Raw genomic sequence first — 57,671 nt, 5'->3', positions numbered from 1 at the left:
CCTGCTGCAGCACATTTTCTTCAATGGCTTCGTCTAGGTGGCAATCGTCGATGCGTCTGCCTGCGGGCAGCTGATGGCGCTCGCGCACAATTTCCATCGCTGAACGAGTATGGCTGAGCCATTCTTTGACATGCGGCAGGCCTTCTACCGATGCCATATCCAGCGCGCCTTTGACTGCACCACAATCGGTATGGCCGCAAATAATAATATGACGCACACCCAATACCGCCACGGCGTATTCAATGGACGCCGTCATGCCACCGGTTTCGTTGCTGTGCGGCGGGATAATATTGCCAGCATTGCGGCAAATAAATAATCGCCCAGGTGCTGAGCCCGTCAGCATGTTGGGGTCGATGCGTGAGTCAGAGCAGGTAATAAACAATACGTTAGGGTGCTGCCCCTCTGCCAGGGTGCCGAACAAATCCTTGTTTTGTGGATAGACGTCCTGGCGAAAGTGCATGACGCCGCGAATAACCCGTTCCAAATGACTGCCCTCTTGCGCTGATGTTATGACCAGAATACGCGAAAACAGCGTTCAGCCCTACCATGACTGTGCTCAATGGCGACTAACAACTGTGCCCTAGTTTCAGCAACCCTGGCCCACAGCGCCCCACCTACAAAACAGGGAGCCGCAGCTCCCTTGATGGGTCAATTATGGAATGCCCAAAACCTCACTCGATTTCGACCAGCACCTCGCCCGGAGTGACGCGATCGCCTTTTTCCACATACACAGCGATGACTTTGCCGTCGATGTTGGCGTGCACTTCGGTTTCCATTTTCATCGCTTCGGTAATCAATACCGCTTGGCCAGCGCTAACATTGTCACCCACGGCCACCAGCACATCGACAATATTGCCGGGCATGGCAGCCGTCACGTGGCCAGGCTCAGAGGCGCGTTTGCGCCCGCTGGCACCTTCGGCCACGTATTCGTTGAGGGATTCCACCGTGACCTCTTCTGGCATACCATCCAGCGACAAATACAGTTTGCGTTTGCCGCTTTGCGTGGTGCCAGCACCGGTAATGGCAATTTCGTATTGCTCGCCGTGCACGTCCACCAAAAACTCGGTAGAAATGGCATCGACTGGTCGGCCGCCTGCTGCGGGAGCTGGCTCCAGCGGTTCAGGTTGCAAGGTGCCATCGGCGCGCTGCTGCAAAAAGTCGCGGCCTAAATCAGGGAACATGGCATAGGTCAGCACGTCCTCTTCACTGGTGGCCAGCTCGCCAATTTCTTGGCGTAATTTATCCAGCTCTGGGCTTAGGGCGTCGGCTGGGCGCGCATCGGAATAAGGCTCATTGCCAATGGCTTTTTTCTGCAAAGCAGCGTCTACCTCGGCCGGAGGCTTGCCATAACCGCCTTTTAAATAGCGCTTCACCTCGTTGGTAATGGTTTTATAGCGCTCACCGGAGAGCACGTTATACACCGCCTGAGTACCAACAATTTGCGATGTTGGTGTCACCAAAGGCGGATAGCCCAAGTCTTTGCGCACACGGGGAATTTCATCAAATACTTCGCGAATTCGATCAAGGGCATTTTGCTCTTTTAATTGATTGGCCAGGTTGGACATCATGCCGCCCGGCACCTGATTAATCTGCACCGATACGTCTTCGCGAGTGAACTCGCTTTCGAACTGGTGGTATTTTTTGCGCACCTCGCGAAAATAATCGGCAATTTCGCTCAGCAGCTCTAAATCCAGCCCGGTATCAAAGGGCGTATCCCGAAACGCCGCCACCAAAGATTCCGTGGAGGCATGGCTGGTGCCACCAGCAAAAGCAGAAATCGCAGTATCAATGCGATCAGCACCCGCTTCGACCGCTTTCATTTGGCATAAGCCACCCAAGCCGGCTGTGGCGTGGCTGTGAATCACCAAGGGCAAATCCACCGCGCCTTTAATGGCTTTGACAATGTCGTAAGACGCAAACGGCGTCAGCAAACCGGCCATGTCTTTAATGGTCAGGGAGTCGGCGCCCATATCGCGCAAGTCTTTCGCTTGCTGAATATACATTTCAGTGGTGTGCACCGGGCTGGTGGTGTAGCAAATGGTGCCCTGGGCGTGTTTGCCGGCGTCTTTTACCGCTTTCATCGCCACTTCGAGGTTGCGCAAATCATTCAGCGCATCGAACACCCGGAAAACATCGATGCCATTTTCAGCCGCTTTATGCACAAAAGCCTTCACCACGTCGTCAGCGTAGTGGCGATAACCCAGCAAATTTTGACCACGCAATAACATTTGCAAGCGCGTATTCGGCAGTGCGGCACGCAGTTGGCGCAAGCGCTCCCACGGGTCTTCTTTTAAATAGCGCACGCAGGCATCAAAGGTCGCGCCGCCCCAGGCTTCCAGTGACCAATAACCAACACGGTCGAGCTTTTCGCAAATGGGCAGCATGTCTTCGGTGCGCATGCGGGTGGCAATCAGAGACTGGTGCGCATCGCGCAGAATCAAATCTGTGACTTCGATCGGCTTATTTTTCACACTCATCTTCTCTCTCCTGATTACCAACCGGCGTGGGCTGCCACGGCAGCGGCAATGGCCAGTGCAATATCACCGGGTTGACGTTTATTGGAATAACTCAAAAGCTCTGGATGGCTGGGCACAAAGCTGGTATCGAACAAACCACTGCGAAAATCTTCATTGCCGAGAATCTGGCGATAATAAGGCGCGGTGGTGCGAATGCCCTGCAAGCGCATGTCGTCTAGGGCGCGTTCACCGCGAGCGATCACTTCTTCCCAGGTCAAAGCCCACACCACCAGCTTTAAACACATGGAGTCGTAATACGGCGGAATGTCATAGCCGGTGTAAATGGCGGTATCGACGCGCACGCCAGGGCCGCCGGGGGCGTAATAATGCGAAACACGGCCAAAGCTGGGTAGAAAATCGTTTTGTGGATCTTCGGCATTAATGCGAAATTGCAGCGCAAAACCACGGTAGCTGATGTCTTGCTGGCGATAACTGAGCGGCAAGCCCGCCGCCACACGTAATTGCTCACGTACAATATCAACGCCGGTGATTTGCTCGGTAATGGTGTGCTCCACCTGCACGCGGGTATTCATTTCCATGAAATACACTTCGTTGCCGGTGAGCAAAAACTCCACCGTGCCCGCATTTTCATAACCGACGGCCTCGGCGGCTTTAACGGCCAGGCCGCCTATGTATTCGCGCTGCTCTGGGGTTAATTGTGGGCTGGGCGCAATTTCGATCAGCTTTTGGTTGCGCCGCTGAATAGAGCAATCGCGTTCGTATAAATGCACCACATTGCCCTGGCTGTCGGCCAGAATCTGCACCTCGATATGGCGCGGGTTAATGATGCATTTTTCTAAAAACACATCGGCACTGCCAAAGGCTTTGGTGGCCTCGGAAATTACCCGTGGAAACTGCTGCTCCAGCTCTTGTTCGTTATCCACTCGGCGAATGCCGCGACCGCCACCGCCTGAGGTGGCTTTGATCATCACCGGATAACCGATCTGCGCCGCTACTTGTTTGGCGTCCTCTATCGACGCCAAATTGCCATCGGAGCCCGGCGTGACCGGCACACCGGCGGCGCGCATGCTGTCGCGAGCGGCGGTTTTATCGCCCATGCGCTCAATCACGGAGGATTTAGGGCCAATAAATTTAATGCCTTTTTGCTCGCACAAATACGCAAAGCGCGAGTTCTCAGATAAAAAGCCATAACCGGGGTGAATGGCATCGCAACCGGTTTGCGCGGCCAGGTTAACGATTGCAGCTGGGTCGAGATAGCCCTGAATCGGGTCTTCGCCCAAGGAGTAGGCTTCGTCGGCGCGCTTAACGTGCAGCGCGTAGCGGTCAGGTTCGGTATAGATGGCCACCGAGCGAATGCCCATTTCGGCACAGGCGCGCACAATGCGCACCGCGATTTCGCCGCGGTTGGCAATCAGCACTTTCTTTAACTGGGACACGGTTGCGCCTCCATTGCAAAGGTCTGACCAGACTAGCCTAGGGTAAACATCACTCCTAATTGATATTTTTTTGGTATTCCATAATCTAAACCTTATGGATGAATAAACAAGGCGACTGTTATGCCATTGTCTGTGCAAAAACTGGTCAACCGTTTAACCCTGCGCCAGCTGCAAGTTTTTCAGGCCGTGTACGAACAACGAGGCTATGGCAAGGCAGCGCAACTGCTGGGGTTAACGCAACCGGCGGTCAGTGCGCAAATCCGCCAGCTGGAAAGCGCTCTTGACCAAACCTTGTTTGAGTACGTCGGCCGCAAACTTTACTGCACCGCTGCCGGCGAAGTGGTGGCACAGCGCACCCAAGCGCTGTTTACCCATCTAAAGGAAATGCAAAGCGATTTACACGCCCTGCAGGGGCAGCTGGCCGGCGACTTGCGCATTGCCGCCGTCAGTACCGCCCAGTATGTGGTGCCGCATTTACTGCAACTGTTTTTGCAGCAATACCCCGCCATTCAGGCGCGCATCGATGTGGTGAACCGCCAGCAAGCGCTGGAGCGACTGGCCAATAACCGCGACGATTTGGTGATTATGGGCTTGGTGCCCAATGAAAAGCCGCTGACCTCGCTGCCCTTTCTGGACAACCAATTGGTGGCGGTGGCTCCAGCAGGACACCCGTTAACACAGCGCGATGCCGTCAGCCTAGAGGCGTTTTTGCAACACCCTCTGCTGCTGCGCGAGCTGGGCTCAGGCACCCGCTTGGCGCTGGAGCAACACTGCCAACAGCGCCGTCAAAGCCTAGAGGCGGTAATGGAGCTGGGCTCGAACGATGCGGTCAAGCATGCGGTGATGGCAGGCATGGGCGTGGCGGTGCTGCCACGCATGGGCATTTTGGCCGAGCTGCGGCTGGGGCTATTGCAGGAGGTCGCCGTCGAGGACTTCCCGCTGCGACGTTCCTGGTGCCTGGTATACCCCCAGGCCAAGCAACCCAGCCCCGTCAGCCGCGCGTTCATTAGCTTTGTGCAGGCACAGTTGGCGCTGATAAGCCGCTATTTTGCTGAGCTTGCAGAGCCTCCGGTAAAGACTCCAGATGCAAGGTGCGAGTCGGGAAGGCACAGTCACCACCATGAGCATGAATGATGTTCATCACCTGCAGCAGCACGTCCTGTTTGATGGCGTGAAACTCTACCCAAGCCGTGGTTTTGGTAAAGGTGTAAATAAAGAAATCCAAACTGGAAGCACCAAAACTGTTGAAGTTCACAATCATGGTGCAGTTCTGATCAATATCAGGGTGCTGCTCCAACATGGCGCGCACATCATCAATGATGGGCTGCATCAGGCGAGCGTCTTGGTAGCGAATACCAATGGTCTCGTAAATGCGGCGATTGAGCATGCGTGACGGGTTCTCCACCACAATGTTGGTGAATATGGCATTGGGCACATACAGTGGCCGCTTATCAAAAGTGCGAATGCGGGTCACGCGAAAGCCGATGTGCTCTACCGTGCCCTCGATGTTGCGGTCCGGCGAGCGCACCCAGTCGCCGACTTTAAACGGGCGATCCATGTACACAATGATGGAACCAAAGAAGTTAGCCAGCAGGTCTTTGGCCGCCATGCCTACGACCAAGCCGCCAACACCACCAAAGGCCAGCAGGCCAGAAATAGAGATGCCCAGCATCTGAAACACAGGCAATACAATTAAAAAGGTCACCGCCAATTTGGCGACCTTGCCCACCATTTGCACCGTGGTGGGGTCGGCTCCACTGTCTAGCTGGCGCACCTCTACCCGATTGATTAAACGCCAGATGGCCCACGCCACCAAGATCAGCAATGACAGCTGGCGCACAATAGGAATGCTGGTGACGATTTCGGAAGCAAAATGACGCGCGCTGATGTCCGCCGTCCAAGTCGCGCCGATGGCGAGAATGCCCCAGTTAATCGGTACACCAATGGCATCCACTACCACGTCATCCCAGCGATTACGGGTTTTAGCGGCCAAAGCCAGCATTTTATGCCGCGCCAAGCGCCAGGCAAATGCCAGCACTAGGGTCAACGACAGGGCTATGCCGACATCCCAGAACCAGTCGTAATTTTGGTTGAGTAAGTCCTGCCACCAATCCACAGTGTGCTCCCGTTAGCTTGCCTAAAAAGTGTGGCTATTATTGCTGGCAGTCAAGGCCACAGCAATGGCAACCCGTGTGCCAAGGCACACAAATGCTCAGCTTCTCGAACGGACAAAGTGGCCGAAAATCACCAATCATACCGAGCGTTGCGTCTAAGTTGCCAAACCTGCCTGCTGCTTGCTTACTGTCATCGTAATTTCAAAGCTGGCTGCTAAGGTTTCAGTGCTTTCTTCCTTTATCATTCACTTGCACAGGGTCAATAGCCATGGATATTCAAGGCCTTTACCAGCAAAAACTCACCACCCCTACCCAGGCGGCCGAATACTTACGTGACGGCGATAATCTGGTCTTGGGTATGAGCGTCGCCATGCCGCCAGCACTCATGCAAGGCGTTGCCGACGCTTTGCATCAATCGCAGCTGAATGAGCTGAATCTGTATTACATGCATGGTACTCAGGCCTTATGCGACACGATTTTGGTACCAGAATTGGCTGACAAGGTCTGCCCACGGCCACTGTTTATGAGTGGTCACGATCGCCAAGCGTTAAAAAAATACCACCACAGAGCAATGATGGAGTTCGTCCCCGCCAGCTTTTCTCAAGTCGGCCGCCTGCTGACCGAATACATCGAACCGCACTGTTTTATGGTGACGGTATCACCCATGGACCGCCACGGTTACTTTAGCCTTGGCACCAATGCCGACTATGGCGCCAGTGTGATCCGCAAAGCGGGCAAGGTCATTGTGGAGGTCAATGAAAACATGCCGCGTACCTTTGGCGAGTGCTCGGTGCATATCTCTGAAATTGACGCCATTGTTGAAAACCACACGCCATTAATTGAGATTCAGCCTCACCCACCCAGCGATATCGATTTACAAATCGCCCGCCTCATTACCGAACGTATTGACGACGGTGATACCTTGCAAATGGGCGTGGGCGGCGTGCCCAACTCCGTTTTAGGCCTATTGCATGACCATAAAGACTTAGGCCTGCATTCTGAGCTATTCAGCCCGGCCATGGTGGGGCTAATTGAGCGTGGTGTGTTAAATGGCCGACGCAAATTATGGATGCAGCACAAACACGTGTTTACCCTCGCGCTGGGCGATAAAGCCATGTACGACTTTATGGATGACAACCCCTCCATCGTTGGCTATCCAGCCTCTTGGGTGAACAACCCAATGATTATTCAGAAGAACCAGAAGATGGTCTCGGTGAATGCCGCCATCGAGGTGGATTTAACCGGGCAAATCAACGCCGAGCAGTTGGCGGGCCAGCCGTTTTCTGGCACCGGCGGCCAGTTGGATTTTGTCCGCGGCGCCTTTCGCTCCAAAGGTGGGCGTTCCTTTATTGCGCTGCAGTCCACCGCCAAGGGCGGCACATTAAGCCGAATAGTGCCGACGCTATTAGGCGGCACCGTTACCGACACCCGCATGGATACCCAGTTCGTGGTTACCGAATATGGCTGTGTCGATTTAAAAGGGTTGTCGTTACCGCAGCGAGCGCGGGCGTTAATTAGCATTGCGCATCCCGCATTTCGCGATCAATTACATGAGCAGGCCAGAGCACTGGATTTGATTTAACCCTTGCAGGGGGCTTGCTGTTGCAGCAAGCCCCTAGCATTAACCGCGGCGCTGCCGTACCGCTTCAAACAAGCAAATACCGGTGGCCACCGAGACGTTTACCGAGCTCACTTCGCCCGCCATGGGAATATTCACCAGAAAATCGCAATGCTCACGGGTTAACCGCCGCATGCCCGCGCCTTCTGCTCCCATTACCAGGGCCAGCGGCCCAGATAAATCTTGCTGATAAATATTGGCCTCGGCTTCACCTGCAGCGCCACCGATCCAGATACCACGCTCCTGCAGCTCTTTCATGGTGCGCGCCAAGTTAGTCACCTGTACATAGGGCACAACTTCCGCTGCGCCACACGCCACCTTGGCCGCGGTGGCATTCAGCGGTGCCGATTTATCTTTCGGCGCAATCACCACATGCACACCGGCCGCATCGGCGGTGCGAATGCACGCCCCTAGGTTATGCGGGTCGGTCACGCCATCCAGAATCAGAATAAAGGCATTGCCGTCGATGGCGTCGAGTAAATCAGGTAACTGCTTTTCGCTGGTGCCCTGCAAGGGCTGGCGAAAGGCGATGATGCCCTGATGATTGCCATCGGCTTTTTGATTCATTAAGCCTTTATCAGCCTCACGAACGTCAATGCCTTGTTCCTTCGCCAGCTCCAACACGCGTTGCATGCGCTGATCAACACGGCCTTTTTGTACCCAAACTTCCGCCACTTGGCGCGCTGAGCGCTGCAACAAGGTGGTGACGGCATGCAAGCCGTATACTGCTTCTAACTTCATGCAATTCAGTCTCTACTTTTTCTTGGCCTTGTTAGCAGCCTTTTTCTTACTCGGCTTTTTACCCGCTTTATCGGGCGATTTTTTAGCGTTCAGCCTTTGGCGCTTACTGGGCTTTTTTTTGCCTTTTTTCGCTTTGCCGTCGCCATCTTTTGCCGCTGGCTTCTTACGCCCGGGCGCGAGCGGCTTAGCCTGTTCCCCTGCCGCTGTGCGTTTGCGCGGAAGGCGCGCTGGCGTAGGCATGTCCAGATCTTGGCGGCCCGGTTTTTTCGGCATAGATGTCAGTTCAAAGTCGACTTTGCGATCATCCAAATTAACCGCGACCACGCGCACCCAAACACTGTCACCTAGGCGGAAACTGCGGCGTGTGCGCTCGCCTGTTAAGCGATGCTTAACCGAGTCAAACTGGTAATAGTCGTTTTGCAGCGAGCTGACGTGCACCAAGCCTTCGACATACACATCTTTCAATTCAACAAACAAACCAAAACCGGTGACGGCCGAAATAACACCTTCAAACTCTTCACCCACATGCTCGCGAATGTATTCACACTTAAGAAAGTCAACGACATCGCGGGTGGCATCATCGGCACGGCGCTCGGTCATGGAGCAATGCTCACCCAGTTGCACCATGGCGGCTAAGTCGTACGGATAAATCTGTTTGCGATCTAGGTTAGGCGCGCCTTTTACCCGACGCACGTGGCGGCATTCTTTATCGCTGCGAATAATATGGCGAATACCGCGATGCACGAGCAAATCTGGGTAACGACGAATCGGCGAGGTAAAGTGGGTATAAGCTTTATACGCTAAGCCAAAGTGGCCTTCGTTTTCTGGGTCGTATTGTGCCTGGCTGAGCGAGCGCAGCATCACGGTTTGAATTAAATGCGAGTCAGGTCGATCTTCAATTTGCTGCAGCAAGGCTTGGTAATCTTTCGGAGACGGCTCTTTACCGTGGCGCATCGACAAACCCAACTCACCTAAAAAGGCATGCAAATTTTCTAACTTTTCTTCGCTCGGGCCTTTGTGCACGCGAAATAAAGCCGGCAACTCATAGCGCTCAAAAAAATCAGCGGTGCAGACGTTGGCGGCCAGCATGCATTCTTCAATCAGCATGTGTGCATCGTTACGCGAGGTCGGTACGATTTGTTGAATCTTGCGCTCGGCATCAAAAATAATGCGCGTTTCAACTGAGTCAAAATCCATGGCGCCACGCTGCTCACGCATTTGACGCAGTAATTTAAACAAGGTGTAGAGATTTTCTAAGTGCGGCACGATAGGCTGGTAATGCTTGCGCCAGGATTTGCCCTCTTCGCTAATGGGCTGCTCCAGCATTTGCCAGACTTTGTTGTAGGTCAGGCGGGCATGACTGTGAATCACCCCTTCCATAAATTTATAACCCGATAAACGACCATTTTTAGAAATGGTCATTTCACACACCATCACCAAGCGGTCGACTTCTGGGTTAAGCGAGCACAAGCCGTTAGACAGTTTCTCCGGCAGCATGGGCACCACAAACTCTGGAAAATACACCGAGTTGCCGCGCAAATGCGCTTGATGATCTAGCGCGCTACCAACTTTGACATAATGAGAGACATCGGCAATGGCGACATACAAGCGCCAACCACCGGTTTTTTTATTGACTTCACAGTAGACCGCGTCGTCAAAGTCTTTGGCGTCTTCGCCATCAATGGTGACAAACGGCAAATGGCGCAAATCTATGCGTTGTTGTTTATCGGCCTCGGCCACGCGATCGGGTAAGCGCTTGGCTTCATGCACCACGGCATCGGGCCATTCCGCGGGAATATTATGGCTGCGAATGGCGACGTCAATTTCCATACCGGGCGCTAAATGATCGCCCAGCACTTCCACCACTTCGCCCATGGGCAAACCACCAGGCTTGGGCTGCTGGGTAATTTGCACCAGCACAAATTGGCCGTGTTGCGCGCCGGCCCGACCATGCGGTGGCACCAGCACTTCATGACTCACCCGCTTATTGTCGGGTTGCACCACGCCCACACCGCTTTGGTCGAAATAACGTCCGACGACTTGGTGGGTATTGCGCTCTAATACTTCGACAATTTTACCTTCTGGCCGGCCACGGCGATCGTGACCCAGTATTTGCACGGCAACACGATCACCATGGAATACCTTGCTCATTTGGCGATTAGACAGGTACACATCGTCTTCGCCGTCGCGTAATACAAAACCAAAGCCATCGCGATGGCCCATCACCAAACCCTGCACCAGGTTGGCTTTGTCCATCGGCATAAATTGATTGCGACGATTGCTAATCAGTTGGCCATCACGGGCCATGGCAATCAAGCGACGGCGCAGTGCTTCCACCCGTTCCTCATCGCTTTCGTTTAGCGCCTCGCACACATCGGCGTGACTCATCGGCCGGTCGCTACGCTCCAGTAGCGCTAATAACGCCTCACGGCTGGCCACTGGGTTGTCATATTTTTCCGCCTCGGCGGCGGCATTCGGATCGTTAAGATTATCCGATTTGGAATTCGTCAAACTGACGCTCCTGTTGGGTCGCGCACTGTAACTTTTACAGCGCTTTAAATTGAATCTCGTTGGAGCTGCGCTCCTTGCCTGCAGCCTCTAACTGCTGCAGATACTCTTGCCACAAGCTCTGCTGATTCAGACACAAGTGGCGCAAATAATTCCAGTCGTACAGGCCAGAATCATGGCCATCGTCGAACACCAGTTTCAGGGCATAATTACCCGCAGGCTCAATGCGCAATAAGCCGACGTCTTTTTTGCCATACTGCAAAACGCCGTTGCCCGTGCCATGACCTCGCACCTCGGCAGAGGGCGAATAAACCCGCAATAGCTCAAAGCTCAGCTCATACTGACCATCTTCATAACCTAATACCAGTGTACGACTGGTTTTATGTACTTTTATTGACGTGGGAATCATAGCAGTTCCTACCACTGATAAAGGTTGGTCTAAACTCGAACAGTCGGCTGGCCATCATTAAAACGAACACGCCCAGCCCAGTGCCCTACTCTGACGTGGCTATTGTCGTAGGGTCATTACCTTCAGTGTACTATTTCAGAGGTCTGTCTATGAAGTCCTTGCGCTTGCTCAGCATTCAAAGCCGGCTGTGGCTCATGCTGGGCGTTACCACCTTGGTTCTGATCATTATCACGGTACAGGCTCTGCGCACAGAATACCGCTTGGTCATGGAGGAAAAACAAGAGTCGCTGCATCAACTGGTGGACGCAGCATACAGTCAGGTGCGCTACTTTCACAGCCTACAGCAACAAGGTTTGAGTAAAGACCAAGCCCAACAGCAGGCCAAAGATGCCTTGCGTCACTTACTGTATGGCGCGGGCGACTATTTCTGGGTCAACGACTCCAAGCCCGTGGTGATCATGCATGCTGCCAAGCCAGCATTAGAAGGTAAAAATGTTGATAGCGTCAAAGATCCTAATGGGCTCTATCTGTTCCGAGAAATCAATAAAGTCGCCAAAGCTTCCAGCGACGGTGGCCTAGTGGCCTACCAGTGGCCTAAAAAAGGCAGCGAAACCCCCGTCGATAAAGTTAGCTATGTGCGTCATTTCGCAGCTTGGGATTGGGTCATAGGTACAGGCGTTTATCTCGATGACGTACAGCAACAGTTTGCCGCTGAAGTGCGCCAGCAACTCATCATGAACGGCCTACTGTTGCTGCTGGTGGGGGTACTGCTGTTCTTTATCGTGCAAAGTATCCGCATTCCGCTGGCGAATCTCGCCGATGCCATGGCCAATGCCGCCAGTGGCGATGCCGACCTTACTCACCGCTTACCCAGCAGCGGCAACGATGAAATTAGCGGCATAGCCACTTCCTTTAATCGCTTTATGCAGCAACTGCACGATGTCATGACGGACGTGCGTCAGGCCACAGAATCAGTCGCCCTGTGTGGTCAAAAGCTCACCAGTATGGCCAGTGACACCCGTGCGCTAACCGAAGATCAGCGCTTGCAAGCCGAGCAAGCGGCCACGGGTGCCACTGAGATGACGCAAACCATTGAAGGTGTGGCACAAAATGCCGAGCAAGCGGCCGATGCCGCCCGTCATGCCGATGATAATGCCCAAGCTGGGGTCAGTACGGTTGAGCAAACCAAGCAGCGCATTGATCAGTTAGCTGAAACCATTGGTGAATCACAGCAAGTCGTTGATGGTCTGCGCAACGAAACCGAGTCCATCGGTTCGGTGTTGAGCGTGATTCGTGGCATTGCCGAGCAAACCAACTTATTGGCTTTGAATGCCGCCATCGAAGCAGCACGTGCGGGCGAGCAAGGCCGAGGCTTTGCTGTGGTGGCCGATGAAGTGCGTACCCTAGCCTCAAGGACTCAAGCGTCGACGGAAGAAATCGACACCATGATCAGCCGGCTACAGCAGCAAGCCGCTAGCGCGGTAAATGCCATGGCCGAAAATGCCGCGACGTCGAAAAGCACCGCCGAAATGGCCGATGAGGCAGCCGAGCGCATTCGCGCCATTACCCAAGCGGTCAGCACCATTATGGAAATGAACATCAACATCGCCAGCGCGGTGGAGCAGCAAAGCAGCGTGGCCGGTGAAATTACCCAAAACTTGGCCACCATTGCCGACTCATCCAACCACATTGCCGATTATATGAGCCAGTCCGACAGCAGCTCACATGATTTGGCCGAGCAGAGCGAGCGCTTACGCCAACTGGTGAAACGCTTCGGTGTATAAAAAAGCCCCGGTCATGACCGGGGCTTTTTTTGCCGAGATGCTTTACAGAATAAACTGACTTAAGTCCTGATCGGTGGCCAGCTGGCCGAGTTTTTCCTCAACGTACGCCGCATCAATGGTGATAGGGCCGGTTAAATCGGTGGCATCAAACGAGATGCTTTCCAGCAAGCGCTCCAGCATGGTGTGCAAACGGCGAGCGCCGATGTTTTCCGTGCTTTCGTTGACGTCAAAGGCGATCTGCGCCAAACGCTCAATGGCATCGTCGGTAAAGTCGATGTCCAACCCTTCCGTCGCCATCAAGGCTTTATATTGCATGGTCAGCGAGGCATTCGGCTCGGTTAAAATGCGTTTAAAGTCTTCTGGCGTTAGTGCACTCAGCTCTACTCGAATGGGCAGGCGGCCTTGTAACTCCGGAATCAAATCCGACGGTTTGGATAAATGGAACGCACCTGAGGCGACAAACAAAATATGGTCGGTTTTCACCATGCCGTATTTAGTGCTGACGGTGCAGCCTTCAATCAAAGGCAGCAAATCACGCTGCACACCTTCACGCGACACATCTCCGCCCGAGCCGCTTTCTTGGCGCTTGGCGACTTTATCAATCTCATCAATAAAGACGATGCCGTTTTGCTCCACCAACTCCACCGCACGCTCTTTTAGCTCTTCCATATTGAGCATCTTGGACGCTTCTTCATCGCGCAGCAGCTTCATGGCGTCTTTGATTTTCATGCTGCGCTTGGTTTTTTTATCACCGCCCAGGTTAGAGAACATGTTCTGCAACTGGTTGGTCATTTCCTCCATGCCGGGAGGTGCCATGATTTCAACACCGACCTGGCTGGCCTGAGAAACGTCGATCTCAATTTCTTTGTCGTCGAGTTCACCCTGACGCAATTTTTTGCGGAAGATCTGACGCGTACCGCTGTCTTCTGCTTTTGGCTCTTCGGTGGTGTCCCAGCTGGTTTGACGCGGCGGCGGCAATAGCACATCTAAAATGCGCTCTTCGGCGGCTTCCTCGGCGCGGTAAGAGACTTTTTCCATCTCCTGCTCGCGCAGCATTTTCAAACCCGTTTCGGTCAGATCGCGAATGATGGATTCCACGTCTTTGCCAACGTAGCCCACTTCGGTGAATTTGGTCGCTTCCACCTTAATAAACGGCGCATTAGCCAACTTGGCCAAACGGCGAGCAATTTCGGTTTTACCCACACCCGTCGGGCCAATCATTAAAATGTTCTTGGGGGTGACTTCGTCGCGCAGCTCTTCATTCAACTGCATGCGGCGCCAGCGGTTACGCAAGGCAATGGCAACGGCGCGCTTGGCATCATCCTGACCGATAATGTGGCGGTCGAGGGCGTGAACAATTTCTCTTGGGGTCATCTGGCTCATGCGCGCTCTCCGTCGGTCTGAGGTTCGTTGTTTAGCGTTTCAATGGTCAGATTGGTGTTGGTGAACACACAAATCTCACCGGCGATATTGAGGCTCTTTTCGACAATGTCGCGCGCGGACAAATCGGTGTTTTCCAGCAAGGCGCGCGCCGAAGCTAGGGCATAGTTGCCACCCGAGCCGACGCCAATTAAGTCATTTTCTGGCTGCACCACATCGCCGTTACCGGTGATGATCAGTGAGGCGGTATGGTCAGCAACGGCCAAAATCGCTTCTAAGCGACGTAAAGCGCGATCGGAGCGCCACTCTTTTGCCAACTCCACCGCTGCTCGCGTTAACTGCCCATGATGCTTTTGCAGTTGTGCTTCAAATTTTTCGAACAGGGTAAAGGCGTCTGCCGTACCGCCGGCGAAACCAGCGATGACTTGGTCGTTGTACAAGCGGCGTACTTTGCGGGCATTGCCTTTCATTACGGTATTGCCCAGCGACACCTGGCCATCGCCACCAATAACGACTTCATCGCCACGGCGAACGGAAACAATTGTTGTCATGCTTACATCCTGAAGGTGTGTTGCGTGTGTTCTGTTCTGCAATATTGGGCTTGCAGGTAGAATATCAAGCCAAAGAATCAAAGGAGCCCTTATGCACATAGCTCAAGACACCGTGGTGCAACTGCACTATGACCTCAGCGACGACCAGGGAGAGTCGATCGAAAGCACCCGCAGTGGCGAGCCACTGCTGTATTTGCAAGGCCACGGCAACATGCTGCCCGCCTTTGAGCAAGCCATGCAGGGACATCAGGCCGGTGAGCAGTTTCGTATTGAGCTGAGCGCCGAGCAGGCTTATGGGCCTGCCAGCGAACCTGTGATGCAGCGTGTGCCGGTGAAGCATTTGCAAGGCGCGAAGCGCTGGCGCCCAGGCATGGTAGGCGTGATTCACACCGACCAAGGCACGCGTCAGGTAACGGTAAAGAAAGTGGGCAAATTTATGGCCGACGTCGATATCAGCCATCCATTGGCTGGGCGGAATTTGTGTTTTGATGTCGAAGTCATCGCGGTACGCCCCGCCAGCGCTGAAGAAATTGCCCATCGCCACGCACACGGGGTGGGTGGCCATCAGCATTGATTTTGTGATGGTTCGCTCGTTGGAACACCGAGTTGCAGCTAACCCTACTTGGGCAGTGGAAAACACCGCTGCCTTTATTTATGCTGCCCAGACTTTACCTGTTTCAGGTCCCTTCAAGGAGAGAAAACGATGAAATACCGCGCCCTATTTGCTGCCGCTGTGACCGCAGCCTTAGTTGGTTGTTCTTCTAACGACACGCGCCCAGATTTAGCCGATTGTGTTTATGCCGACGGCTCTAACCAAGAAGCCCCCATGTGGGTGTGCGGTGGCCCAGTCGATGGAGTGGACTTATCCGCCGTCGGTTATGCCGACAAATCCGCAGCCGGCCCTAACTTTATGAAGCAAATGGCCGCCACGGCTGCCCGAGTTGAACTGGCGCAAATCATGCGCGTTGAAGTTCAAAACATGATCAAGCAGTTTGCTGAAACCACTGGCTCTGCCGACGACGAAACCGTTGATCAAGTGAACACTTCGGTCACCAAGCAAATCACCAAAGAAAGCCTGATTGGTTCTAAGATTTTCCGTCAAATGCCAACCCCAAGTGGCGGCATGGTGGTACTGGTGGGCTTAGATGCCGATACCGTCAACACGCTGGCTAAAGAAGCGCTGAAAACCTCAATGAACAACGAGCGTGCTTTGTGGCAGAAATTCCAAGCAGAAAAGTCGTTCGACGAAATGGCGCAAGAAATGGCCAAACTGCGCGACTGATCGACGCCACGATTGATTGATCAGATTGATCAACGCCCCTAAGACAGTGCAGCGCCCGCGTGCTGCACTGCGCTTGTTTTCAAAGGAATGACGACCATGCGCTACCCACCAGCCATGGCGGCCATCATCATCACCCTCGCCGCCAGCACGACCTTTGCTTCAGAGCAGGACTACCAGCAATGGAAGTCGTCCACCCAGCAAGCCTTTAACCAGTATTTGTCTGAACAAGACCAAGCGTTTTTAAGCTTTCTTAACAAACCTTGGCAAACCGTCGATACCGATCAGCAAGCACCGCCGGATCAAGCCCCTAAGCCCGACAGCGTGCCGGTGGCAACACCCGTGACCGAACCCAGCGCACAGCCACCCGTCGAGCCGGTGACAGCGGCCACACCTAAGCCCGCCACCCCCAAGCCTATTAAACCCAAGCCCGTCAAATCCAGGCCGGCAAAGCCCTTGCCGCCCAGTGGCGAGCCACGCGCTGAGTTCGACTTTTACGGCGAGCGCCTGGCCATTGCTTGGCCACAGCGAGTAAATACCCAATTTCATGCACGCTTAAACGGTGATGCCATCAGTGCTTTCTGGCAGCGCCTGGCCAGCAGCAATTGGCAGGCGACGCTCAAGGATATTCGTCATCATCAACAGCAGCTGCAGCTGAATGACTGGGCTGTGGTCATGCTGATTCAGCAACTGAGCCAACGCCACGCCGATGCGCGCAGCCAGCCGCTGCTGAGCTGGTTTTTGCTGCTGCAAGCCGGCTTTGATGCGCGCGTGGCCTACGATGCGCAGCAAGCCTACGTGCTGCTGGCCAGTGACGAGCCCATTTTTGGCGAAACCTTTTTCCAACTGGATGGCCGCGCCTATTACGCCTTGCTGCGCCAGCAACAGGGTAAAATTGGCCGCCTGACAACCTACGACGGCCAACACGCTGACAGCACACAAGCGCTGTCCTTTGCGGGCTTGGGTCAGCTGCACCTGGATGGTGACATGCGTCAGCGCCAGTTAAACGTGGTGCTCAACGAGCGCAACGTTGAACTCACGCTGGATTATTCACAGGCCTACGTTGATTTTCTCGACAGCGTGCCGCAGCTCAACCTACAGCGCTATTTCAGCGTCGGCTTGCCAGCCGTCAGCGAGCACAGCCTGCGGCAAAACTTTCAGCCCTTGCTGCAGGGCTTGGATCAACAGCAAGCGGTCAATCGCCTGCTCTACATTGTGCAAAACGCGCTGTCGTATCAGACCGATGACCAGCAATTCGGCTATGAGAACTATCTATTTCCACTGGAAACCCTGCACTACCCCTACGCCGACTGTGAAGACCGCGCGGCCTTGTTTGCTCACTTAGTTGAGTCACTGCTGGGGCTGGAAGTGATTATTACCGACTATCCGGGTCATGTAGCCACAGCGGTGGCACTGGATGACGAGGCCAGTGGCGATCGTGTGCGTTTTCAGGGACGTGATTATTGGATTGCCGACCCGACTTACATTAACGCTCGTCTAGGTATGACCATGCCGCAACTGGCCAAGGTCAAACCCAAGCTCAGCCAACCTTAAACCCAACTCCAAGCGCAGGCTTTGCAGCAGCCTGCGCTTGCCGTACCCTTGCGCCATACGCACTGGATCGGAGCCCTCATGTCGCTGCAAACTCATATTTTGCCCGTTACCCCCTTTGCCCAGAACTGCACCATTTTGGTTTGCAGTGAGACCCAGCAAGCCGCGGTGGTCGACCCAGGTGGCGAAGTCGAGCGTATCATTGCCAAGCTGGAGGAGCTGGGGGTGAGCGCCACGAAAATTCTGCTCACCCACGCCCACATCGACCACGCAGGTGGCACCCATGAGCTGGCCACACGGCTGCAACTGCCGATTGTCGGCCCACATCAAGGCGACTTATTTTGGATTCAGGGGTTGCCACAGCAATCGGCGATGTTTGGCTTTCCGGCGGTAGAAATCTTCGAGCCAGATCAGTGGCTACAGCACGGTGATGAAGTCAAAGTGGGAGCCGTTACTTTACAAGTGCTGCACACCCCCGGACATACGCCGGGGCATGTGGTGTTTTACAGTGCCGAGGATAAGCTGGCGTTGGTCGGTGATGTGTTGTTTAACGGCTCGATTGGCCGTACTGATTTTCCGCAAGGCAACCACGCAGAGCTGATTGCCTCCATTCGCGAGCGCCTATTCCCACTTGGTGACGACGTCACCTTTATTTGTGGCCACGGCCCCAACTCGACCTTTGGCCACGAGCGCCAGCACAATCCGTTTGTGTCTGATCATCGGGGTTAAGGCAACTGTGAATCATTCGGTGACTTAATCCAGATCCAACGGTTGCGCCTTGGGTAAGCGATCGGTTTGCAATGCCTGCAGTTGTTTTTGGCGGGCACGGCTTTGATCCAGCGCTTCGTCCATTTGCTCATTGTAGATTTCTAGCCAGGTGCGTGATCCAGGTACCATGCGTGCCAGATCACGCATGCCATCTTTCAAGGCCAGTAAATGAGTTTGATAGCTGCGCTCTTGATCGAGCAGCATGCGCTTAAAGGCTGTGGCGTGACTGGCATCCATGATGCGCTTGGCATCGACAATGCCTTGCTGGTATTCCGCCGACGCCTCAGTTAACACCTGAACCTGCTCTTGCAGCCTGACAAACTCGCGCTCATCAATAAACTCAGAGCTTGGCTCCAGACCTTTTACCACGGCAATGGTCAGCACCACAGAAAAGGTCACCACGGCCAGCAGCACCAACACCATCAGCGTGGTGCGGTTGGTAGCGACGTGTTTTTCCAGCCGCGCGATGCGTTGCTCTTCCGTTAGTTGTTCGCTTTCTTCTGACACTGCCAACCCCTTTATTTGCTGTGAACGCTGACCATACTAGAGTTCGTTCGCTTTCCTGCGCAACGTCTAAGGCTGTCGTTTGCGCCAGTCGTACACAAACGCAAAGCCTCGTCAGTCAGCTATGACAGTTATAAGATAGTCGCTATTGAGCGGTTTTTGCTATCAGGCAGGCATAAAAAAACCCGCCGCAGCGGGTTTTTTTAAACGTTGGCTTACTTCTTGAAGCTGCCAAAACGCTTTTTGAAGCGGTCGATACGACCACCTGTGTCAACCACTTTTTGCTTACCCGTGTAGAATGGGTGGCAAGAAGAGCACACGTCCAGGTTCATGTTGCCTGGCTTGGTTGAGCGGGTTTTAACAACATTGCCGCAAGAACAAGTCGCTTCCAGCTCAGCGTACTCTGGATGAATACCGTCTTTCATAAATCACCTCAAAAGTTCTTCACGCCGCCACTGGCCCGACTTTGGAGCAGCACCGCGCTACTGGCTTAAAAAAATACCGCCCTTGCATGGGCAATAAGGACGCGCATAATACCAGAGCCCTATTCAGCAGCAAGCCTTTCATGCCGTTTTTTGTCGTCGATGTCGCCCTGCCCGTACCGCTGCAACGCAGTTTTGATTACCTGCCCGCGGCCAATGACGAGCGCCGTCACTATCGCCCAGGCCAACGTGTGCGCGTCAACTTTGCCAACCAGCTGCTAACCGGCGTGGTGCTGGGCACCCGTGACCAAAGTGACGTTGCCCGCGATAAGCTTAAACCGCTATTACAACGTCTTGACGATGAACCGGTCATCGACGCTGAAACGCTGACCCTAAGCGAATGGCTGGCGCACTACTACCACCATAGCCAAGGCGAAGTGCTCGACCTGATGCTGCCTGCCATGTTGCGCCGCGGCAGCCATCTCAGCGAGGCCGAAGAACGCCACTGGCACAAGTGCAGTGAGCAGCCGCCCAGCTTGCGCGGCAGCAAACAGCAAGCCCTGTGGCAGCGCTTTGAGCAGCAGGCGTATTGGCCACACAGCGAGTTAACCGCCGCAGGCTTTAGCTTGGCGCAGTTGCAGCGCTTGGCCGAGCTCGGGCTAATCGTTGAGCAGCAACAAGTGCCCTTACCCGCCATAAACGCCGAGCCGCAAGCGCCGCTAACGCTCAACGAGCAACAGCAAAGCGCCCTCGATCAGCTCGACGAGCACGGCTTCAGCGTCGCCCTACTAGAAGGCGTCACGGGGTCGGGCAAAACCGAAGTCTACCTGCAATGGATGCAACGCCTGTTAGATGAGCAGCGCCAAGTACTGGTGTTGGTGCCAGAAATTGGCCTGACGCCACAAACCCTAAAGCGCTTTCGCCAGCGCTTTGCTGTGCCAGTGGTGGCATTGCATTCGGGCCTAAATGATCGTGAGCGCCTGCAAGGCTGGTGCAGCGCCAAAGACGGCAGCGCCCGCATCGTCATCGGCACACGTTCGGCGGTGTTTACTCCCATGCCAGAGCTGGGCGCCATCATTATTGACGAAGAACACGACGCGTCGTTTAAGCAGCAAGATGGCTTGCGCTACTCCGCCCGCGACTTTGCCATTGTGCGCGCTCACCAGCGCCAAATCCCGGTCTTGCTGGGCTCAGCCACGCCCTCGTTAGAAAGCCTGCACAATGCATTAACCGGCAAATACCGCCATTTAAAACTGACCCAGCGCGCTGGCAACGCCAAAGCACCGGGCATGAAGCTGCACAGCATTTTGCACCAGCCACTCACCGCCGGTTTTGCCCAGCCCGTGTTGCAACGCATGCAAGCGACCTTGCAAGCCGGGCAGCAGGTGTTGGTGTTTCTTAACCGCCGTGGCTATGCCCCTCTATTGGCATGTCGCCAATGCGGTTGGAGCGCCGACTGCCGCCGCTGCGATGCGCGCATGACCTTGCACGCTTGGCCGCGGCATTTGCATTGCCACCATTGCGACCATCAGCAGGCCGTGCCAGCGGTTTGCCCCAGCTGCCAGCATCCCGAGCTGGAAGCCATCGGCCAAGGCACAGAAAAAGCCGAGCAGCAGCTACTGACGTTATTCCCAGACTGGCCGGTGCGCCGCGTCGACCGCGACAGCGTGCGTGGCAAGCAGGCATTTGATCAGCTGTACGACGACATTCACGACGGCGGCCCCTGCATTTTGGTGGGTACGCAAATGCTGGCCAAAGGCCATCACTTCCCGGACGTGACCTTAGTCGTGGTGCTCGATGCCGACGCCGGGCTGTTTAGCGCTGATTTTCGCGGCATGGAGCACAGCGCCCAGTTGATATTGCAGGTCGCGGGGCGGGCAGGACGAGCAGAAATGCCGGGCGAGGTGTGGATTCAAACCCTGTACGCCGATCATCCACAGCTCAATCTGCTACTCGATAACGGCTATCACGCCTTGGCGCTGTCACTGCTGCAAGAGCGTCAGCAACGCCAATTGCCGCCTTATACGCACTTGGCGTTATTGCGGGCCGAGAGCGAAGACCGCCATCAAGCCGAGCAACTGTTGCAACAGTGTCGGCAACACATTCAACACTGGCAGCGCCAACACCCACGGGTGCGTGTCAGCTTGGTCGGCCCTTTCCCGGCCATTATGGAGCGGCGCAATGGCCGCTTTCGCCAGCAGCTGCAACTGCATGGTGCTGAGCGCTCCGCCTTGCATCGCATCCTGCACCAATTACGGCATTTTCTGCAGCAGCAGCGCCTGCCACGCAACCTGCGCTGGCATTTGGATATCGACCCGATCGATACACTGTAAATACCTCAGTTTACCGCTGTGATCTCAGCCAGTTATGATCGCACCCATCATTGAATGGACCGACTATGACAACCTCACCCAAGCCCAATTTACGTAACCCCATCCATTTACTCGCCTTTGGCCTTGGCTCAGGCCTAGCAAAGAAAGCGCCCGGCACCTTTGGCACGCTGGCGGCCGTGCCGGTGTGGTGGCTGTTACTGCAAGGTGTGCCGACCTTGCCCTACATCGGCGTACTGTTGGCCGGTTTCGCCCTGGGCGTGGTGCTGTGCGAGCAAACCTCCCGCGATCTGGGCGTGCACGATCACGGCGGCATTGTTTGGGATGAATGGATCGGCCTATGGCTCACATTGCTGTGGTTACCCGCAGGGCTCGGCTGGCTGGTGTATGGCGTGGCACTGTTTCGGCTGTTCGATATTCTCAAGCCTTGGCCCATTCGCTGGCTGGACAAGCACGTGCACGGCGGCTTTGGCATTATGATCGATGACGTCGTCGCCGGTGCGATGGCCTTAGCCGTGGTGCAACTGACGGCCTGGTGGCTGTAGCGCATTCGCCTGTGTCTAAGCAGACACACAAACGCACTTGTACACAAGCCATTGCCGCCCCATCAAAGTGTGCATAATTTTAATGTCAAGCTCGGGTTACTCCCAAAAACAGTGGATAACTTTGTGAGTAATCTGAGGGCATCCATCAATAGCCTTGTCATTACGGCACCTCACTCAAATTGCACAAACATTGCTCAGTTCAAAAAATTTTTAAAAAAGCCTTTGATATCAGTGCCTGGCGAGGTGCTGTCAGAAATGAGTAGATTTTGTAGTGGGGATAAATGTCAACCCATTGACAATCAATATCTGATGCAAACGGTCGTTTATATCTGGGGACTGTTTTTGAGGTTACTCACAGATTCTGTGGATACTTCTGTGCATTATCTGACGATAAGCGGCTGAAATGGCGATGGTGAGTCGCCTGTCGTTAAAATGATGCTTTTTTATCCAGTCAGACGTAATTGCAGCCCCTTGGCAATTCCGCTATAAACGCGCCTCTTAAACTGAACCTGCCACAAGGACGATGTTATGACCCCAACGGACACGGCTGCCCTGCCGAGCAAGACCTTTCCCGTCGAATTCTCCGGTACCAAAGCCGGCTATTTCAAGCTGTGGTTTGTCAACTTACTGCTCAGCATTTTGACCTTAGGCATCTACAGCGCTTGGGCTAAGGTGCGCAACAACCAGTACCTTTATGGCCACACTCAAATCGACGGCCACCGTCTGAACTATTTGGCTACGCCTTGGCAAATTCTGCGCGGACGCATTCTGGCGATCTTGGTGTTCGGTGGCGCGTATCTACTGGCGACATTAGTGCCGCCCATCATGGTGTTGTTTGTCATTGGTTATATCTTTGTGTTGCCTTGGGCCATTGGCCAAGGCCTGCGCTTTACCATGCGCATGACTTCCTATCGCAATGTGCGCTTTTCGTTTGAAGCCTCCTATGGCGATTTGTTTGTGCACTTTATTCTGTTGCCCATGGTGGCTGCCTTTACCCTTTACCTAACAGCGCCGTGGATTCATAAGCAAATCAGCGAATTTCTGCACCGCAGCGTTACTTACGGTGGCAAGCCATTAAAAATCAAACTCAGCACCGGCCACTTCTATTTTGCCGTTTTGTGTACCTTGTTCGTCGGTCTGATCGTCGGCTTGCTAGTATTGGCCCTCATATTATTAGGCACAGGTCTAGTCGAAATGTCCCCAGGCTATGGCGCAGCCTATACTGGCGCGGGCTTTATCTTGGGTTACTTAGGCGCCACCTTTTGCTCGGGTATTTATATGGCCATGATTCGCAACCATGTGATGAACAACTTGGAGGCCGAAGGGCTGGCAAGCTTTCGCTCCAATGTCGAGCCTCTTACCTACGCCACCATTGCAGCGAGCAACGTGCTGCTATTAATGCTCACCTTGGGGCTGGCCTTCCCTATTACCCGCATTCGTATGTTGCGTTACACCTGCGCGCACACCCGAGTGACACTGACGCCAGCCATTGCAACCATGCAAAATACCGTCGATGAGAAATACTCCGCCTTTGGCGAAGAAGCCGCCGGCTTGTTCGACAGCGACCTGTCGTTAGCTTAATGAAACAGCAAGCAATCTATGGCCACTATTTATTGGCCAACCAATCACGCAGCCTGGATGCCCAAGCGCGCTGTGACGATGAAGGCACTATCTGGCTGAGCCAACGCAGCAGCGGTGAGGCGCTGGCGCACTTCAGCGCCAGCGACATAAAGCACCAGCCCCTCATTGCCGGCTTGCCGGCAGAACTGGTGTTTGCCGACGGTAGCCGCTTTGTGCCGGATGACGTCAACCATCGATGGGCCGGCAGCAGCTCCGGCCAACGCCTGGCAGAATGGCTCGAAAGCCACTGGCTGGGCGTGCTGGTATCCGTTGTCGCAGTGCCGGCATTTCTCTGGTTTATGATGTTTCATGGCATTCCGCGCATGGCCTATGCAGGCGTCGAGATGATGCCGCGCTCGGTGGATGAGCAAGTAGGCCAGCAGTCTTTTAAAACGCTGGAATATCTTTATCTCGAGCCCACCAAGCTGGAGCCTGATTATCAACAACGCTTAAATGCCGATTTTGCCGAGCTGTTAAAGCGCCTCAACTTGCCTGCCGAGCGCTACCAACTGCACTTTTATAGCAGCATCATTGGCGCCAACGCCCTAGCGTTACCGGACGGCACCATCATCGTAACCGATGCGTTGGCCAAACTGATGGAAGACGAACCTCAGCAACTGCATTCGATTTTGCTGCACGAAATCGGTCATGTAGAGCATCGTCATGGCATGAAACAATTAGCCCAAACCACCGCCACCAGCTTCTTGTTTGCCATGATGTTTGGCGACATCGAAGGCATGGGCGAGCTGGTGATTGGTGCCGGCGGCTCGCTATTAGAAAGCTCTTTTTCCCGTGATATGGAGCGTGAAGCTGACGCCTATGCGCATCAGCATGCAACCCAAGCGGGGCTTTCCGCGCAGGACTTTGCCGATGCCATGCGCACCCTTGGCTTGCCGGAGTTGATGTTGCTCGGTGAAGACGGCCACTGGAGTGATTACCTCAGCACCCACCCAGGCATGGGCGAGCGCATTCGCACTGCTGAGCAGGCCGCCGAAGACGAAAACGCCGCGCAATAGCGCGGCGTTTTTTATCACGGCCATACCTGCCTACTTTGCCAACTGCGCCGGCACCACCGCCATCGTCAAACGCGAAATACAGCTTAACTTGCCGTCTTCATTTTCAATGCGAATTTCCCACACTTGCGAACTACGGCCACAGTGTATTGCGCGCGCGGTGCCGGTTAACACCCCGCTGCGCACGCCGCGCAAATGGTTGGCGTTGATCTCTTGGCCGACACAATATTGCTTACTGGTATCCACCACCAAGTTGGCCGCCATGCTGCCCAGCGTCTCGGCAAACAGCACATTGGCGCCACCATGTACTAAACCTACGGGCTGCAACGTGCGCTCATCGGCCGGCATGGTGCCACGCACGTAATCATCGCCCACCTCGGTAATTTCAATGCCCAAATTCGAGCAAGCGGTGTTTTGCATTTGCCGATTCATATCTTCAACATCTGGCGTAGCAAACCAAATAGCGCTCATAGCCACCTCAAACGAATTGTTATTTTGACGCACTGGTTTTACCAGAAAGCTGCTGATACTTCACTCACTCCTTGGTTAAAGAAGGTATCTGATGAATGACCAAGGTGCCCTTTAAACGATGGTAGGCCGGTTAGCCACAGTAACGCGCGCTTCTTGCTGGCTATAAATCGCTTGCTCAATTTCACCATCAATAAAATGCAAACCAGCATAGTCGCTCAAGCCGACACAGGGCACATCAGGATGAGCATGCGCGTATTGATGAAATAGCGCTGCTTTTTCATCATCATCCGTAAAGTGGGCGGCGGCTAATCCTGGCAACACACCTAACCCAGGTATCACACTGTAAGCCTCTGGGTTGCTGTCGGTAATACCGTATTCAAACCAGCAAATCGCACCGGCACTCATGCCACACAAAATGATGCCTTGCTGGTAACAGCGGCGTAAAATGTCATCCACGCCCCACTCGCGCCAAATCGCTAACATAGAGCGCGTATTGCCACCGCCAACGTAAATAATATCTTGCTGCAACAAGTGCTCACGCCAGTTTAACTGCGGCTTAAACAGCGGAAAGTGACTTAGGTTATCGCTCAATTTGGCGTCATAAAAGCGTTGAATCACTTCATCTGAGTCGCCCGTGGCTGTCGGCACGTAGCAAACCTTGGGGTGTGCCTTGCCACTTAATTGCAAAATATATTGATCCAATAAACTGGGCAGCTCGCCCATCATCCAGCCACCGCCACCCAGTACTACACAGTGTTTTTTCATTGCGTCCTTGATCCATTTTTATCATACAAAGGCTTGTTTCCTGCTTTAGCTGTTAAGCAGGAAATCCACCCCAAGGATACATGAAAGCAAACACAGAATGGGGCCCACCAACCTAGCGGCCCTGCACGCAAGTACGCCTGTCAGCGTCTGTAAGCAATGTGAAACTGTCACTGGCGTAAGAGCTACGCCACCCTTTATTATGCACATCAATGGCTGATGCGAAGGCTCGGCCATAACAACGACCCAAGGTTTTTCATGGACGATACCCTTTACCTGCAACAAGGCTTCACAGACGAACAGCGTCCCGCCGCTGCGGCCCTGTACGATGCTGCATTTGGTGCCAAGCTAGGCGTTGCTATTCCCGACCCAAAGCAACGTCTGAGTATTCTGGCTCAAGGCTTTCAGCCTAAGTTTTGCTGGGTGGCGATGCGCGGCGAAGCATTAGTGGGTATCGCCGGCTACAAAAATGCCCAAGGGTCATTAACCGGCGGTATTTCATGGCGCTTACTGCAAACAGAACTGGGCTATCGTGGCGCGCTACGCGCATTGGCAATTTTGGCACTGCTAGATCGTGAACACACTCCGGGCGAGCTACTTCTGGATGGTATTTGTGTAGCGGCCAATATGCGCGGCCAGGGCGTGGGTAGCCAATTATTACAGCAACTGATTCAGTATGCTAAGCGTGAAGGTTATCAGCGCCTACGCCTCGATGTTATCAACACCAACCCGGATGCTAAGCGTTTATATCAACGCATGGGCTTTAACGTCACAGCAACAGAGAGCTTTGCTTACCTGAGGTGGCTGTTGGGATTTTCAGCCACAACACGGATGACATACAGCCATTTAAACAAGGCTCAGAAGCCCAAGTCATAGGTTGCCAGCTGCTTGGTCATCACCCAACCGAAATAAAATTCACAAAGGAATTATTATTATCCATGAAGCAAGAATCGAGAAATTCGCAACGGAAAACCAAATGGTAGAGATTGATAGAATTTTAACTGGAATTTACAGCCGGCAACCCCAAAAAATTAATAGCATCCAAACTTGCTTTTTTTAAAGTCAAAAATTAACACCATAGAAGTAAAAAACAAGGAATTAAGATGATAAATCTGGAAAAGTCTCTAAAAATGGTACGACACAGAACTATGGATAGTATCCTAGAGTCTCTCGAAGAAATAAAGGACCCTAATGAACTACAAGAATCCTTCGACAATTTAGTCAATGCATCTGCCATAGCAAACAAGGCAGAATTTTTAGAACTTCTATGCGAAGAATACCACTTCCCAAAAATCGGATCGTTCCAAGGTAATATAAACAATAAAAATGACAGCGAAACACCAATATTTATTGCCGCTAAAAACAAGTCATACCAGTCTTTAGAATCTTTAATAAAGATAGGAGCAGACCTAAGCATAACTGATGAAAATGGAGAAAACATACTCGATGTAATACTCAAATACCCTGAGGCAGAGTACATACAGAAAAACCTCATAAGAATAGGAATAGAACCATCAAACTATAACAGCCTAACAATCAACAAAGAAAAGCAATTATTGGAAAGCGCCATCGATGCTGGAGAACCTTGGGCCGAAAAAGCTATCCAAGATATATCAGCTCTGAGTCCTGACGAAATCTCATTATGGATTAGTCTGTTCGATCATTGCTCTAGCTACAAATCTTCAAAGCCTTCGAAAAAATGGTTAGATCAAGCGAAGGACCTTGTCAATAAAGTAGGAGCTATAAAGCTCCATCAACATGTAACTGAATGGCTCCCTTTGATTGAGCTTGCTAGAACAGACGATATAGACCACTATCAAGATCAGCCTGAAGCTTATGAGAAAACTGGTTATTTATACCACCGCTCGTATCAACATTATCGAGAGGCGACCTCATACATCATTAGCGAAAAAAATTCACGCTTGATTAAAGGTTTACTATGGTTAATATCTGTTGAACCACAACCGGGGGTAGAGAAAGCCATTCGCTTTGTCGCTGAGCAAACTTATAAGAAGATATACAATGTCGGAGTCCGTAACACAGTCATTGCCAATGCCGCTTTATCAGCATTATGCATGTTACCGGAAGGCATGGGGCTGCAGGAGATCACAACCCTAAAGAACTCGACGAAATACAACCAAGCACTCAAACGTATAGACAAGGTACTTGAGGGCATGGCTGAAGTTCGAGATATTAAGCCAGAGCAGCTGGCTGAGCAATCTATATCGGATTATGGCCTAACGAATATCGGTGAATATTCTACGGTACTGGGTGAGTATGAAGCAAAAATAACTATATCAGGGGCTGGCAAATGTGACTTTGTCTGGATCTCGAAAAACAAGACTCAAAAGACTACCCCAAAGCAAATTAAAGCTGGCTTTGATTCTGATTTTAAAAAGATCAAAGCATTAATAAAAGATATAAATAAAGCGACCACCGCACACAGTCATCGAATCGAGTCATTGCTTCTTCGGAAAGAAGGCCTAGATTTTCCTAACTGGAATAAATTTTATATACAGCACAAACTGATTGCACCGCTAGCGCGAAAGCTAGTGTGGCGTATGAGCGAAGGCGATAGCCATACAGATATTATCTTCTACCAAGACCATTTTGTTGATGCCCAGCTGCAGCCCATTACCATTAATCAGCAAGCCAGCTTTCGTCTTTGGCATCCAAGCATGAGCAGCCCAGAGGAAATTCTCAACTGGCGCAACCTACTACTTGAGCAAGGCATCACCCAACCTTTTAAACAGGCTCACCGTGAAATATATTTACTCACGGATGCAGAAAGAGCCACGCACGATCATAGTTTGCGCTTCGCAAACCATGCGATCAAGCAAGCTCAATTTCATGCACTTGCTCAACAGCGTGGCTGGAATCAGCAGCGCGGTGGTGGCTGGGATGGCGGCCAAGACACTTCTGCTAGCAAGCACTATAAAGACTATGGCATTACTGCTTACTTTAATGCTCAGGGTATCGATTTAATGACCACAATATCTAACGTCTACAGCCTCTGCGAAACGGAATCGGTCGAGTTCTTCACTAAAGGTAATAAAGTCGCTCTTGAGGATGTGCCGTCGCTACTGTTCTCTGAAGTGATGCGCGATGTCGATCTGTTTGTTGGGGTTGCCAGCATTGGTAACGACCCAGCTTGGCAGGACCGCAATGATGAGCATTGGTTACTAGGAAGCTTCGGTGAATTATCCAATACTGCCATCACCCGCAAGGAAGTGCTCAGCACACTTATCCCCAAGCTAAAAATCGCCGACCGTCTTAGCCTTGAAGGTCGATTCTTACGCGTACAGGGCGACCTGACAGCCTACAAGATTCACTTGGGTTCATCTAATATTCTGATGGAACCGGATGACAGTTACTTGTGCATTATATCAACAAGAAAGAAGAGCAATGTATTATTACCTTTTGAAGGCGACAATACCTTATCTTTGATCCTGTCCAAAGCCATGCTCCTCGCGGAAGACAGTAAGATTAAAGACAGCACCATTCTTTCTCAGATTAAGCGCACTGCGTAATAGGAGTTGACCCTATGAGTATCATGGTCACGATTAAAGATGAGTCACTCGGCAAAGGTAGCAATCAAAGTACGGAGCTGTACTTTACTGCAGAACGCATGTCCGTCAGGGAACTTATTGAAGCCAGAATCACTCAGGAAGTTGAAAAATATAATGCCCATGCAACCGGCGAGTATATTGGCTTGGTACAACCAACAGAGTCTGAGGCCAGACTAAATGGTTATAGCTTAACCAAAGGGCAATTAATTGATGTTGAAAAACAGAAATCGGCAGCTGTTAAGTCTTTCTTGACCAACGAATTTTTTCTGCTGGTTAACAACCGGCAAGTAACCGATCTGGATGAAGAGGTCATTCTATTGCCTGAGTCTGAGGTCAGCTTTATTAAGCTGGTTCCTCTGATAGGCGGCTGACCGACCCATAGGCTGGTTTATCCAGCCCTTAACCATGCCCCATTTTGCTCAGCGTAGCGCTGGGCTAAATGGGCGGGCAGGTCATACACTTGTTGCAACAATGCCGCTTCGGTTAATAAATTCACATCGCCTTGTGCCCATACTTTTCCTTGTTTTAATAATAAAACACGGTCAGCCCAAGAGGCCGCCAAGGCAATGTCATGCAATACCGCCATAACCGCGACATGATCATCAGCAAACTGTTTTACCTGCTGCATCACCGCATGTTGATGCGCAGGGTCGAGGGCGGAGGTGCATTCGTCCAGTAATAATAAGCGCGATAATATTCGCCCATTTTCGTCCTGCGGTGGCTGCCAAATTTGCAGCAGTACGCGTGCAAGTTGCACCCGCTGTTGCTCACCGCCTGACAGTGATGGGTAGCTGCGCTGGCGCAAATGCCAAACATCCATTAATTGCATGGCCTCACGCTGCAGTGTTTCACTATGATGCTCATCACCGTGGGGAATGCGCCCCATTGCCACCACTTGCTGCACTTTAAAAGGAAAGGCCAATTCCACTTGCTGTGGCAATACAGCAATGCGTTTCGCCCGCAATCGCGCCGGATAGCCTGCCAGTAATTCGCCATCTAATAACAAGTTGCCTTGATCCGGCGAGCGCTCACTGGCCAGGGTTTTTAATAAGCTCGATTTACCAGCACCATTGGCGCCTAACACAGCTAAGCGCTCACCGGATTGCAGCTCAAAGCTGATGTTATTTACCAGTATTTTATCGCGGCTAAAAAGCGATAGTTCTTGCACCTTGATCATGCCATGACTCTTCTGGCTTGCTGCAATAACAAAGATAAAAATACCGGCCCGCCGATCACCGCCATCACCAAACCAACGGGCAAATCTGCTGGCGCCAGCCAGGTGCGAGCAATGGTATCGGCCAGCAGTAATAAAGAAGCGCCTAACAAAGCGCAGCCCGGCAATAAAGCTTTATGGTCTGGCCCCATCAGCAAGCGCAATAAATGCGGCACCACTAAGCCAATAAAACCAATCATGCCAGCAACCGCCACTCCCGCGCCCACCATCATGGCCGCGGCAATAATTAACCAGCGTTTGCCGCGCTGCACGGCGAAGCCTAAATGACTGGCGACGGCCTCGCCCATTAATAACGCATTTAATAAGGCGGCAAAACGCGGCAGGGCCAATAATGGCAATGCGATGCACAAGGCTAATACTGCTATTTCTGACCACTGGCCATACGCCAAACTGCCCATCGACCAAAAGGTCATGCTGCGCAGCTGCTCATCGTCTGCCATGTAGGTCAAAATGCCCGTTAACGCCCCGGCAATGACGTTAATCGCCACCCCGGCCAATAACAGCATCGCCATTTGCGTTTGCCCTTGGCGGGTGCCCAAGCGATAAATCAACCAAGTCACGATGAGGCCGCCAGCAAAGGCCGCCAATGGCAGCGCAAACACACCGGTCAGCTCGGCATAACCGGCCAATAATGAGCCCTGCAATACAATCACGGCCACCGCCGCTAAGGCGGCACCGCTGGATACGCCAATTAAGCCAGGGTCGGCCAAGGGATTGCGAAACACCCCTTGGGTAATGGCCCCAGCCACGGCCAAACCCGCGCCCACCAGCATCGCCAATAAAGCCCTGGGTAAGCGCAGCTCACGCACGATCCAGTCTTGTTGGCCGTGAATCTCGCTGACGCTGATGGCGTGCAGCAATGACTGCACGATCTGCACCGTCGGCACCGACACCGGCCCAGAAGCCAACGCCAGCACCAACATCACAGGCAGCAGCAATGCCAGCAGCGCCAATACGGTGCGGGTGCGATTCCAGCGCCAGACCAACGCAGGGTGCAGACGAGCCAGGGCCGATGACATATCAGTGCTCCGCCACCGCTGGTACAACTAACGCCTGCTCTAACTGTTGCAGAGCAGCCCCCAAACGTGGGCCAAAGCCCAACAGCAAGCCGGCGTCTAGCATCACCAACTGGTCGTTTTTCACCGCTGGCGTCAGCGCCAACTGTTGTTTGACGCTGCTGGCTTCCAGCGGCCCGGTTTGCGCCACAATCACGACCTCAGGCGCGGCCGCCAGGGCTGATTCTGGGCTCAGTGGTTTGTAGCCTTGATAGCCGACAACATTTTTAAGGCCGAGCATGTGCAGCAGTGCTTGCCCTTGCGTGCCCTGCCCTGCCGCCATCAAGCCGCGGTTACCGGCGCCCAACAGCAGCAAAGCGCGCTTGCCTGCCAGTGGCGCCAGTCTTTGGCGTGCTTGTGCAACTTGCTGCTCCACTTGCTGCTGCAAGGCCTTGCCTTGCGCTTCACGGCCCATCAGTTGGGCGACGGCAGCAATCTTGGCCTGCACACCGGCGACGCTCGCTTCGTCTTGCAAGCGCACCACCTCAACACCGGCGGCCTTAAGCTGGCTAAATACCGCCTCAGGCCCAGCGTCTTCGGTGGCAATGACGGTCGTAGGCGTGAGCGACAAGATGCCCTCCACTGAAAGCTGGCGCATGTAGCCAACATCGGGCAGCTGCGTGGCCGCGTGCGGATAGCGACTGGTGGTATCAACCCCCACCAATTGCTGCTCACCGCCCAGCGCATAAATGATCTCGGTAATGGAGCCATCAATGCTCACCAGGCGCATTTGCGCCTGGCTGCCCAGACTCAGCAACAGCATCAAGGCACTGGCAATGAGCCGCTTCATGCCGTTACTCCATCGTTTAGCAAATGCGTCGCTAGCAGCTTGTTCAGCAGTTGGCGCCAGTCGTCGCGTTCGGCCTGGCCGTTATGGCGCTCACCAAACATCAGCGCCAGCTGGTTGCCGCTCGCATCAAAGGCCTCCAGCGAAGTCACTATGCCGTCGTTGGTCGGCTTGCGTACCAGCCACAGCTGATCGATTAAGGCGGTGTTGGCGTGCAGGTTAAAGCCGGGGTCGAGCACGTTAAACCAGTCGCCGGTGCGCAGCAGCTTTTGCACCGGCCCAGTGTGGATTTGCACCACACCTTCACTGCCGACAAAAATCATGATCGGCTGCTGGCTTTCGGCGGCTAAAACTAACGCCTGTTCGAATGCATCGACTGCTAAGGGCTGGGCGTAATCTGGGCCTATGTTTTGATAGGCCGGAATGCGCTCAATGGTGTGTTTCTTCAGCATCGCATGAAAGTGATGCACGTCTTTTAGCTCGCTCCAGTCCTGACGCAGCTGGGTTAGGTCTAACGACTCAGGCACTGCCAATAAGTCATTTTTGGGCTCAGCAACGCTTACCTGTGGCGGTAACTGCTCGGCGGCGATATAGCGCTCGACCAGCGCTTGATACTGCTCGATTGAAGTATTGGCAGTGGCGTAGATTTTATGCACCGCCTCACCTTGGGCATTAAAGAACTGCAAGCTACGACGCACGCCCTGGCCGCTTTCTTCACTGACGGCAAAGCCGAACACAAAGCGCGAAAAGAACAAACGCAGGTCAATCACGCCCAGCGCCAGGCCCATCTGACCGTGCAAGCTGACGTCTTTATATTGACCGGTTTTTTCGTGCACCATGCCATCGTTGCGGGTCAGTGCCATTACCTCTCCCAGCGCTTCGACTTCGCTGATCAGGTGGCGAAAATCGCCTGCTAGCCGCGTCACACCTTGGCCCAGTCGCGTCGCCAGCAACTCAGCTTCAGACACCCCCAGCTGCTCAGCAGCGGTGCGAATGCGCAGCTTAGGCTGCTGTTGCTGCAGCGCTTGCCAGCGCTCACTCAAGGTCGCCGTCATGCTTATTCTCCCTGGTTAATTTGGCGGAAACGCAGCTCTGGGCTACCGGAGTCGCCGAGGCTGTAGTAGTTGCTGACTTGCACCGCGTACACAGGCGCACTGGCGTCGTCTTTGTTGGTGCTGATGGCGTAGGTGCGGAAGTTGGGCCACAGCTTGTGCTGCCCCGTCAGGTTGTAGGCGTACCAGCTGTGCTGGCTGAAGATGCTTTCGCTGCTGTCACTGACATACAGACGGCTGATGTCCCGGCCATTGCTGTTGGTAGCACTGGTGTAGCCGGCCAGTTCTTCACTGCTGATTGGGCCCAGAACGCCCGCGTTGCCGTTGCCATGCACCCCACCGTTGGTCCATAAGTTGATGGCACGGTTGGCCATATCAATTTCAAAGCGCCATTCCCAGTCAGCGTTAGCACAGTCGACAGCGCTAGCGCCATCAAAGTCGATGCACGCCTCGGTGCTGCCTTGTGCCAAAGTGGCTGTCAGTGTGTTTTCGGTCTCAGCAAACTGCTGTGTACCCGCCGCTTGGCTGGTGTAGCTAATGCTCACAGTGCTGTAGTCCAACTCGGTGATACGTACTTTGGAGTAGGTTTCACCGTCGGCGTGGCGCACCAGCCAGCCGCTTTGCTGTGGCGCGCTGATTTGGTGGGTAGTCGGGTTATAGACATACCAATCCTGCATCGCGGTGCGATGGCTATCGCTCACCCATTCGATGCTGCTGAGGTCATGGCTGGCCGCTAAGGCTTGCGCCTCGGTGTCGGCATCGGCATTGGTAAACACCGAGCTGCTGGCTTCACCGTCGACATAAAATTCATCCTGGGCATCCAGTAAGGCGCCGGCAACCTTGCCACTGCCAGAAACGCCACCATTGAGCTTAATTTCGGTGCGTTTTAGCGCCAGGTGCCAGTTGTCTTGCTGGCTGACGGTAGCGCCTTGCTCAAGGTTGAAATAAACCCAGGTATCGTGGCTGGCGGCATTGATTTGCGCGCTTTGAAAGGCTTCGTTAGCGCCTTGATCCGGCGTGCTGGTATCGGTATTGCCATCGCTATCATTGCTGCTGTCGTCATCGCCACCACAGCCCACCATCATCAAGCCGGCAGCGACAACGGCCAACCAGCTAAGACGGGGAGAAAAATGAGAATGTTGCATGAATCGCTCCTTAAAAAGTCAGAGATACGCCGAGGTAGGGTTTGCGCCCATAAACCGGTCGGCGATCGTCGGGTGCGCCTGGGTCGCGCACGGCGTCGGTGAAGTTGTTCACACCGCCATATAGGCGGAGTTGATCAGAAAACTGGTATTGGCCTTTGGCGTCCCAGCGCAAAATGGCGGGTGAGCTGGCCTGATAATCGCTGTTCACTGTGGTGTACAAACCGCGCTGCCAATCCGCCGTCAGGGTGAATTGCCAGTGCTGGCTCATATCCCATAGCCACATGCCTTTAAAGTGGTGGCGGGCGCGGTTAATCAGGGGTAAATCCGTGCTTAAATCACGCGCATCCAAAAAGCCGTAGGACAAGCGCTGCTGTAACCCCAGGCCTAGTTGCTGTTGGCTGGACAACTCGAAGCCTCGGGTTAGCGCACGGGCATAATTGCGATATTGATAAATCGCCACCTGGCCGTTATTGACGCGCTCACCGGTGTCATCGGCTTCGATCAAGTCACGGATTTGGTTATGAAAGGCCGACAGCTCAAATTGCCAGCGACGGCCGTCCGTCAGGCTCAACGAGGTCTGCACACTGCGTGATTGCTCCGGCTGCAAGTCGGCACTGCCGAGCACCATGTAGCCATTCACACTGTGATCAAACAGGTAATAGCGATTCTTTAAGTTCGGCACACGGTAGCCAGTGCCAATGGAGTTGCGCCACTGCAAGCGCCAGCCGCCGAGTTCAAAATGACTGCGTGCCGCCAAGTTCATGCTGGTGTGGCCGCCAAAATCACTGTCGTTTTGGTAGCGCAGCCCCGGCGACCACTCCAACCAATGGCTGGAGGGCACAGTGAGCTGAGCAAACACCTCGCCATTGCTGCGCCGCTCCAATGGCACTTCGTTGACATCAATCTGATACAAGCCACTGGGCAGCGGTGTCACCTGTGCATTGTCGGCATCGCTACTGACCAGGCTGATCTGGCGTTTATCCTGCTCTAGCTGCTCAGCAAACCACTCGACGCCCATGACCCAACGCGCCAGACCACCGCCCCAACTGCTCGGTGTATAGGTCCATTGATTGGCGATTTTGTGCTGCTGATACGCGCTGTCGCGATACAAGTTGCCCGCCGGCATGGCGGTATCGTTATTGAGCTGATCGGCTTGGTCATGCTGGCGTTCGTGCAAGGCGGTCAGCGACCATAAGCCACCGGCTAACGCTCGTTCGGCATTGCCACTGAGGCGCCAGCGCGTCAGCAGCTCTTGCTTAGTGCCCTCTGCACCGCCTTTGGTGTAGCGCCGCACTTCGCTGTCTTCGACAAAGTGATCGAGGTTTACGCCCCACTGCCCTTGCTCGCCACGCTGCACCAGCGCCAAGCCCACATTGGCTTTATCGCCGGCGTAGCCATCGCTGCTGTAGGTGTCGTCGTTAAGGTCGTAGCCGTCGCTGTGACGCCAATCGGCATTGATGCGTGCATCCACGCTGCCCAAGCGTCGGCCCGCGGATAGCGCCAGATGCTGCTCGCCCGGCCAGTCTTGCTGCTCGACTTGGCGCTCGCCATAACTGCCAACATCGCCACGCAGGCGAGCGAAGTTGCCATCCGGTTGGCGGGTAATGATATTCACCACACCGCCCATGGCCGCACTGCCATACAAGGCCGAAGCGGCACCGGGCACCACCTCGATATGGTCGATGTCCAGCGCCGATAACTGCGACACGTCCACGGTAGAACCGGTGGTGGCAGACACCGGCTGGCCATCCACCAGAATCAGTACGCGATCGCCGTTAAAGCCCTGCATGTAGACTTCTTCGCCGGTTTTGCCGTGAATCTCACGCAGCTGAATGCCGGGAATAACGCGCAACGCATCGCGAATATCGGTGGCGTGTAAGCGCTGAATGGTGGCGCGATCGAGCAACTGTGTGCGCACCGGCGTATCGGCCAGCGGCTGTTCTTGGCGGCTGGCGGTCACCACCACATGGCTCAGATTAAACGCATCCTCGGCCAGGCCGGACTGGCTCAATGCCAGTAACAACAACGACAGCGATGGCCGACACAGCAGCTTCATGGTTTCACCTGATTATGCATTTCATTTGTTAACAATTCTCAATCGTGCAAAATACTACACAAACGATAATCATTATCAATGCTGACAGTGTAAAGATACGCTCCACAACCCATCTCCGATCAGGCTCTGATATCCTTAGCGGCAAACTCAACCCCGTGAGAGCACCATGAAGTGGCGACAATGGCTGCGCCGCCGCGCCTACCAAGACAAAGCCAACCTGCGCTTATTTGTACTCGGCGCCAGCGTGTTTTTTGCCGGCCTCGGGCTGGTGGTGTTGGCCAACCGCTGGCTGCTGCCGTCATTGCTGCAAGAGCTGCTGGTGTTGCTGGGCTTGGTGGTAGGCACGTTAGGTGGCGCAGCGGCCTTGCTGGGCTATTTGGCGCTGGCGCTGTTGCGGGTCATTCGGATGATGGAAAAACATGACTGAACGCTTCCCCGACTTAGAAATCTACCTGCTAAAGCCCGACGCTGATGCCATCGAGCAATGGCTGCAAGGCTACTGGCCACAGCTGCGGCGTTTGCAGCAAGACCAGCGCTATCACTGGCAGGTCGATACCAGCCAAGGCACCATGGACATCTTTTTTAACCCGCAAGCCGAGAAAAACTTCGCCAGTTTGTGGTTTAAGCAAAACCATACCGACTGGGCCACCGACCTCGACTGCGGTCGCGCTGCCCACGCCGCGCTGAACGTTGAGGTGCGCTGCTCTGACGCTGGTTGGCAAGAAGACGACGGCGAAGACGACAGCGGCTGGATCAAACTGATTCGCGGCGAAGAAAAGCCGTTGACCTGGCGCTAAGTCATTCGCTACCCGCTCTGGATCGACAGGGGGCTCAATATCACGATGCCCGCCGGCTACAACAAAAATTGGCGCCACCGAGCTGGAGTTCTCCGGCGCCCCTAGGCCGAGTGCAGAGCTGTGCAGAATGATTCAGCGGTATCCTGATAGATTTTCTTGTTGCAAACGATAATGATTCTCAATATGGTATTTCCATGCACAGGGAGATACCATTATGGCTTCAGCTCAAATTCTGACCTTTCCGGCCACAACTCAAGCACACACACCAAAGCCAGCGCCGGATCCGCGCCAGCGTTTTGAAGCATTAGAGCAGTCCATCCGTGACTATCGCGGTGAGCAAGCGCAAGTGAGCTGGCTAGAGCAGTACCTGGATGCCGGCTTAGAGCTGGCGTGCAATGCAGGTCAAAAACAGTTGTGGGCATTGCAAGAAAGCTGGCTGCACCGTGTTTATCGTACCCTGCGCGATACCGGCCTCAACCTAGACGCCAGCAATGCTTGGCGGCGCGCCTGTTTAGAGGCCCTTTACCAACCTTTTTTTGCCTTACGCCACTTACCGCGCGGCCAGCAAGATCCACGCTGTGGCCAACGCTTGCACGTGATATTGCGCGACTTTGCCGTGATTTCACGCCACTTGGTGTAACGCTAACCGAATGGGACTGAGGGTGTGCAGGGACGCATTTTTCTCACCACGTTAATAGCTTAGGGGAAGGCCATGTACCGCATCGGACTGGTGTACGGCACCGATACCGGCAACACCGAAGAAGTTGCTTACAAACTGCAAGAGCGCATCGATTGGGCCGTGGTCGATGTGTATGACATCGCCAGCTGTTCACCAGAGGAGCTCAGCCGCTACAACATTTTGATACTCGGCATTCCCACTTGGGATTTCGGCGGTTTACAAGCCGACTGGGAAGATTTTTGGCCCATTCTCGAAGACATGAGCTTTGCCGGTAAAATCGTTGCCCTCTATGGCTTGGGCGATCAGTTTGGCTATGGCCACTACTTTCTCGATGCGCTGGGCATGCTGCACGATGCCGTGCGCGATCGCGGCGCCACCATTATCGGCCACTACGCCACGGCAGGTTTTGACTTTGAAGCCTCCAAAGCACTCACCGAAGACGGCAAGCACTTTGTTGGCCTGGGGCTGGATGAAGACCAGCAAATGGAGCTGAGCGACCAACGCATCAGCGAGTGGATCAACCAACTGCAGCAAGAGCTGCAGCTGGCGGACTGCGCCTAACCACTGTCAACCTAATAACCGCCAAACTAACGGCCGTTAGGAAATATTATAGCGGCCCGGCTTGTGGTTCATGGCGATGATGATATTAACGGACATGGCGCCCAATACCGATAATGCCAATACCCAAGGCGACACCAAAAAGAAGCCGACGCCAACAATGCAGGCATCAAAGCCCATTTGTAGGCGTCCGGCGTTCCAGCCATAGCGCTCCTGCAGGAACAGGCACAATATCCCCAAACCGCCCAAGCTGGCGTTATGGCGGAACAACACCAACATGCCCATGCCGACCAAAAAGCCGCCCATCACGGCCGCCAATACCGGCTCGACATGCTCCAAACGAATCACCAGGTGCGAGTAGTCACTCAACAAAGAGACCGTCGCCACACCGATAAAGGTGTTTAAGGTGAAGCGCTTGCCCATGCGTTTAAACGCCAGCCAGTAAAAGGGCATATTGATGATGAACAAAATCTGACCAAAACTAACACTCGTTAGCAGCTTGGACAGCACCAGCGATAAGCCGACGATGCCACCGGTCAGAAAACCCCCGGCTTTAAAAAACACCAGCCCCAAAACCACAAACAAACTGCCTGTAATCATGGCGGTGATGTCTTCTACCAGGGTATGTTTTGCCGTTGATTTCTCCACTGTATACCTCTGTCACAGTTGAACCGCGCCACTATAGGGGAACAGCCGTCACAGTCACAGTGGAGTGATCGCTTTGCTCCTGTCTTTTTCGTCGCTGCGAGTTTCCTCGTTAACGGTCGATCACCAGGGTTTTGAGGTTGGTGAACTCGCGCATACCGTATTGCGCCAGCTCACGGCCATAGCCAGATTGCTTGGTACCACCAAACGGCAAGCGCTGATCGCTGCGCACCATGCCATTGACCACCACGCAGCCGGCCTCAATATGCTGCGCCTGAGCACGAGCTTCTTGCTCTGGCCCCCAAATACTGGCGCCTAGGCCAAACCGGGTGGCGTTGGCGATGCGCACGGCATCTTGATCGTCTTGGGCACGAATCATGGCCGCTACTGGGCCAAACAACTCCTCCTGATAAGCCGGGCACCCTGCTGGCACCTGATCGAGCACGGTTGGCGGGTAATCGGCATAGCCACTGCCCGGCTGCCCACCCAGCAACAACTGTGCGCCTGCAGAGAGGCTGGCCTCGACCTGCTGCTGTAGCTGCTGACGTAAATCCTGGCGCGCCATCGGCGCCAGCTGCAAAGTGCGGGCTTTGGCAACAAAGTGCTCGATAAAATCGTCGGCAATGGCGGGATGCAAAATAAAGCGCTTCGCCGCGATGCAGACTTGGCCGGCGTTCATAAAGCGAGATTTAACGGCAGCCGTGGCAGCTTGCTCGATATCCGCACCATCCAGCACCACAAACGCATCCGAGCCTCCCAGCTCCAGCACGCTTTTCTTCAGTGCCCTGCCAGCACTGGCCGCAACCGAGCGCCCGGCCCGCTCGCTGCCGGTTAAGGTGACGGCGGCGATGCGCTCATCGGCGATGACCTCAGCACAAGTGTCGTTGTCGATAAACAGGTTGCTGAACACCGCCTTAGGGAAGCCTGCGGCGCTAAAGCAGTCTTCGATTATCTGGGCACAGCGCGGTACATTTTCGGCATGCTTCAACGCCAAGGTATTGCCCGCCATCAAGGTGGGCGCCGCACAGCGCATCACCTGCCAAAGGGGAAAGTTCCACGGCATAATCGCCAGCACAGTGCCAATTGGCTCAAACTGTAATTGCGCATCGCTGGGGCTGGCGTCTAATGGCTCCGGTGCCAACATGCTGGCGGCTTGCTCGGCGTAAAACTCACAGACGCGGGCGGACTTTTCGATTTCTATTTCGGCTTCCGCCGCTAACTTGCCCATTTCTGCTGTCATCATGGCGGCCAACTGAGGCTGCTGCTGGCGCAATTGCTGCGCCACACTACACAGGTGCCGACCACGCTGAGCGATGCCCAAGTGCGCCCAGGCTTGATTGGCAGCGGGTAGTTTTTGCAAACGCGCCTCTAACGCCTGCTCGGTTAAATAGTCTTGCTGCCACTCACACTCGCCAGTGGCCGGGTTGATACTTTGATACGCCATACAGACCTCCTGTTCAGCTGCGCTGATCAGCCCGCTGCTGTAGCCATTGCTCTACCAAACGGCCGGTGGCCGACTGCCAGCCCTGCAGTTTTTCCAACGGGATGAGTTTGTAATCGTCGAGCTCTTGCTGATCGAGCACGATGCTGCCCTCAGCATAGATGTGAAAGCCAATAATCAACTGGTTAAACACTGCACCACTGATGCCCTGACCGTCGAAGACTTCAAAGCCAACAAAGTTCACCTTCTGCGCCTTGAGCCCCAGCTCTTCTGCCGTTTCGCGTACCGCACAATCATGCGGATGCTCACCACGCTCCAAAAAGCCGGTAATAACGCTGAAGCGCCCTGCTGGCCAAGCCTTGTTGTGGGCTAATACCACGCCCTGTGGTGTTTCGACGATGACCGCCACCACGGGCGTGGGGTTATTCCAAAACACATAGCCACAATCGGCGCTGCAGGCGAGGCGCTGAAATTCATCGATGGTTTTGGGCTCAAGATCTGAGCGGCATTGCGGGCAATATTGCATGCGGATCTCCCTAGTAATGGCAGCAGCATGACAAGCCGACTAAAACGCTGCAAGCCAACGCTGTGTTGCGCTGGCTCACTCACGCCACCGAAGCTACAGCGACTCGCCCGCAATGCGCAGTGCTAGCAACTGCTGCTCCAGAAGGTCTTCATCTAACGGCTGTTCGGTAATGATTTCTAGTCGGCTTTCATCCAGTGGCCGCGTGGGCATTTCACTGGCGATGCCATCACGCAGGTTAAACACCATGGGACCTTGATCCGTAAGCAATAGCGCTTTCAAACGCACCACCTCTAAGCCTGCCATCCAGTCACGCACGGCTTGCAAGGCAAAGACGTGCTGCTGAGCAAACAGCCACCCTACAGAAAAGTGCCCCTGGCCGTGATTGCTAAAGCGTCGCCAGGGCTCGTTTGACGCCAATGTCATGGGCGCACTGGCGGCTTGCGGCTGCTCATGTTCGTGGGCGTGGGGGTGAATGGCTAAGCGCGTGGCATCGGCAGCCACCTTGAGTAACTCTGGCTGCAGCTCTCCCTGGGTCAGCCAAGCGGAGGCTGACTTAGCCGGTTGCGCCTTTTCGACAAAGTCGTTGAACACTTGTTGATCCTGCGCACTGGCCAAGTCGGTTTTGTTGGCCACCAGCACATCCGCCAGCTGCAGCTGATCGATAAAGGCCTCATGCTCCAGATAGCGCGGCTGTGACAAATGCCGCGGGTCCACCAAACATACGTGCGCCCCGAGCTGCAACACGTCTTGATAATGCTCGTTGCGCAAGGTTTCCAATACTTGGCGCGGATGCCCAAGTCCGGTTGGCTCAATCAGCAAGACATCCGGCTGCTCGCGACTGATCAACCAGTTCAGCCCCATTTGAAAAGGCAAACCCGACACACAGCACAGACAGCCACCCGGTACTTCGCGCACCACGGCGCCCTGGCTTTCAAGAATGGCGCCATCGACCCCAACTTCACCAAACTCATTGACCAGCACCGCCCACTTTTCACCCGCCGGCTTATGCCGTAACAAGTGCAAAATGGCGGTGGTTTTGCCGACGCCCAAAAAGCCAGTAATCAAGTGTGTGCGTACCCGAGCCATCTAACGCTCCTTAGAAAATGTTACAGTATAACTATTCTAGCGAGCGAAGCACGCCTAATGGCGACACCGTGACCGCACGGCGCATTAGCCACAAGCCCAACAATACCAGCACCACCACCGTCGCTGGCGGCAGCCATAACCACACCCAGCCCAAGCTCTGGTACGGGATGTCCAGTACGCCTTGATAAATGCCCAGCACAATGGCCTCGCCGCCCAGCAATGCCAGGCCACTGGCGAGCACCGCCAGCAGGCTGAACTCGACCATTTGCGAGCGCCGAATCAGCGCCGAGCTACCCCCCAAGGTGCGCAGCATGGCACCTTCGCGTAAGCGCTCACTGAGGCTGGCAATCAAGGCTGCCACCAGCACCAACAGCGCCGCCACCAGCACAAAAGCCAGAATCAACTCCACTGCCAGCGTCACTTGCTGCAACAGGGTTTGTATTTGCCCGAGTAAAAACTGCATATCCAGCAAGGTCACCGATGGGAACTGGCGAATCAACTCGGTCAACGCCTCGCTCTCACCCTCAGGCACGTAAAAACTGGTGAGGTAACTGCGCGGCAAAGCCTCCAATACATCCGGCGAGAACATCATGTAGAAGTTCGGGCTCAATGAGCCCCAATCGACCTCACGAATGCTGCTGATCGTAGCGTCAAAATCCACGCCACCGGCGCGAAAGCTGAGTGTGTCGCCCAGCTCAACACCGAGTCGGCCAGCCAAGCGCTCTTCAATAGAGACTTGCCCCTCACCCTGTTGCAATGCCTCCCAACTGCCTTCGATCAGGCGATTGGAATCTGGCAGTTGGCTGTCGGCGGTCAGCGCTAGATCGCGGTTAATGGCTGGGTCGTCCGCTACTTCTAGGGTTTGCACATCGGTGCCATTGATGGCCAGCAAACGGCCCGGCACCATCGGATACAAACGTTCGTGGTGGTAACCCGCCTGCTCCAGCGCTGCCACAAAAGGCTCAGCTTCGTACTGCTGAATATTGATGGCAAACACATTGGGCGCATCGTCGGGCAAGCTGGCCTGCCAGTCGGCCAGCAGATCATTGCGCACAGCACCGATGACCACCATTACCATTAAGGTCAGCGAAAATGCCAGAATTTGCCCCGCCGTTTGGCGCCGATGGCGGCTCAAGTGTTGCCAGGCAAAGCGCACCACTAACGGCAACTCGCGCCCTTGCAGCCAGCCTTGGGCCAAACTGATCAGCCCCTGCAGCAACAACAGCAACACCAGCACCACCAGCGAGCCACCCAACATGACCCCAACGCTGAGCACCGGATCTTGGGTAAACAACCACAACAGCGCGGTCAGTGCCGCCAGCGCCAGTGCAATCACCAGCCAGCCGGACAGCGGCACGGGCACCAAGTCACGGCGCAACACCCGCAATGGGCTGACACGTGCTAAGGGCAACAAATACGGCAAACCAAAACCGAGCAGTGTCACAGCGCCGCTGCTCGCACCCAGCAGCCAAGCACTCCAATGAGCTTCGGGCAGCTGCTCCGGCAGCACTTCAGCGAGAATACTCAACAGCGCCTGTTGTAACCCCAGTGCCAGGCCCATGCCGGCGAGCGTGGCCGCCAGCGCCAATAACAGCAGTTGCGCTGCGTACAGCTGAAACACCTGCCCACGCGCCAGACCAAAGGTGCGCATCAAAGCGCTGATATCAAAATGACGCTGAGCGTAGCGCTGGGCTGATATGGCCACCGCCACCGAAGCCAGCACCACCGCCAGCAAAGCGGCCAAGCCTAAATACTGCTTCGCCCGGCTCAAGGCCCGCGACATGGCCTGATTGCTGTCATCGAGAGATTCAAAGCGTTGATTGGCGCCCAGCTCGACCTGCTGGCGAAACCGCTGTAACGCGGCCTCTTCACCGCCCAACAGCAAGCGATAGCGCACCCGTGCGCCCGGCCCCAGCACTTTGGCATCGGCCAAATCCGCACGGTTCATCATCAGCCGTGGCGACAGGGTATAAAAGTTACCGCCGCGATCGCTTTCTTCGACAATTACGGCCGATACCAACAGTTTGGTGCTGCCCATTTCAATGCGATCACCCACCTTGGCATTGAGCAGCGCCAACAATCGCGACTCCACCCAAGCCTCACCGGGTGGCGGGCCCATTTTACGTTCACGCGGTGTACCAAAGGCCTGATCGGCAGTGGTTAAGCGCCCGCGCAACGGGTAAAACTCATCGACGCCCTTGATTGCTGCCAACGCCATGTCATCGCCGTTCAACACCACACTGGGAAAGGTCACCGTCTGGCTGTATCGCAGACCCAACTCCTCGGCCTGCTGCAGCCATTGGGGCGGCAACTCGGTGGTCGAGCGCACACGCAAATCGGCACCGAGCAAGTCGTTGGAGCGCGCTTGCATGGCTTGCTCTAGGCGCGAACTGAGCAGCGCAATCGCGGTGGTTGAGGTCACCGCAATCATCAGTGCCACCAGAATTAGCGTCAGCTCGCCTGAGCGCGCTTCGCGCCATAGCAACCGACTGGCCAACGCCCACAACCGGCTGAGCGGTATGGCATGGGGTTTCATAGCAACTCCTCCAGCTGGCCATCGGTCATACGCAGTTGGCGCTGGCAGCGCTGTGCCAGCTGCGGGTCGTGGGTGACCAACACCAAGGTGGTGCCGCGCTCGGCATTCATATCGAACAGCAGTTTTTCTACCTGGGCGCCGGTGTCACGGTCGAGATTGCCGGTGGGCTCATCGGCAAACAAAATCTGCGGCTCACCGGCAAACGCTCGTGCCAGCGCTACGCGCTGCTGCTCGCCGCCCGAGAGCTGAGTCGGGTAATGGGTCATACGGTGACCTAAGCCGACGGCTTCCAGTAAGCGCGTGGCCTCTTGCCTGGGTTGCTCGTGGGTGCGAATTTCCAGCGCTAGCATTACGTTTTCCAGTGCCGTCAAACCCGGCAATAACTGAAAATTCTGAAACACAAAGCCTGCACCTTGGGCACGCACCGCGGCGCGCTGATCTTCATCAAGCTGATCAATGCGTTGACCGAGTAAGTGAATTTCACCCGCGGTGGGGGCATCTAGGCCTGCCATAATGCCCAACAGGGTCGACTTACCACTGCCGGAGGCACCTATGATGGCAACGGACTCGCCTGGCTTGATATCGATATCAACGCCCTTCAAGATGGCCAACGGCTGACTACCGGCCTGTACCTGTTTTTCGACTGCACGAATTAGAAGTGAGGATGCTGTAGTGACATTAGTGGCAAGACTGACGCTCATAAGGGCTCTCTGGTTAATGGCTTTGTTCACAGTGGGCAACGCCCATGCGGCCACCGTGTTAGTCATCGGTGACAGCATTAGTGCCGGATTCGGCCTGCCGGTGCAACAGGGCTGGGTCGCTTTGGCACAAAGCTCGCTGCAGCAACAACACCCTGAGGTGCAATTGATCAACGCCAGCATCAGTGGCGATACCACCGCCGGCGGCCGCAACCGCTTACCGGCATTGTTACAACAACATCAGCCACAGCTGGTGGTCATTGAGCTAGGCGGCAATGATGCCTTACGCGGCACGCCCATCCAGGTGATTCGCAACAACCTCAGCGCCATGGTCGAGCAAAGCCAACAAGCCGGTGCCGATGTGCTGTTGCTTGGCATGCAGATCCCGCCCAATTATGGCGCGGCTTATACGCAAGCTTTTGCCAACGTCTTCCAGCAAGTCTCCGACGCCCACGATACCTTGCTGGTTCCCTTCTTGCTTGAAGGCATTGCTACGCAACCTGAAATGATGCAAGCCGATGGCATTCATCCTACCGCCAAAGCGCAACCCCATATGTCAGATATGGTCAGCGCCAAGGTTCGCTATTGGCTTAATACTCAGTAATTTGCCTGATGCCACGTAAGCACACCTCACACTGTGGCATGGAGCAACTAAACTCCCTGAACTAAGTATGTGTTTGGGGAGTTATGGACAATCACACCCACTCGCGGCCGCCCCTCCTCCTGCGCCGTATCAGACTAGCCTTACTCATCGCCACCCTTGCCATTAGCCTAGTGGTCGTGGCCTTGTGCGTGCATTTGTGGCTGGTTTCGCAAGAACAGGTGTTTCAAGAACTGGACCTCCACTTGGCACCAACGCAGCACCGCCTTGAACAGTTTCATCAACACATCGACCAAGCCCTACTTGAAAGCGGCCAAACGCTAACCCCATACCAATCCGATCAGTTAAACGCCGCCCTGCTGCGAACATTGACTGACTCGTCACTGCCGTTTGACTATCTAGCCGTTTACCGCCCCAGCGGCCGGCGTGTAGCCCAAGCTGCTAGTTTGGGGCAAGCCGGCGATGCCCCAGCCAGCCTCAAGGAAATCGACCTCAACTTTCTTAAACAACACGCCGGCAGTGTGCTTGGGGGTAACTACAGCATTGCCGACCAGCCACATTTGGCGATCTGCCGCCACCAGATATGGCAACGCAATCATGGCTATTTGTGTGCTTTTTCTGCGAACTACCCAACCGTCGCCGATGGTATTAGCGACACTAACCGTCAAAGCTTGGAGTTTGAGCTGATACGGGCAGATGGCGTGCTGCTGATCGCCAGTTCTGGGCGACTGGCGCAGCATCAATTATTACAGGGCGAGCTCGTGGCCATTAGCTTACGCCAAGCAGTTGAGCGCAGCATCGAACAATCACCGATGCGGTTGCCACCAGAGGCGAACCCGCTTAGTAACAATTATTACTACTTGTTGCAGTTTATTCCTGGGCTGAATGCCAGCATGATTCTGGAAGTACCGCAGCATCGTGCAACCACCAGCTATCTGCGCTATACCCTGCCGCTGATCGCGGGATGGCTGGTGCTACTGGGTACCTTGGGTGCCCTATTGCGTTGGCAACGCGATTGGCTACAAGGCCATCAGCAACAGCAACAAGCCATACGACAACGCAATAAACTATTGGAGGATGAAACGGCATTGCTGACGCGAACCTTACATGGCTGCGTGTATCGCGTTCGGCTTCCTAGCCTTGAGCTGCTGCATATTACCCATGATCAAAACTCCGTGCTCGGGCGCGAGCTGCAATTGCGGCTGGAGCGCCACAACTCTCTGCTAAGCCTGATCGCCAGCGAAGATCAAGAAACGTATTTGACCCAACTTGAGCAGCACAAAGACACACAGCAACCGTATGAGATTGTGTATCGCATGAATAGCAGCGAACAAGAGCTGCGCTGGATTCTCGATCGCGGTTGTGTGCAAGCGCGCGGTGAGAATCAATACGAAGCTGAAGGCTTCTTAGTCGACATTACCGATCAGACGTTATCACAGCAACATATCCATTATTTGGCCACGCGCGATCCCCTGACCGAGCTGGGCAACCGCTACTGGTTTAATGACGAGCTGATTAGCTATACCCGCCATCAGAGCAACCGCCAGCGGCTAATGGCGCTGCTGTTTATTGATCTTGATCGCTTTAAAACCATCAATGATTCTCTCGGCCATCAGTTTGGGGACCAGCTCCTGTGTGAGGTCGCTCAGCGGTTACGCCGCCTTATTCCAGAACATTACCCAGTGGCACGTTTGGGCGGTGATGAGTTTATGATCATGATGACAGATGGCCGTAATCGCGCAGATATCGAGCGCCTTGCCCAGCGTCTAATTAAAGCATTGGGGGATATCTATCGTATCGAGCAATTCAAACTCACCACCACCTGCTCCATCGGCATTAGTTTGTTCCCGCAAGACTCCAGCGAGGCGTTCGTATTGATGCGCAACGCCGATACCGCCATGTATCAAGCCAAAAGCCAAGGTGGCAACACTTTCCAGTTTTATACCGATGAGATGAACCAACGCGTTAACTCACGCTTGACCCTAGAGAACGAGTTGCGCCGCGCCATTCAGGCACAGGAGTTTGAGCTTTATTATCAGCCGCAAGTATGTACCCACACCAACCGCTTGCTCGGTGCCGAAGCACTTATTCGCTGGTGCCATCCAGATGCCGGCATTATTTCTCCGGCAGATTTCATCCCCGTTGCTGAAGATACTGGATTGATTACCGAAATTGGCGATTGGGCATTGTACGAGGCATGCTCAACCTTTCGCCGTTGGAACCAGCAACTCAACCAGCCATTGACCATCTCGGTTAATGTTTCGGTGCGGCAGCTGTGCGACAGTTTTGTGCTCAGGGTCAGGGACATTCTTCAGCAGACCGGCCTGCCTGCCGAGCAGCTGGAGCTGGAAATTACCGAAAGCCTGCTGATGGACAATGTGCAGCAAAACATTGAGTGGCTAACCAGCATTCATGCTCACGGCATCAGCTTTGCAATGGACGACTTTGGTACGGGCTACTCGTCGCTGAGTTACTTAAAGCAGTTTCCTATCAGCAAGCTCAAAATTGATCGGGCTTTCATTATGGACATCACCCAAGATGCCGATGACGAAGCCATTGTTAGAGCCATCTTGGCGATGTCTCATACCTTGCGCTTGAAAGTCGTGGCTGAAGGTGTCGAAACCACAGAGCAACTGCAACTGTTACAGCAACTCAGCTGCGATAGCTACCAGGGCTACTTTTTCAGCCGCCCAGTCGACAAACACACTTTTGAGCAACAGTTCTTAAGTTACCCAGAGAGCGCTACCCACGGTTAACTCAGTACCTTCAGCCGAATGATTCAAAGGTTCTTTAATATGATCTGGTGCAGTGCCGCAACCGGCCTGGCCCAATACCATAGCGCGACGTTTTATTCGGAGCACTACCATGTCTCTACCCTCCCTCGACTGGATCATCGCCTTAGCACAACAAGCTGGCGAGCTGATTCGCCGCGAGCGTCATCATCTGAACTGCAATTACAAGCACCAGACTGAACTGGTGACCCAGGCGGATGTCGCGGCCGATGGCATGATTCACGCGGCTCTCAGCAACAGCTTTCCCAGCCATGCCATTTTGTCGGAAGAATTGGCGCCCAGTGCGACCACGGAGCATGAGTTTTTATGGGTGATTGACCCCATTGATGGCACGGTCAATTATGCCCACGGCCATCCGCAAGTGGCGGTGTCGATTGCTTTGTACCATCACGGCAACGCCGTACTAGGGGTGGTGCATAACCCCTTTTTGCAAGAAACCTTTGCCGCACAAGCCGGTCGTGGCGCTTGGTTAAACCGCGAGCGCATTCAGTGCGCTGCAACCGATGATCTGCGGCGTGCAATCATTGCCACAGGGTTTCCCTATCACAAGGATGATGTTCCAACCTTGATGGTGCGTTTACAGCAGGTATTGAGTCACTGCGCCGACATTCGCCGCCTAGGCTCTGCCGCATTGGATATTTGCTGGGTCGCCTGTGGCCGTTTAGATGGTTATTACGAGAGCGTGAAGCCTTGGGACTTTGCCGCTGCGCGCCTGATCGCCATAGAAGCCGGTGCCAAAGCAGGACACTATGTCGAGCCGCCTGCAGGCAACCCACAACTGTGCGGGGAGCATTTGCTGGTCAGTACGCCAGCCTTGTACTCACAGCTACACAATTTACTCCGCTAATAACGCCAACGCCGCGGGCAAGCGCTTCTGCTCGGTGATGCTAAAGTGCTGCTGCTGATAGCGCTGCAACAGTTGCTCTTGCTCCTCAGTGCTGACACCGCTGCGCTGCAAGGATTGTTGATATTGCACCAAGCTCTGCAGCCGCTGCTGCCACTGCTGTTGGCGCTGATCCAGTTGCTTTAAACGCAATGCAGCATCGTCGCCGTATTGCTGCTGTCGCCAGTGATGCAAATCGTCATCTGAAACGCCATCCTGCATCAGAGACTGTTGTTGACGGCGATGCAGCAACACCAACTGACTGCGTTGCCGCTTCGCCGCTAACTCTGCCGGCAACTCATGGTGCGAGGACATTGGTGGCTCGTTCGCTGCTAACAGCTGCAGGCGCTTGAGCTGATAGCGATCCAGCACCTCGTCTTCAGCAAAAAAGGCAGCCACCGTGGCTGGGGCAAAATATTGGCGACGCAGGCGCTGCTGCCACTCCAAGCGCTGGGCCAACAACGCTAGGCTGGTATCTGAATTGTTGAGTTGCCGATGCTGCAACTGATCAAACTGTGCCAGGGCAGCACGATAATCGAGATAGCGTTGCAGCAACCGTTCAGCCTGCCCCTGACCGGGCTGTGGCAGTGCTGCAATTTGCTGCAGCATCAGGTGGTGAATAGCCTCCAAGCTGAGCTCGCCTAGCGCCGATAAGTGCGAATCAAACCAGTGACGCACATCGCGATTGATGATCAAGCGTTGCTGCTCATCCAGCGCCAGCTCGCCGTCCACGCTGGCGCCACGAAAGGTGTTGAGCTCATGTAACTGCCGGCGTGCTACATTGGCTTGCTGCACAGCATCGGCATCCTGCCAACTGGTCTGAGCTGGCCCAGCTGACGTGGCGGGCAACTGCTGCACATCAATGCCTCGCAGCTGCACAAGCGACCAAGTCACCAAAGTTAACAACAGTACAAACCACATTCCTTGGCGCACAGTCATGTTATAACCCGGCTTGCTGCAAACGATTAGCGTGGGTGCGGAACACAGTCAGCGGGTCGGTTTCGGTTAAATCGTGCAGCCCCAAGGTCATATTGACCTCATCCAAGTGATTCATCCGAAAATCATCGCGAATCACCATGCCCAAGCGACTGGCGCAGCTACCTACCAAGCCATCGTTTTTCTCTCCCGCGGGAAAGAACAAACGTGTGGTACCCGTGAGCAAGTCCAAGGGATCGAGCACATTGGTGAGCGGCTTAGCGCCGCTCCAAGAGTAATAACGCACGCCATTGTATTCATAATCGCCTTCACCGCATTCGGTGCGAGGAATGCCCCCCGGATGTTGCTGATTAAAGCGCGCTGTTTCAGCAAACGTCATGGATTGCATTGACGCCAAAATGTCTTGTGGTTGCCCACCACCCGACAACAAATCAATGACCTTCGCCAGGCTGTTGCCAAGGGTTGAGATCAGGCCGGCAAAGGCATCTGATCCTTCGCTCCAATTATGCAGCGCTTCGGCAACGGGGGTGCCTTTATTGACGCCGGCGATGGCAGTCACTGATGCTACTAAATCTGGGCGCACAGACGCCACGTAACGTGTTGTGGGGCCGCCATGACTATGTCCGATCAGGTTGACTTTATCGGCTCCGGTAATGGCCAAGATTTCTTCAATTTGGGGAATCAATTGCTCGCCCCGAATTTGCGGCGAGTTTGAGTTAGACACCTGAGTAACAAAAACTTCCGCCCCACCCTCTCGCAGGGTTTCCGGTACCTTGTACCAGTAATCAATGCCCAGCAAGCTGTCAAAACCGTACAGTCCGTGGGTCAGCACAATGGGATAGCGCGTCGCTGTGTAACCTTGCTCTGCAGGCGCTTTCGACATGGCCCACAAGGTAGAGTGAAACAGCAGCACGCTGATAAACATGATGAGCGTTTTGGCGTTCATAGGCTGGATTCCATGGTTATTGTTATTGGAACCACCAGACCGCGAACCGGTGGCGCGTTTACGACCATAGCCAGCCGCTTGCGCCACCTCGTAGGAAATATCAGGACAATCTTGCCAAAAAGTCTTGTCTTTTATGACAGTGCTGGGTTGTTAACGAAACAACTGCTGTTGTTGGCGGTGAATGGCCTCAGCGTCCGCCACCGTGCGTTGCAGGATATCAGCCACCGTCGGCATGTCCTCGATCAGCCCTTGAGTCTGACCGATAAACTGCACGCCATAATCCAAATCACCTTGCTCCGTCGCCGCTTTAAGCTTGGGCACGCTGGCACCGAAATAGGCCAGCAGTTTGACCTTATCCACCATCGCCAACATGCCCAGCAGTATTTTCCACACCGGCTGCTGCACCATTTTAGCGGCACGCATGGCCTGCCAACTGGCAATAAAAAAGTTCATTGGCCGTCGCGTTTCCTTAATGGAGCGCTGGGTGCGCATTACCCGTGCTGGAATGCCGTCAAAGTTGCGCGAGTAAATCGTGTCTTGCTCACTGCGAGCCACCACTGCCGCTTTGGTTTGATCATGCAGTGGGCTTTCTTGACTGGTCGCCAAGCGCGACCCCATGGCAATGCCTTCAGCCCCCAATGACAGCGCCGCCAGTAAACCACGACCATCAGCAAAGCCACCTGTAGCAATGACAGGTATCGATACCTTGGCGGCAATCGCCGGCACCAACACCAGCGATGTCACATCGCCACCGTGAGCCGCGGCTTCATGACCCGTAACCATCAATGCATCCGCACCGATGGCTTGTGCCGAGCGTGCATGCTTTTCGCTTACCACAGTAGCGATGACCTTGCCGCCATAAGCGTGCGCTCGCTCTACCAGCCAATCGCCTTTGCCAAGCGAAAAGTTAATCACCGGTACCTGCTCTTGCAGCGCGATTTCAGCGTTCTCTTGGGCCCCAGGCATCAGCAAAGTAACACCGATGCCAAATGGCTTATCCGTTAGCTCACGAATGCGAGCAATGGCCTGACGCGTTTGCTCAGGCGTTAATGGGCCACTGGCCAAGATGCCCAAGCCGCCAGCATTGGCAACAGCGGCCACCAGTTCAGGCGTGGAAATCCAGCTCATACCGGGAAGAACAATGGGGTGTTCGATGCCGAAGAGTTCGGTGATTCGGGTTTGCATGCAGTGCTCCGACCAATAATCAGGTCGGCCACTCTAGCGAGTCGAGGCAATCTGTCTATGGCCGAACTGCCATAACATAGAGGTGAAAAAAGGTGCTTATTGTTCTGCTTGCTGTTTTACGAAGTTCTTAAACATACGAGTACGCTGCTCGCTCGACATGCTGCGCAGCTGGTGCAAGCGCTCAACCCGATCGTCATAAAGATCAGGATCCTGCAAACGATGAGACTGTAACGAGCGGTAAAAGTCATCCAGCGCTTGACGCTGCTCTGGACGAGCGTTGTTCCACTCCAGCGACAAGCCGCCACGCGGGTCTGGTGCAGCCGGATCAAACAGACGCGCATCATCGCCAGCACTGTGCGGCGTGTCTGCTGCCGCCGTTGCCGAAGCCAGCATCAAGCTAAAAAACAAAAAGTGGCGCACGTTACATTCCATGGGATTCATCGAATTCCCGTTAAGGTTATGTTCAGAATGATAGTTTATCGTCGCGGCTCAAACCAGCGAACCCCTGTGCGGTAAACGCCAGGTAAAGGTCTCAACCAGCGCCAGCCAGAGGCAACATCAAACAGGCCTGCAGACCGCCATCTGGATGGTTGCTCAGCACCAGTTCGCCGCCATGATGAAGCGCGACCCGGTGAGCAATGGCCAGCCCCAAACCAAAACCGCGGTGACCGCGTCCTAACTGTTCGGTACTGCGCTCGCGAGCGTCCTCATTACGCACAAATGGCCTGACCAAATCCGGTAAAATGGACTCCGGCACCCCCGGCCCGCGATCTCGCACACAGATACGCACTTGCTGGTCAATGGCTTCGACGGTGACTGTCACCGCAGTGCCCTCATGGGTGTGCAACAAAGCATTGCGAATCAGGTTTTCAGCGGCGGCGCGAATTAACGCCGGATCGGCTTCAACCGTCAGCGCCATGGGCGGTGGCTGCCAGGCCAGCTGCCCATCGGGGTGTTCAAAGCGCGCATCGCTGACAATTTCATCCACCAAATCGCTCATGTCCAACCGCTGCCAGTGATCCAGATTCTGATCGACTTCCAGCCGCGCCATGCCTAGCAGATCGCCGATCAGCTCATTCAGACGCTGGTTTTCTTGCTCAATGCGATTGAGCGCGTCTTCCTGCTCCTCACAGGCATCCAGTCGCGCCAGCTCCAAGGCTACAGCAGAGCGTGCCAGAGGTGAGCGCAGCTCGTGGGAAACATCGCGAATCAACTGTTTTTGATCATCTAACACCCGTGCGAGGCGAGTCGCCATGGCATCAAACTCGCGACTTAAGGCACCGACTTCATCACCACGACGAATCAACTTGGAGGGCAAGGTCAAATGAAAATTACCGCGCCCCAGTGCTTGAACGTAGCGCTGCAAATCGATCAAAGGCCGTGTCAAATACCGAGAAAGCAACCCTCCCAAAATGGCAAATAGCAGAATGGCAGCAACAAACCCCCAAGCGAGGTATTCCGGAAAGTTAAACACCGCCAGCGGGTGAATAAACTCGACCACGAGCAAATAGATGCGGCCGTTATGGGCCACAATTGGAGCCTTGACTAAGATTTCAGTACGCCCTAACGGGTCGACTAACGCCTGATAGTTTTGAGATGAGTATGCATACTCCACCACCGAATTTGGAACCTGCGGTAGCAAACTGAGGCCACGATCATCAAACACATAGGCATTCACACTGGGGTGGCGCTCGAAAGTCAACAACCACTCTAGCAACAGCGGCTCTCCTCCACGCTGCAAAATCAGCTCGGCTGCTGAAATATAACCGCCGGTAGGTGCAATCAAATTGACAGAGTCATTCGACCAGTGGCGATAGTAAGCCGCCAACACCAGTGTGACGGCGGCAGCCACTAGGCTGGTCAGTAGAAAAGCCAAATAAATGCGAACAAAAACACCACGCACAAGCTATTGCTCAGGCTGGTACTGATACCCAACACCGCGAACTGTTTTAATGCGCTGCTTGCCTTGACTATTCGGGCCGAGCTTTTTGCGCAGGTTACTGAGGTGCATGTCTAGGCTGCGGTCAAACAAGGTTAGTGAGCGCTGCATACTTTGTTCAGCCAAGCGGTTTTTTTCCACCACTTTGCCGGCATCGCGCGCTAAGATGTTGAGGATATTAAATTCGGTAACGGTCAGCTCAATCTCTTCGCCGTTGCGCAACACGGTGTGCTGATCAAAGTCAATGGTTAGATCATCCAGCTCAACTTTCGAACTAACGACGTCCACTGGGCGGCCACGGCGCAGCACAGAGCGCAAGCGCGCCGATACTTCACGCGGGTTACAAGGTTTAGGCAAATAATCATCGGCACCGATTTCTAGGCCTTCAATGCGATCCATTTCTTCGCCCTTAGCAGTCAACATCAACACCGGTAACTCACTGCGTTGGCGAATACGGCGCAGGATATCGAGACCATTACCACCAGGAAGCATGATATCGAGCACCACTGCCTGGTATTTACCTGATAAGCTCTCTTGCAGACCTTCTTCTGCGGTGTGCACCACACTGACTTGAAACAGTTCGCGCTCTAAATAGCGCTTCATCAGCGCGCACAATTCTTGATCATCATCTACGAGTAAAACGTGCATAGTCCGTATCCGGCCAATATCCCAGCTGAAGTGTCTGCGAAACCGGCCAAGCGATGCAACTGCCTGACGTTTTTTTTACGCTACATCAGCTATCTGATTGGTCACGCTTATGCTGCTCAACAAAAGCGAGCGCCTGACTAACGGCTTGATCAACACGCTCATGAATGTCTTTTAGTTCATCCGGTGACATATAAAAAGCCATGTCGACTTCGTAACGAATGTATCTAGGGGGTAAGCGGTTAAGGGCGACGCAAGCAACGTCGGCCATATAATCACTGTCGTAGCGGTTACCGACACGCCGCAGAATCTCATCTGCCACTAGCTGCTCATAATAATTGCGAATATGGTTGGTAATACTCATGGACTTGATCACTCCCCACGCCAGCTGCGGTGTTAATGATACACAACCATAGCAGCCCAGCATTTTCCTGCTTTACTTACAAGATGGCATTACAGCCGTATCTGGGCCAACGACCGACGGACATAAGCGGCCACAGAATCATCAGCCCAATCATTGCTGGAGAGCATTGCATGAAACTGGTCAGCGATATCATGACCCCTGATCCCATCACCCTAACACCTGATAGCAACTTACAAGATGCGGAAAAGCTCATGGCTGAACGTCAGGTTCGGCATATTCCTGTCATCGACCCTGACAACAGACTGTGTGGCGTAGTCACCCAACGGGAGTTTCTGGCAGAGGCATTCCGCATCACAGATAAGTTCGGTGCCCACAATCTGGGCATGTATCTCGCCAAAACCCGCATCGGTGACTGCATGAGCACAGAAATAAATCGCGTGCAGCCGGATACTCCTTTGCGAGAGGCCGGAGAAAAGCTACGCAGTTTTAAAAAACGTGGTTGCCTGCTGGTGACGGACGATGACGAACACTTGTTAGGTATTGTCACCTCGCAGGATTTCGTCGCGTTGGCGCTTGAGCTGCTGCCCTGATCCAGTCACTGATATGCATCAACTGATGCGCGGACAGGATTGTCTATGCTCATGGGTAGCACAGCCCGGCTCGCTGGCTGTGCTCCATTTTCTGGCCAAAGGGATAAACACTATGAGTAATGAGGCCATTCGTCAGCAGCTACTTGAGCGTCGGCAACAATTAGCCGTGCGCGCCGATAAAACCGAGCGCGATGCCAGCCACCGAGATGAACCACTGTCATCGGACTTTGCCGAACAAGCGGTAGAGCGTGAAAATGACGAAGTCTTATCGGCCATTAGCCTAGAAGCTCGGCATGAAATTACCTTGATAGATAAAGCGCTACGGCGCATCGATGCTGGCCAGTATGGCGTGTGTGAGCACTGCGGCGAAAACATCGATGAGCGCCGCTTGCAAGCCGTGCCGTATGCTGAGCTGTGTATCCAGTGCGCCAGCAAAGCTGACCAACTTTAATGCCTGTGGATACAGACCGGTTGTTAATCTTTATCTAACAACCTGTCTATTTTCTTTTCCAGTCGCTGCATACGTTGCTCTAGCTCTCGCAGCTGTTGAGTTTGGTCGTGCTCTTCTGCTCTTTCTTCGGCGCGCCAGTCCTCTTCCTCTTGCTGCATAAAAAAAGCTGAGAAACTGGCAGTTAGCATGGCG

55 protein-coding genes and 1 pseudogene (2 of these 56 running past the window's edge) are annotated in these 57,671 nt (G+C 54.2%); 23 read left to right on the top strand and 33 right to left on the bottom strand.

Annotated features, from left to right (window positions below; all coding sequences use genetic code 11):
• The 3 genes from IE090_RS13340 to IE090_RS13330 all read right to left on the bottom strand — a co-directional run.
• On the bottom strand, positions 1-484 hold the 5' portion of the coding sequence (locus IE090_RS13340; protein ID WP_189388880.1) for a carbonic anhydrase. It extends 203 nt beyond the left edge of the window; only the first 484 of its 687 coding nucleotides appear in the window; its start codon is at positions 482-484; its stop codon lies off the left edge, out of view.
• A gap of 187 nt (positions 485-671) precedes the next feature.
• Positions 672-2,477, bottom strand: a complete 1,806-nt coding sequence (gene oadA, locus IE090_RS13335) for a sodium-extruding oxaloacetate decarboxylase subunit alpha (RefSeq protein ID WP_189388879.1) — start codon at positions 2,475-2,477, stop codon at positions 672-674.
• A gap of 14 nt (positions 2,478-2,491) precedes the next feature.
• A complete protein-coding gene (locus IE090_RS13330) occupies positions 2,492-3,913 on the bottom strand; it encodes an acetyl-CoA carboxylase biotin carboxylase subunit (RefSeq protein ID WP_189388878.1) in 1,422 nt (473 codons plus the stop codon).
• A gap of 120 nt (positions 3,914-4,033) precedes the next feature.
• Here IE090_RS13330 and IE090_RS13325 point away from each other — a divergent pair.
• Positions 4,034-4,882 (top strand): annotated as a pseudogene (locus tag IE090_RS13325) (LysR family transcriptional regulator); the annotation flags it as partial.
• 37 nt (positions 4,883-4,919) lie between these two features.
• On the opposite strand, the gene IE090_RS18065 reads toward IE090_RS13325, so the two are convergent.
• A complete protein-coding gene (locus tag IE090_RS18065) occupies positions 4,920-6,029 on the bottom strand; it encodes a mechanosensitive ion channel family protein (RefSeq protein WP_373296423.1) in 1,110 nt (369 codons plus the stop codon).
• A 266-nt stretch (positions 6,030-6,295) separates the two neighbouring features.
• Here IE090_RS18065 and IE090_RS13315 point away from each other — a divergent pair, with 266 nt between their 5' ends.
• Positions 6,296-7,609, top strand: a complete 1,314-nt coding sequence (locus IE090_RS13315) for an acetyl-CoA hydrolase/transferase family protein (RefSeq protein ID WP_189388876.1) — start codon at positions 6,296-6,298, stop codon at positions 7,607-7,609.
• 39 nt (positions 7,610-7,648) lie between these two features.
• Here IE090_RS13315 and rlmB read toward each other — a convergent pair whose 3' ends face one another.
• The 3 genes from rlmB to IE090_RS13300 are packed head-to-tail and all read right to left on the bottom strand — an operon-like array spanning position 7,649 to position 11,303.
• Entirely contained in the window at positions 7,649-8,386 is a 738-nt protein-coding gene (gene rlmB, locus IE090_RS13310) for a 23S rRNA (guanosine(2251)-2'-O)-methyltransferase RlmB (protein ID WP_189388875.1), read from the bottom strand.
• A 12-nt stretch (positions 8,387-8,398) separates the two neighbouring features.
• The gene (rnr, locus tag IE090_RS13305) at positions 8,399-10,897 is read right to left on the bottom strand and encodes a ribonuclease R (protein WP_189388874.1); all 2,499 of its coding nucleotides are present in this window, start codon (positions 10,895-10,897) and stop codon (positions 8,399-8,401) included.
• Between the two features lie 34 nt (positions 10,898-10,931).
• Positions 10,932-11,303: a gamma-butyrobetaine hydroxylase family protein gene (locus tag IE090_RS13300; RefSeq protein WP_189388873.1), complete on the bottom strand. Its 372-nt coding sequence runs from the start codon at positions 11,301-11,303 to the stop codon at positions 10,932-10,934.
• Positions 11,304-11,452: 149 nt separating this feature from the next.
• On the opposite strand from IE090_RS13300, the gene IE090_RS13295 reads away from it, so the two are divergent.
• Entirely contained in the window at positions 11,453-13,087 is a 1,635-nt protein-coding gene (locus IE090_RS13295) for a methyl-accepting chemotaxis protein (RefSeq protein WP_189388872.1), read from the top strand.
• Between the two features lie 42 nt (positions 13,088-13,129).
• On the opposite strand, the gene hslU is transcribed toward IE090_RS13295, so the two are convergent.
• Together hslU and hslV are read right to left on the bottom strand one after the other, a co-directional pair.
• Complete coding sequence (hslU, locus tag IE090_RS13290) at positions 13,130-14,470, bottom strand: ATP-dependent protease ATPase subunit HslU (protein WP_189388871.1); 1,341 nt, start codon at positions 14,468-14,470, stop codon at positions 13,130-13,132.
• On the bottom strand, positions 14,467-15,018 hold the full coding sequence (hslV, locus tag IE090_RS13285) for an ATP-dependent protease subunit HslV (RefSeq protein WP_189388870.1): 552 nt from the start codon (positions 15,016-15,018) through the stop codon (positions 14,467-14,469). Before hslV ends, hslU begins: the two co-directional genes overlap by 4 nt.
• A gap of 91 nt (positions 15,019-15,109) precedes the next feature.
• On the opposite strand from hslV, the gene IE090_RS13280 reads away from it, so the two are divergent.
• From IE090_RS13280 to IE090_RS13265, 4 genes are all read left to right on the top strand, one after another.
• Positions 15,110-15,592 (top strand): FKBP-type peptidyl-prolyl cis-trans isomerase, encoded by a 483-nt coding sequence (locus tag IE090_RS13280; RefSeq protein ID WP_189388869.1) that lies wholly within the window; start codon positions 15,110-15,112, stop codon positions 15,590-15,592.
• 129 nt (positions 15,593-15,721) lie between these two features.
• Entirely contained in the window at positions 15,722-16,300 is a 579-nt protein-coding gene (locus tag IE090_RS13275; RefSeq protein WP_189388868.1) for an LPP20 family lipoprotein, read from the top strand.
• A gap of 96 nt (positions 16,301-16,396) precedes the next feature.
• Complete coding sequence (locus tag IE090_RS13270; protein ID WP_189388867.1) at positions 16,397-17,851, top strand: hypothetical protein; 1,455 nt, start codon at positions 16,397-16,399, stop codon at positions 17,849-17,851.
• 78 nt (positions 17,852-17,929) lie between these two features.
• A complete protein-coding gene (locus IE090_RS13265; protein WP_373296422.1) occupies positions 17,930-18,577 on the top strand; it encodes an MBL fold metallo-hydrolase in 648 nt (215 codons plus the stop codon).
• 24 nt (positions 18,578-18,601) lie between these two features.
• Here IE090_RS13265 and IE090_RS13260 read toward each other — a convergent pair whose 3' ends face one another.
• On the bottom strand, positions 18,602-19,123 hold the full coding sequence (locus tag IE090_RS13260) for a hypothetical protein (protein ID WP_189388866.1): 522 nt from the start codon (positions 19,121-19,123) through the stop codon (positions 18,602-18,604).
• 212 nt (positions 19,124-19,335) lie between these two features.
• A complete protein-coding gene (gene rpmE, locus IE090_RS13255; protein ID WP_189388865.1) occupies positions 19,336-19,545 on the bottom strand; it encodes a 50S ribosomal protein L31 in 210 nt (69 codons plus the stop codon).
• 140 nt (positions 19,546-19,685) lie between these two features.
• On the opposite strand from rpmE, the gene IE090_RS13250 reads away from it, so the two are divergent.
• The 4 genes from IE090_RS13250 (at position 19,686) to IE090_RS13235 (ending at position 25,053) form a co-directional block, all read left to right on the top strand.
• Positions 19,686-21,875 carry a primosomal protein N' gene (locus tag IE090_RS13250; protein WP_189388864.1) on the top strand — a complete coding sequence of 730 codons (2,190 nt, stop codon included), beginning with the start codon at positions 19,686-19,688 and terminating at the stop codon, positions 21,873-21,875.
• Positions 21,876-21,940: 65 nt separating this feature from the next.
• On the top strand, positions 21,941-22,417 hold the full coding sequence (locus tag IE090_RS13245) for a phosphatidylglycerophosphatase A family protein (protein WP_189388863.1): 477 nt from the start codon (positions 21,941-21,943) through the stop codon (positions 22,415-22,417).
• A gap of 528 nt (positions 22,418-22,945) precedes the next feature.
• Positions 22,946-23,998 (top strand): YjgN family protein, encoded by a 1,053-nt coding sequence (locus IE090_RS13240; RefSeq protein WP_189388862.1) that lies wholly within the window; start codon positions 22,946-22,948, stop codon positions 23,996-23,998.
• Positions 23,998-25,053, top strand: coding sequence for a M48 family metallopeptidase (locus IE090_RS13235; RefSeq protein WP_189388861.1), 1,056 nt, complete (start codon positions 23,998-24,000; stop codon positions 25,051-25,053). The genes IE090_RS13240 and IE090_RS13235 overlap by 1 nt, the downstream gene beginning before the upstream one ends.
• A 30-nt stretch (positions 25,054-25,083) precedes the next feature.
• On the opposite strand, the gene IE090_RS13230 is transcribed toward IE090_RS13235, so the two are convergent.
• Positions 25,084-25,521 (bottom strand): PaaI family thioesterase, encoded by a 438-nt coding sequence (locus IE090_RS13230; RefSeq protein ID WP_189388860.1) that lies wholly within the window; start codon positions 25,519-25,521, stop codon positions 25,084-25,086.
• Positions 25,522-25,632: 111 nt separating this feature from the next.
• Complete coding sequence (locus tag IE090_RS13225; RefSeq protein WP_189388859.1) at positions 25,633-26,286, bottom strand: Type 1 glutamine amidotransferase-like domain-containing protein; 654 nt, start codon at positions 26,284-26,286, stop codon at positions 25,633-25,635.
• A gap of 255 nt (positions 26,287-26,541) precedes the next feature.
• On the opposite strand from IE090_RS13225, the gene IE090_RS13220 reads away from it, so the two are divergent.
• The 3 genes from IE090_RS13220 (at position 26,542) to IE090_RS13210 (ending at position 30,223) form a co-directional block, all read left to right on the top strand.
• A complete protein-coding gene (locus tag IE090_RS13220) occupies positions 26,542-27,159 on the top strand; it encodes a GNAT family N-acetyltransferase (RefSeq protein ID WP_189388858.1) in 618 nt (205 codons plus the stop codon).
• A 227-nt stretch (positions 27,160-27,386) separates the two neighbouring features.
• On the top strand, positions 27,387-29,813 hold the full coding sequence (locus IE090_RS13215) for a DUF4132 domain-containing protein (protein WP_229815771.1): 2,427 nt from the start codon (positions 27,387-27,389) through the stop codon (positions 29,811-29,813).
• A gap of 14 nt (positions 29,814-29,827) precedes the next feature.
• Positions 29,828-30,223: a hypothetical protein gene (locus tag IE090_RS13210; protein ID WP_189388856.1), complete on the top strand. Its 396-nt coding sequence runs from the start codon at positions 29,828-29,830 to the stop codon at positions 30,221-30,223.
• A gap of 17 nt (positions 30,224-30,240) precedes the next feature.
• Here IE090_RS13210 and IE090_RS13205 read toward each other — a convergent pair whose 3' ends face one another.
• The 6 genes from IE090_RS13205 to IE090_RS13180 are packed head-to-tail and all read right to left on the bottom strand — an operon-like array spanning position 30,241 to position 37,181.
• Positions 30,241-31,029 carry a heme ABC transporter ATP-binding protein gene (locus IE090_RS13205; RefSeq protein ID WP_189388855.1) on the bottom strand — a complete coding sequence of 263 codons (789 nt, stop codon included), beginning with the start codon at positions 31,027-31,029 and terminating at the stop codon, positions 30,241-30,243.
• The gene (locus IE090_RS13200) at positions 31,026-32,105 is read right to left on the bottom strand and encodes a FecCD family ABC transporter permease (RefSeq protein WP_189388854.1); all 1,080 of its coding nucleotides are present in this window, start codon (positions 32,103-32,105) and stop codon (positions 31,026-31,028) included. Before IE090_RS13200 ends, IE090_RS13205 begins: the two co-directional genes overlap by 4 nt.
• Before the next feature lies 1 nt (position 32,106).
• Complete coding sequence (locus tag IE090_RS13195; protein WP_189388853.1) at positions 32,107-32,931, bottom strand: heme/hemin ABC transporter substrate-binding protein; 825 nt, start codon at positions 32,929-32,931, stop codon at positions 32,107-32,109.
• Positions 32,928-33,983 carry a hemin-degrading factor gene (locus IE090_RS13190; protein ID WP_189388852.1) on the bottom strand — a complete coding sequence of 352 codons (1,056 nt, stop codon included), beginning with the start codon at positions 33,981-33,983 and terminating at the stop codon, positions 32,928-32,930. The genes IE090_RS13195 and IE090_RS13190 overlap by 4 nt, the downstream gene beginning before the upstream one ends.
• Positions 33,984-33,985: 2 nt before the next feature.
• Positions 33,986-35,125 (bottom strand): HmuY family protein, encoded by a 1,140-nt coding sequence (locus tag IE090_RS13185; RefSeq protein ID WP_189388851.1) that lies wholly within the window; start codon positions 35,123-35,125, stop codon positions 33,986-33,988.
• A 10-nt stretch (positions 35,126-35,135) separates the two neighbouring features.
• Positions 35,136-37,181: a TonB-dependent receptor plug domain-containing protein gene (locus IE090_RS13180; RefSeq protein WP_189388850.1), complete on the bottom strand. Its 2,046-nt coding sequence runs from the start codon at positions 37,179-37,181 to the stop codon at positions 35,136-35,138.
• 166 nt (positions 37,182-37,347) lie between these two features.
• Here IE090_RS13180 and IE090_RS13175 point away from each other — a divergent pair, with 166 nt between their 5' ends.
• The 4 genes from IE090_RS13175 (at position 37,348) to fldB (ending at position 39,218) form a co-directional block, all read left to right on the top strand.
• Positions 37,348-37,608, top strand: coding sequence for a hypothetical protein (locus tag IE090_RS13175; RefSeq protein WP_189388849.1), 261 nt, complete (start codon positions 37,348-37,350; stop codon positions 37,606-37,608).
• A complete protein-coding gene (locus IE090_RS13170; RefSeq protein ID WP_189388848.1) occupies positions 37,601-37,978 on the top strand; it encodes a hypothetical protein in 378 nt (125 codons plus the stop codon). The genes IE090_RS13175 and IE090_RS13170 overlap by 8 nt, the downstream gene beginning before the upstream one ends.
• A 214-nt stretch (positions 37,979-38,192) precedes the next feature.
• Positions 38,193-38,618 carry a hypothetical protein gene (locus IE090_RS13165; RefSeq protein WP_189388847.1) on the top strand — a complete coding sequence of 142 codons (426 nt, stop codon included), beginning with the start codon at positions 38,193-38,195 and terminating at the stop codon, positions 38,616-38,618.
• Between the two features lie 72 nt (positions 38,619-38,690).
• Positions 38,691-39,218 (top strand): flavodoxin FldB, encoded by a 528-nt coding sequence (gene fldB / locus IE090_RS13160; protein WP_189388846.1) that lies wholly within the window; start codon positions 38,691-38,693, stop codon positions 39,216-39,218.
• Positions 39,219-39,254: 36 nt separating this feature from the next.
• Here the strand turns inward: fldB and IE090_RS13155 are convergent, their stop codons facing one another.
• From IE090_RS13155 to IE090_RS13130, 6 genes are all read right to left on the bottom strand, one after another.
• Positions 39,255-39,863: a YitT family protein gene (locus IE090_RS13155; RefSeq protein WP_229815770.1), complete on the bottom strand. Its 609-nt coding sequence runs from the start codon at positions 39,861-39,863 to the stop codon at positions 39,255-39,257.
• A gap of 109 nt (positions 39,864-39,972) precedes the next feature.
• A complete protein-coding gene (locus IE090_RS13150) occupies positions 39,973-41,304 on the bottom strand; it encodes an aldehyde dehydrogenase family protein (protein ID WP_189388845.1) in 1,332 nt (443 codons plus the stop codon).
• Positions 41,305-41,317: 13 nt separating this feature from the next.
• Positions 41,318-41,827: an NUDIX domain-containing protein gene (locus IE090_RS13145; RefSeq protein WP_189388844.1), complete on the bottom strand. Its 510-nt coding sequence runs from the start codon at positions 41,825-41,827 to the stop codon at positions 41,318-41,320.
• A gap of 93 nt (positions 41,828-41,920) precedes the next feature.
• A complete protein-coding gene (locus IE090_RS13140) occupies positions 41,921-42,913 on the bottom strand; it encodes a CobW family GTP-binding protein (protein WP_189388843.1) in 993 nt (330 codons plus the stop codon).
• A 31-nt stretch (positions 42,914-42,944) separates the two neighbouring features.
• Positions 42,945-45,449 carry an ABC transporter permease gene (locus tag IE090_RS13135; protein WP_189388842.1) on the bottom strand — a complete coding sequence of 835 codons (2,505 nt, stop codon included), beginning with the start codon at positions 45,447-45,449 and terminating at the stop codon, positions 42,945-42,947.
• Positions 45,446-46,150 carry an ABC transporter ATP-binding protein gene (locus tag IE090_RS13130; protein WP_189388841.1) on the bottom strand — a complete coding sequence of 235 codons (705 nt, stop codon included), beginning with the start codon at positions 46,148-46,150 and terminating at the stop codon, positions 45,446-45,448. Before IE090_RS13130 ends, IE090_RS13135 begins: the two co-directional genes overlap by 4 nt.
• A gap of 16 nt (positions 46,151-46,166) precedes the next feature.
• Between IE090_RS13130 and IE090_RS13125 the strand changes: the two genes are divergently transcribed.
• The 3 genes from IE090_RS13125 (at position 46,167) to IE090_RS13115 (ending at position 50,387) form a co-directional block, all read left to right on the top strand.
• A complete protein-coding gene (locus tag IE090_RS13125) occupies positions 46,167-46,751 on the top strand; it encodes an arylesterase (protein WP_189388840.1) in 585 nt (194 codons plus the stop codon).
• A 218-nt stretch (positions 46,752-46,969) separates the two neighbouring features.
• Positions 46,970-49,504, top strand: coding sequence for a putative bifunctional diguanylate cyclase/phosphodiesterase (locus IE090_RS13120; protein ID WP_229815769.1), 2,535 nt, complete (start codon positions 46,970-46,972; stop codon positions 49,502-49,504).
• 109 nt (positions 49,505-49,613) lie between these two features.
• Positions 49,614-50,387, top strand: coding sequence for an inositol monophosphatase family protein (locus IE090_RS13115; RefSeq protein WP_189388838.1), 774 nt, complete (start codon positions 49,614-49,616; stop codon positions 50,385-50,387).
• On the opposite strand, the gene IE090_RS13110 is transcribed toward IE090_RS13115, so the two are convergent.
• From IE090_RS13110 to IE090_RS13080, 7 genes are all read right to left on the bottom strand, one after another.
• Positions 50,376-51,362, bottom strand: a complete 987-nt coding sequence (locus IE090_RS13110; protein WP_189388837.1) for a lipase secretion chaperone — start codon at positions 51,360-51,362, stop codon at positions 50,376-50,378. The genes IE090_RS13115 and IE090_RS13110 overlap by 12 nt on opposite strands.
• Position 51,363: 1 nt before the next feature.
• Positions 51,364-52,305 (bottom strand): lipase family alpha/beta hydrolase, encoded by a 942-nt coding sequence (locus tag IE090_RS13105; RefSeq protein ID WP_189388836.1) that lies wholly within the window; start codon positions 52,303-52,305, stop codon positions 51,364-51,366.
• Positions 52,306-52,455: 150 nt separating this feature from the next.
• On the bottom strand, positions 52,456-53,490 hold the full coding sequence (locus IE090_RS13100) for an NAD(P)H-dependent flavin oxidoreductase (protein WP_189388835.1): 1,035 nt from the start codon (positions 53,488-53,490) through the stop codon (positions 52,456-52,458).
• Positions 53,491-53,586: 96 nt separating this feature from the next.
• Positions 53,587-53,931: a hypothetical protein gene (locus tag IE090_RS13095; protein WP_189388834.1), complete on the bottom strand. Its 345-nt coding sequence runs from the start codon at positions 53,929-53,931 to the stop codon at positions 53,587-53,589.
• 91 nt (positions 53,932-54,022) lie between these two features.
• Positions 54,023-55,393 carry a sensor histidine kinase gene (locus IE090_RS13090; RefSeq protein WP_189388833.1) on the bottom strand — a complete coding sequence of 457 codons (1,371 nt, stop codon included), beginning with the start codon at positions 55,391-55,393 and terminating at the stop codon, positions 54,023-54,025.
• Between the two features lie 3 nt (positions 55,394-55,396).
• A complete protein-coding gene (locus IE090_RS13085; protein ID WP_189388832.1) occupies positions 55,397-56,077 on the bottom strand; it encodes a response regulator transcription factor in 681 nt (226 codons plus the stop codon).
• An 85-nt stretch (positions 56,078-56,162) separates the two neighbouring features.
• Entirely contained in the window at positions 56,163-56,438 is a 276-nt protein-coding gene (locus IE090_RS13080; protein ID WP_189388831.1) for a late competence development ComFB family protein, read from the bottom strand.
• A 170-nt stretch (positions 56,439-56,608) separates the two neighbouring features.
• Between IE090_RS13080 and IE090_RS13075 the strand changes: the two genes are divergently transcribed.
• Together IE090_RS13075 and IE090_RS13070 are read left to right on the top strand one after the other, a co-directional pair.
• On the top strand, positions 56,609-57,028 hold the full coding sequence (locus tag IE090_RS13075) for a CBS domain-containing protein (protein WP_189388830.1): 420 nt from the start codon (positions 56,609-56,611) through the stop codon (positions 57,026-57,028).
• 112 nt (positions 57,029-57,140) lie between these two features.
• Positions 57,141-57,479, top strand: a complete 339-nt coding sequence (locus IE090_RS13070; protein ID WP_189388829.1) for a TraR/DksA family transcriptional regulator — start codon at positions 57,141-57,143, stop codon at positions 57,477-57,479.
• Between the two features lie 23 nt (positions 57,480-57,502).
• Here IE090_RS13070 and IE090_RS13065 read toward each other — a convergent pair whose 3' ends face one another.
• A protein-coding gene (locus IE090_RS13065) for an ion channel (RefSeq protein WP_189388828.1) crosses the window boundary here: on the bottom strand, positions 57,503-57,671 show its final stretch. 629 nt of this gene lie beyond the right edge of the window; 169 of the gene's 798 nt are visible here — the last part of the coding sequence; the start codon falls outside the window, past its right edge; its stop codon occupies positions 57,503-57,505.

Origin of the sequence: Bacterioplanes sanyensis, from assembly GCF_014652515.1 — a bacterium.
Taxonomy (GTDB): domain Bacteria; phylum Pseudomonadota; class Gammaproteobacteria; order Pseudomonadales; family Oceanobacteraceae; genus Bacterioplanes; species Bacterioplanes sanyensis.
The sequence above is the reverse complement of the archived record's forward strand: the minus strand, read 5'-3'. Positions and strand labels throughout refer to the sequence as shown.

Excerpts from the sequence above, each read along its gene's own strand:
- oadA (WP_189388879.1), bottom strand. The coding sequence starts at position 2,477 with ATGAGTGTGAAAAATAAGCCGATCGAAGTCACAGATTTGATTCTGCGC.
- IE090_RS13315 (WP_189388876.1), top strand. The coding sequence starts at position 6,296 with ATGGATATTCAAGGCCTTTACCAGCAAAAACTCACCACCCCTACCCAG.
- rlmB (WP_189388875.1), bottom strand. The coding sequence starts at position 8,386 with ATGAAGTTAGAAGCAGTATACGGCTTGCATGCCGTCACCACCTTGTTG.
- IE090_RS13300 (WP_189388873.1), bottom strand. The coding sequence starts at position 11,303 with ATGATTCCCACGTCAATAAAAGTACATAAAACCAGTCGTACACTGGTA.
- IE090_RS13295 (WP_189388872.1), top strand. The coding sequence starts at position 11,453 with ATGAAGTCCTTGCGCTTGCTCAGCATTCAAAGCCGGCTGTGGCTCATG.
- hslU (WP_189388871.1), bottom strand. The coding sequence starts at position 14,470 with ATGAGCCAGATGACCCCAAGAGAAATTGTTCACGCCCTCGACCGCCAC.
- hslV (WP_189388870.1), bottom strand. The coding sequence starts at position 15,018 with ATGACAACAATTGTTTCCGTTCGCCGTGGCGATGAAGTCGTTATTGGT.
- IE090_RS13280 (WP_189388869.1), top strand. The coding sequence starts at position 15,110 with ATGCACATAGCTCAAGACACCGTGGTGCAACTGCACTATGACCTCAGC.
- IE090_RS13275 (WP_189388868.1), top strand. The coding sequence starts at position 15,722 with ATGAAATACCGCGCCCTATTTGCTGCCGCTGTGACCGCAGCCTTAGTT.
- IE090_RS13270 (WP_189388867.1), top strand. The coding sequence starts at position 16,397 with ATGCGCTACCCACCAGCCATGGCGGCCATCATCATCACCCTCGCCGCC.
- IE090_RS13265 (WP_373296422.1), top strand. The coding sequence starts at position 17,930 with ATGTCGCTGCAAACTCATATTTTGCCCGTTACCCCCTTTGCCCAGAAC.
- rpmE (WP_189388865.1), bottom strand. The coding sequence starts at position 19,545 with ATGAAAGACGGTATTCATCCAGAGTACGCTGAGCTGGAAGCGACTTGT.
- IE090_RS13250 (WP_189388864.1), top strand. The coding sequence starts at position 19,686 with ATGCCGTTTTTTGTCGTCGATGTCGCCCTGCCCGTACCGCTGCAACGC.
- IE090_RS13245 (WP_189388863.1), top strand. The coding sequence starts at position 21,941 with ATGACAACCTCACCCAAGCCCAATTTACGTAACCCCATCCATTTACTC.
- IE090_RS13240 (WP_189388862.1), top strand. The coding sequence starts at position 22,946 with ATGACCCCAACGGACACGGCTGCCCTGCCGAGCAAGACCTTTCCCGTC.
- IE090_RS13235 (WP_189388861.1), top strand. The coding sequence starts at position 23,998 with ATGAAACAGCAAGCAATCTATGGCCACTATTTATTGGCCAACCAATCA.
- IE090_RS13230 (WP_189388860.1), bottom strand. The coding sequence starts at position 25,521 with ATGAGCGCTATTTGGTTTGCTACGCCAGATGTTGAAGATATGAATCGG.
- IE090_RS13225 (WP_189388859.1), bottom strand. The coding sequence starts at position 26,286 with ATGAAAAAACACTGTGTAGTACTGGGTGGCGGTGGCTGGATGATGGGC.
- IE090_RS13220 (WP_189388858.1), top strand. The coding sequence starts at position 26,542 with ATGGACGATACCCTTTACCTGCAACAAGGCTTCACAGACGAACAGCGT.
- IE090_RS13215 (WP_229815771.1), top strand. The coding sequence starts at position 27,387 with ATGATAAATCTGGAAAAGTCTCTAAAAATGGTACGACACAGAACTATG.
- IE090_RS13210 (WP_189388856.1), top strand. The coding sequence starts at position 29,828 with ATGAGTATCATGGTCACGATTAAAGATGAGTCACTCGGCAAAGGTAGC.
- IE090_RS13205 (WP_189388855.1), bottom strand. The coding sequence starts at position 31,029 with ATGATCAAGGTGCAAGAACTATCGCTTTTTAGCCGCGATAAAATACTG.
- IE090_RS13200 (WP_189388854.1), bottom strand. The coding sequence starts at position 32,105 with ATGTCATCGGCCCTGGCTCGTCTGCACCCTGCGTTGGTCTGGCGCTGG.
- IE090_RS13195 (WP_189388853.1), bottom strand. The coding sequence starts at position 32,931 with ATGAAGCGGCTCATTGCCAGTGCCTTGATGCTGTTGCTGAGTCTGGGC.
- IE090_RS13190 (WP_189388852.1), bottom strand. The coding sequence starts at position 33,983 with ATGACGGCGACCTTGAGTGAGCGCTGGCAAGCGCTGCAGCAACAGCAG.
- IE090_RS13185 (WP_189388851.1), bottom strand. The coding sequence starts at position 35,125 with ATGCAACATTCTCATTTTTCTCCCCGTCTTAGCTGGTTGGCCGTTGTC.
- IE090_RS13180 (WP_189388850.1), bottom strand. The coding sequence starts at position 37,181 with ATGAAGCTGCTGTGTCGGCCATCGCTGTCGTTGTTGTTACTGGCATTG.
- IE090_RS13175 (WP_189388849.1), top strand. The coding sequence starts at position 37,348 with ATGAAGTGGCGACAATGGCTGCGCCGCCGCGCCTACCAAGACAAAGCC.
- IE090_RS13170 (WP_189388848.1), top strand. The coding sequence starts at position 37,601 with ATGACTGAACGCTTCCCCGACTTAGAAATCTACCTGCTAAAGCCCGAC.
- IE090_RS13165 (WP_189388847.1), top strand. The coding sequence starts at position 38,193 with ATGGCTTCAGCTCAAATTCTGACCTTTCCGGCCACAACTCAAGCACAC.
- fldB (WP_189388846.1), top strand. The coding sequence starts at position 38,691 with ATGTACCGCATCGGACTGGTGTACGGCACCGATACCGGCAACACCGAA.
- IE090_RS13150 (WP_189388845.1), bottom strand. The coding sequence starts at position 41,304 with ATGGCGTATCAAAGTATCAACCCGGCCACTGGCGAGTGTGAGTGGCAG.
- IE090_RS13145 (WP_189388844.1), bottom strand. The coding sequence starts at position 41,827 with ATGCAATATTGCCCGCAATGCCGCTCAGATCTTGAGCCCAAAACCATC.
- IE090_RS13140 (WP_189388843.1), bottom strand. The coding sequence starts at position 42,913 with ATGGCTCGGGTACGCACACACTTGATTACTGGCTTTTTGGGCGTCGGC.
- IE090_RS13135 (WP_189388842.1), bottom strand. The coding sequence starts at position 45,449 with ATGAAACCCCATGCCATACCGCTCAGCCGGTTGTGGGCGTTGGCCAGT.
- IE090_RS13130 (WP_189388841.1), bottom strand. The coding sequence starts at position 46,150 with ATGAGCGTCAGTCTTGCCACTAATGTCACTACAGCATCCTCACTTCTA.
- IE090_RS13125 (WP_189388840.1), top strand. The coding sequence starts at position 46,167 with ATGGCTTTGTTCACAGTGGGCAACGCCCATGCGGCCACCGTGTTAGTC.
- IE090_RS13115 (WP_189388838.1), top strand. The coding sequence starts at position 49,614 with ATGTCTCTACCCTCCCTCGACTGGATCATCGCCTTAGCACAACAAGCT.
- IE090_RS13110 (WP_189388837.1), bottom strand. The coding sequence starts at position 51,362 with ATGACTGTGCGCCAAGGAATGTGGTTTGTACTGTTGTTAACTTTGGTG.
- IE090_RS13105 (WP_189388836.1), bottom strand. The coding sequence starts at position 52,305 with ATGAACGCCAAAACGCTCATCATGTTTATCAGCGTGCTGCTGTTTCAC.
- IE090_RS13100 (WP_189388835.1), bottom strand. The coding sequence starts at position 53,490 with ATGCAAACCCGAATCACCGAACTCTTCGGCATCGAACACCCCATTGTT.
- IE090_RS13095 (WP_189388834.1), bottom strand. The coding sequence starts at position 53,931 with ATGAATCCCATGGAATGTAACGTGCGCCACTTTTTGTTTTTTAGCTTG.
- IE090_RS13085 (WP_189388832.1), bottom strand. The coding sequence starts at position 56,077 with ATGCACGTTTTACTCGTAGATGATGATCAAGAATTGTGCGCGCTGATG.
- IE090_RS13080 (WP_189388831.1), bottom strand. The coding sequence starts at position 56,438 with ATGAGTATTACCAACCATATTCGCAATTATTATGAGCAGCTAGTGGCA.
- IE090_RS13075 (WP_189388830.1), top strand. The coding sequence starts at position 56,609 with ATGAAACTGGTCAGCGATATCATGACCCCTGATCCCATCACCCTAACA.
- IE090_RS13070 (WP_189388829.1), top strand. The coding sequence starts at position 57,141 with ATGAGTAATGAGGCCATTCGTCAGCAGCTACTTGAGCGTCGGCAACAA.